The sequence below is a fragment of the Salinispora mooreana genome, from assembly GCF_000379065.1.
Classification (GTDB): domain Bacteria; phylum Actinomycetota; class Actinomycetes; order Mycobacteriales; family Micromonosporaceae; genus Micromonospora; species Micromonospora mooreana.
Genome location: NZ_KB900614.1, coordinates 2,261,327 through 2,318,997 on the forward strand (window position 1 = coordinate 2,261,327; position 57,671 = coordinate 2,318,997).

Here is a 57,671-nt window from a genome sequence, read left to right on the forward strand (position 1 = left end):
GAGGTGTGAGGTGGTGCTCCTTTAACAGTACGAGGGAATATGTTCAGGTGCGCTACCAAAATCATCGCCATTTGCGCACGGCGGCACTCGCACCTCCCCTGCACCTTGCCCTGTCACGAAACTCTCCTATGGCGACAAGAATCTGATATCCACAGCGACCCGAAACGAATGATCACCGCGTTGCGACGGAGAGGTCCAGCGCTGCCCTGATCGGAGAGACAGCGGCGATCAACGGCACCGTCAGGGTGAGCAGCGAGCCATCCCGATCGACCGCCGATGGCCGGCCCAATCGGCGGACGGCCCGCAACATCGGCGTGTTCTCCGCCTGAATGTGCAGATCCAACGCGGCGTATCCGCGCTGCTCCGCCTGCCCCACGAGCCGGCGGAGCAGCGCCGATCCGAGCCCGCGGCGCTGCCAGTCGTCGCGCACCAGCAACGCCGCCTCAGCCGTGTCTCCCTCGCCGAGCAGATTGGCCATCGCCACCACCGGCGCGACTGGCGATGGGGAAGCGGTCGGCGTGGCCAGCAGAGTGACCCCCCGAGCCGGCTCCAACAGTCGGCGCATCCGCGCCGGGGCGAGCCGGGCGGAACCACCATGATAACGGCGGTTGCGGCTGCGCGCCGAACACCGCTCGTGCAGGTCAACCACGCCGGGCAGGTCGTCCCCGACCGCTGAGCGTATGCCCAGCTCAGTGCCGTCCGGCAGGCCCAGGGTGACCGGGTCGGCCCGCCCTCGACCCGCCCGGCGGGTGGGCCGGTCCGCCACCAGAGTCTGTTCTCCCCACCGTGTCATGTGCTACTCCCTTCCCCAGGTACGACCCTCCCCTACGGCTGTTGCGGAACCCACAACGCAGGGTGACGGATCGGTTTCGGACCCAGGAAGAGGCCGCCTCCTGAGGTCGGTCGCCGCCACTGGTGACGGTCAACGCCCTTGGCTGTCCCCGGCCGGACACTGGCCTTGACATCAGAAGTGAGCTGCCATCAACTATGCGGATGACCGAGCCGGCCATCGACGACTCCGTACCGACCGGCTCCCCGCCGGGTCTGGACCTGGGCCGGCTCGCCGGTCACCTCGCCGCGCACCGGCCGGACCTGGCCGACGGGCCACTCAGCGCCCGCTTGATCACCGGCGGCCGGTCCAACCTGACGTACCTGCTGCGCGCCGGAGAGCGAGAGGTCGTGCTACGTCGGCCGCCGCTGGGCCACGTGCTGGCCACGGCACACGACATGGCGCGGGAGTTCCGGGTGATCTCGGCGCTCGCCCCGACCGAGGTGCCGGTGCCGAAGGCACTGCTGCTCTGCACCGACCCGGAGGTGATCGGGGCACCGTTCTACGTGATGGCACACGTGGACGGCACGGTGTTCCGCGCCCGGGAGCAGACCGATCCGCTCCCCGCCGAACAGCGGCAGGGGCTGGCGATGGCGATGATGGACACCCTCGCCGCGCTGCACACCGTGGATCCGGCAGCGGTCGGCCTGGCCGATTTCGGCCGTCCGCAAGGCTTCCTCGCCCGCCAGGTCCGCCGCTGGTCCGGGCAGCTCGACAGCTCCCGAAGCCGGCCACTGCCCGACATTGACGAGCTACGCGACCGGCTGGCCAGCACCGCTCCCGAGGGTTCCGACGCGGGGCGGATCGTGCACGGCGACTACCGGCTGGACAACCTCCTCGCCACCGTCAGCCCGGTCGCCGTCCGGGCGGTGCTCGACTGGGAGATGGCCACCCTCGGCGACCCGCTGGCCGACCTGGGCCTCCTTGTGACCTATTGGGATGCCATGGGCGGGGATGCGGCCCCGCGCAATCCCGTCGCCGACGGGCTCGGGCCCCAGGCCGGCTTCCCCGCCGGCGCCGAGCTGATCGAGCGATACGCCAGCCGCAGCGGGATCGACGTCGGCCCGCTGGACTGGCATGTGGCCCTGGGGTGCTTCAAACTCGCGGTGATCTGCGAGGGCATCCACTACCGGCACCGCCAGGGGCAGACCCTCGGCGAGGGCTTCGACCAGATCGGCGAGATGGTCGCACCCCTGGTCGCGTACGGGCTGACCGCCGTCTCGAGGAGGAGCTGATGGACTTCACCCACGACGCCCACACCCAACGGCTGCGGGCCGAGCTGACCGACTTCCTGGAGCAACAGGTCTACCCGGCCGAGTCGGTCTACGCCGAGCAGGTCGCGAGTGCCACGGACCAGTGGGCTCGGCCGCCGGTGCTGGCCGAGTTGCGGGCGGCGGCCCGCCGGCGGGGCCTGTGGAACCTCTTCCTCCCCGACCCCCACCACGGCGCCGGACTAACCAACCTGCAGTACGCTCCGCTCGCCGAGCTGACCGGCCGGAGCCCGCACCTCGCCCCGGAGGCGCTCAACTGTGCGGCACCGGACACCGGCAACATGGAGCTGCTTGCCGAGTTCGGCACCGAGGCGCAGCGCCAGCGGTGGCTGCGCCCGCTGCTGGCGGCGGAGATCCGCTCGGCGTTCTGCATGACCGAGCCGGAGGTCGCCTCCTCCGACGCCACCAACATCGCCACCCGGATCACTCGCGACGGCGACCACTACGTGATCAACGGCCGCAAGTGGTGGTCGTCCGGCGCCATGGATCCGGCCTGTCAGATCTTCGTGGTGATGGGCCGGACGGACCCGTCGGCCGACCGGCACCGGCAGCAGAGCATGATCCTGGTGCCGCGGGACACACCTGGGGTCGCCGTCCGACGCGGGCTGCACGTCTTCGGCTACCACGACGGCCCACACGGCGGCCATGCCGAGATCGACTTCGACGATGTCCGGGTCCCGGTGGAAAATCTGATCGGTACGGAGGGGGCCGGCTTCGCGATCGCCCAGGCCCGGCTCGGTCCCGGCCGAATCCACCACTGCATGCGGTTGATCGGCATGGCGGAGCGGGCGCTGGAGCTGCTCTGCCGGCGCGCTCTCAACCGGGTGGCGTTCGGCCGACCGATCGCCGAGCAGGGTGTGGTGCGCGAGTGGATCGCCGAGGCGCGGGTCCGGATCGAGCAGTCCCGGCTCCTGGTGCTCAAGACGGCCTGGCTGATGGACACGGTCGGCAACAAGGGCGCGCACACCGAGATCCAGGCCATCAAGATCGACACGCCCTCGATGGCGGAGTGGGTGATCGACAAGGCCATCCAGGCGCACGGGGGTGCCGGCGTCAGCCAGGACACCCCGCTGGCGGCGCTCTGGACCCAGGCCCGCACCCTGCGTCTCGCCGACGGACCGGACGAAGTCCACAAGGCCGCTCTGGCCCGCCGCGAACTCCGCCGCCACGCCTGAGTCGCCACGCCGGACACCACCTCCGGCACCACGCCACAATCGCTGCACCGGCCTCCGGGCACGCCGAGGCCACCACGCCCAGCGACGGCTCCAACGCAGGGCCCATCGGCGGGTGTCAGGTACTGGCGCGCTCGACCAACTCGGTGTCCAGGAGGATGTTGGTGGTGGCCCGTTGCTCACCACGGATCCGGGACACCAGCAACTGGGCCATCTGCCGTCCCATCTCCTCGATCGGCTGGAAGACCGTGGTCAGCGGCGGGTCCGACTGGCGGGCGATCGGCGCGTCGTCGAAGCCCACCACGGCGACGTCCTCAGGTACCCGCCGACCGGCCTCCCGCAGCGCCCGGAGCGCACCGAACGCCATCAGGTCCGAGGCGACGAAGACCGCATCCAGGTCCGGGCATGCGGCCAGCAGCTGGCGCATCGCGGCCTCCCCACTGCCCTCGCTGAAATCCCCGTACGCGATCAGGTCTGGCCTGCCCCCGCTCGGCGTCTTCGCGACCGCCTCCTGGTAGCCGGTCAGCCGCCCCAGACCGGCGCCCATGTCCTGTGGGCCGGTGATGGTCGCGATCTGCCGCCGTCCCCGCCCGACGAGGTACTCCACCGCACGCCGGGCCCCGCCGACGTTGTCCGCGTCCACGAGCCAGGCCGGCTCCGCGTCGGAGTGCAGCATCTGGGCTGGCCGGCCCCCGAGCACGGTGGGCAGGCCCCGTTCTGCCAGCAGCGTGGGCAGCGGGTCGGCATCGTGCAGCGACAACAGGAGGACGCCGTCAACGTGCTGGTTGGTCAGGTGGTGCTCGACCCGCTCCCGCTCGCTCGGGGACTGGACCATCACGAGCCAGAGCTGGAACGGGGTCCCCAGCAGGCCGGAGCTGACGCCCCGCACGATGCCGGCGAAGAACGGCTCGGCGAACACCCGGTCCCCGGATTCTGACACCACCAGGGCGATCGAGTCGGTCCGCTGGGTAACCAGGGCGCGAGCGGCCCGGTTCGGCACGTACCCCAGTTCCGTGATCGCCCGCTGCACCGCGGCGCGGGCCTCGGGACTGACCTGGGGTGAACCGTTGACGACGCGGGAGACCGTGCCCCGGCCAACGCCGGCACGTGCGGCGACCGCATCGAGAGTCGGGCGCCCAAGCGAACGGGTGCGCTGCGTTGTCATCGTCTGCCCCTCCGACGGCGGAAGACCCCGGTGCCCACCGGGTGGCACCGGGACCCCCCGGATAGCTGGTTCGAGCCTATTCTGCGGCCAGGCCGTTACGTCGGATTGTCTCGGCGTACCAGCGACCGCTGGACTTCAGGGTGCGGGCCTGACTGCGGTAGTCGACGTGAATCATGCCGAAGCGCTTCGTGTAGCCCCAGGCCCACTCAAAGTTGTCCAGCAACGACCAGGCGAAATAGCCCCGCAGCGGGACACCCGCGGCGATCGCCTGGTGTGCGGCGCGCAGGTGCGCGTCGAAGTAGGCGGTTCGGTCCGGGTCGTCCACCTGACCGTCCACGACCGCGTCCACGAAGGCCGCACCGTTCTCGGTGATGTAGAGCGGCAGGTCGGTGTACTCCTCGTGCACCCGCCGCACCGTCTCGACCAGCCCGGGAGGGTCGATCTCCCAGTCCATGTCGGTGACCGGCATGCCCCGGGTGACAAAGCGGACGGCTTCGCTGCCGGGCCAGCACGACGGCTTACGCCAGTACGGCTCCGGCGGGCCCGCTGCCGTCGGCGCAGCGACCACGTGCCGGCTGTAGTAGTTGATTCCGACCAGATCCAGCGGGGCGGCGATGGCGGTCAGGTCCTCCGCACGCACGTGCCCGAAGTCGGTGACCTGCCTGAGGTCGGAGATCAGATCCGCCGGGTACGACCCGCGCAGCAGTGGGTCGAGGAAGAACCGGTTCGCCAGGCCGTCGATCCGGCGTGCCGCATCGGCGTCGCCGGGCGAGTCGGTGGCCGGGGTGACCGGGTACAGGTTGAGCGTCACCCCGATCTCGACCTCGGACTGCGCTGCCGCCCGCAGCGCCGGCACGGCCAACCCGTGGCCGAGCAGCAGGTGGTGACCGGCGCGGACCGCGGCGGCGGGCTCGGACCGACCGGGGGCGTGCGCCCCGGAGCCGTACCCGAGGAACGCCGAGCACCACGGCTCGTTGAGCGTGGTCCAGTACCGCACCCGATCACCGAGCGCGCCGGCGACCAGGGCGGCGTAGTCGGCGAACCGGGCGGCGGTGTCCCGGGCCGGCCAGCCGCCCGCGTCCTCCAGCGGCTGCGGCAGGTCCCAGTGGTAGAGAGTCAGCCACGGCTCGATGCCATTGGCCAACAGTTGGTCCACCAGTCGCCGGTAGAAGTCGAGTCCCTCCTGGTTGATCGGGCCGGTGCCGCCGGGCTGCACCCGAGGCCAGGAGACCGAGAACCGGTACGACGTCAACCCCAGCTCGGCCATGAGGGCGACGTCCCAGTCGAGCCGGTGGTAGTGGTCGCATGCCACGTCACCGGTGTGCCCGGCCACCACCCGACCCGGGGTGTGGCTGAAGGTGTCCCAGATCGACGGCGTCCGGCCACCGACGGCCGCCGCACCCTCGATCTGGTAGGCCGCGGTGGCGGCGCCCCAGCGGAAGCCGGGCGGGAAGGTCAGCGGCGGGCGTTCGGCGAGAGCGCCGGCGGCGGGTGGGCTCGCAGGATTACTCACGACTTGACGGCACCTTCCATGATCCCGCTGATGATCTGACGGCCGAACAGGAGGAAGACGATGACCAGCGGCAGGGTACCGACGGCGGTGGCGGCGAAGACCTGTGAGTAGTCGGTGTAGTACGCATACGACAGGAAGGAGAGGGAGACCTGCAACGTCGGGTTCTCCGGGGTGAGCACCGCGTACGGCCAGAGGAAGGAGTTCCAGGTCTCCATGAAGGTCAGCAGCCCCAGGACCCCGGCCGCCGGGCGCAGCGCGGGCAGCACGATGTTCCAGTAGATCCGCAGGGTGCTGGCACCGTCGACCCGGCCGGCCTCGATCAGCTCGTCGGAGACCGCCTGGCTGGCGTACTGCCGCATCATAAAGACACCGAAGGCGGTAACCAGGAAGGGCACGGTGACCGCGTAGAGCGTGTCGTACCACCCCAGCGTCTGCATCATGCCCCAGAGCGGGATGATGCCCAGCTGGGTGGGGATCATCATCGTCACGATAATGGAGAGCAGCAGGACGTTGCGGCCCCGGAAGCGCAGCTTCGCGAAGGCGAAGCCGGCCAGTGAGCCGGTGAGGACCACCGACACGGTGACCACCGAGGAGACGATGATCGAGTTCATCATGCCGGTGAGGAAGTTGGCCGCATCGTTGTCGAGGACTCGGCCGAAGTTGTCGGTGAAGGCACCACCGGGGGTGACCGGCGGCGGCACGTCGTTGATCGAGTCCAGGGTTCGGGTGCCGATCACCACCATGTAGTAGAAGGGGTAGATCGACAGGAGGGTCGCCAGGACGAGGGCCAGGTAGGTCAATGGGCTGGTGTGCCAGAGGCGCTTGGATGCGGAGATCATCGAGGGCTCCTCACGTGGCCGCGCGGCGGACGAGGACGAAGTTGAGCAGCGACATCAGGCCGATAATCAGAAAGAGGGCCCAGGCGACAGCCGCCCCGTAGCCGGCGCTGTTCAAATTCGTGATACCCATCTCGTACATGTACATGGCCAGGGTCTGGAAGTCGCGCTGGGTGCCGCCGATGATGTTGCCGTTGGCGAAGAGCAACGGCTCGGTGAAGAGCTGCATGCCGCCGATCGTGGCGAGGATGACCACGAAGATGAACGTCGGCCGGAGCAGCGGCAGGGTGATCCGCCAGAACTGCCGCCACTGGCCGGCGCCGTCGATCTCCGCCGCCTCGTAGAGGTCCCGGGGGATCGCCTGCATGCCGGCGAGCAGGATCAGGGTGTTGTATCCCGTCCACCGCCAGTTGACCATGGATGCGATCGCCGTCCAGGAGCTCCAGGTCTGCCCGTCCCAGTCGATCTGGTCGATCCCGACGAATCCGAGCAGCCAGTTGACCAGCCCGTACTCCCGTTGGTAAAGCATGCCGAAGACGATCGCGACCGCGGCGACCGAGACCACGTTCGGGATGAAGATCGCCATCCGGAAGAAGGTCTTGGCCCGCAGCAGGGTGCGGTTGAGCAGGTTCGCCAGGAAGAGCGCCAGCAACAGCTGCGGGATGGTCGACAGCGCGAAGATGCCGAACGTGTTGACCAGCGCGTTCCAGAAGTATTCGTCGGCGAGCAGCCGGGTGTAGTTGTCCAACCCGATGAAGGTGCGATCGCCGATCATGTCCCAGTCGTGCAGCGACATCCAGGCGGTACGCAGCATCGGATAGAGCCCGAAGATGCCGAAGATCAGAAAGAACGGCGCGATGTAGAGGTACGGCGAGTACGTGAGGTCCAGGCGGGCCAGGGAGAGGCGCCGGCGCGTGTGGGTGCCGCCAGACGGGGGTGGTGGTGCTGCGGGTGTCGACGGGGCGACGGTGGTCGAGTGACTCATGTCAGCGCTCCGCTGCATTCCGGGTCGCCCTGCGGTGCTGGCAGGCCAGGTCGACCGGCGGCTCGCTTACGGTGGCTCATGGGATTCCTTTCCTGGCCGGTTGGTGCCCTCGCGCAGGGGGCGACGCACCACGCGGTACCAGCAGGTGGCCGCACCCGGTCCGGGACCGACCGGTGACGCCCGAACGGTTTCCGAACGCCACCAGGTCGGATTCACTCAGAAGGCACCCTGAATCTGGGCGTCCTTGGTGAACTGCTGCCAGGCCTCGTCCTCACTGGCCTGTCCGTTCTCGAACGCTCGCAGGGCCAGCCCGAAGGCGTTCTCCTTCACCGCCTGGTGCTTCGGCCCCAGGTGGATCGGCTCGATCTTGCTGACGCTCTCGCCGAAGATCTTCCCGGTCGGGGCGTCGCTGAAGTACTCGTTGGTGTAGCTGAGGAACGCCTCGTCCTGCAGCGCCTCCAGGTGGGTGGGGAGCGGACCCTTGGCCTTGAAGGCCTCCACCTGGCTGGTGGCGTTGGTCAGGAACTCGGCGAGCTTCGCCGCCTCCTCGTGGTAGGAGCTCTGCTCCGGCACCGCCAGCCAGGAGCCGCCCCAGTTGCCGCCGCCACCGGGCACGGCCGCCACGTCCCACTTACCCTGGTTCTCCTCGCCGGAGTTCTCCACGACGATGCCGAGCATCCAGGACGGGCAGAAGGTGACCGCGAAGCTGCCCTGCTTGAAGCCGGCGGACCACTCCGGTGACCAGGTGGCGGCCTTGGCGGAGATGTCGACCATCGAGACCGCGGTGTCCCAGGCCGCCTTCACCGCGGGGCTGGTGTCCGCGATGATGTTGTTCTCCTTGTCGTAGAAGAGGTCGTCACCCTGCTGAAAGAGCGACGCGTCGGCGACTGCGGTGATCGAGTCGATGAGGGCCTTGCCACCGCTGCCCTCCTGGTACGTCCGGCCAGTCTTCAGGAAGCTGTCCCAGTCCGGCCAGAGCGCCGACACCTCATCCCGATCGGTGGGCAGCCCGGCCGCCTCGAAGAGGTCCTTGCGGTAGCAGACGGCGAGGCTGCCGACGTCGGTCGGCAGACCCATCAGTCGGCCGTCCGGCGCCTTGCCCAGCTCCCACTTCCAGGGCAGGTAGTCCTCGGAGTGATCGTCAACCAGCGGGGCGAGATCCACCCAGTTGCGCGGGTTGGACTTGAACTCGTTGAGGATGCCCTCCTCCAGCGCGACCACGTCGCCCGCACCCTTGCCGGTGGCCAGGTAGCGCACCAGCTTGGGTCGGTACTCGCCCAGCTGCGCGGTCTTGCGCATCTCGATCTTGATGCCGGTGTCCTTCTCGTACTGTTTGACGAGTTCGTCGTAGCCGAACTCGCCGAACGTTTCGACGACCAGCTTGCTGGGCTTCTCGCCCGCGGCCGGCTCGTCGTCGTTGCCGCAGGCCGCGAGGCCGCCGACAGCGGTGATCGCGGCAAGGGCGCTGGCCGCCAGGCGGGAACGCCGCGTGGTGAGGCTCATCCTGACCCCTCTTTTCGAAGTGAGGCTGCGTCTGTCGTGATGGGGATGCGGTACGGGGTGTCGACCGACGATGATGGATTCAACGACGGTCCGGCGTGGACACATGAGCCGTACCGCACTACTGGGAACGCTCCCATGAGATTGCCGGGAGGTGTCAGACGTGTCAATAGGCCGAGGGGGGTGAATCCTGGATCGTTACCGCGCGCCCACGATCCCCGTCGCGAGATGGCGCTTTCCCCGGGTCAGCGCACGAGGCGGCGAAACAGGTCAGCAGAATCGACGGAGCAACGTGCCCGCCCGACCGGAATCGAAGGCGGCCGGATCAAAGCGGTCCCCCGCCCAGTCACGCAACGTGCGGTGCTCGGGATGACCCGGATCAGCGAATGCGGTCAGTAGCGCCAGATAGCCGGCCGGACCGCCGACATCCTCCGGCGGGCATGCCCGATCCCCATCCGGGCAGTCGGGATAACGCCCCTCCGGATCGGCCAGAAGGACGTCCTCCACCACCAGATCGTGCTCCCACCAGCTGCCGAAGTCGTAGGTGTAGTGGAAGCGGCTGCCCTTACCGACCACCGCGTCCAGCCGCACGTCCAGCTCGTCGCGGAGTAACAGCTCGCCGTCCGGGTCGGGCTCCCCGTACTGCTCGCCGTTGACCTCGAACGAATGCAGGTGGCAGTCCCGCCAACCCATCGCGTGCTGCACCACCCGGTGCACCCGGTCGAGGGTGAAGCCGCCCGGGACCAGCACCCGGCGCCAGACCAGCGGCCGGACCCCGGCCAGGGAAATCCTCAGCTGGAAGATCTGACGCGGCATGCTATCCCGTCCTCCCGCAGAATAAGCTGCGACCATGATCTGCCGAGCGTGCCGGGCGAGGCGGCACGACGACTGTCGCGGCCGGAACTGGTGTGACTGCCAGCACCGCACCCTTCCGCCACCCCCTCCGGTCACGGGTCCGGCCAGCGAATGACCGTCGGAACGCCGATTACCGCGCTCTGGCCCGCGCCGTCCGGTGCGGCCCTCGACGACGCCGCGCTCACCGCCTGCTATGGCCGGGCCGACCGACCACGCCTACGCGTGAACTTCGTGACCAGCGTGGATGGCGCGGTCACCGTTGACGGTTATTCGGCCGGGCTCTCCGGCGAGCCGGACAAGCGGGTCTTTCGACTGCTGCGGATGCTCTGCGACGGTCTCGTGGTCGCCGGCGGCACGATGCGCCACGAGCGGTACCGGCCACTGCGCCTGGACGAGCGACGCCGCGCCTGGCGCCGGGAGCATGGCCTACCGGAGTTCCCGACCCTCGTCGTGGTCTCCGGCTCGGTCAACCTCGACCCGACCCATCCCGCCCTCGCCGACGCACCGGTACGCCCGATCGTGCTCACGCACGCCGCCGCCACCGCCCCGCCCGGCCTGGCCGACGTCGCCGACCTCGTCGGATGCGGCGACGACCGGGTGGACCTCGCCGCCGGCCTGGTCGAGCTGCGTCGCCGCGGGCTCGGCCAGCTGCTCTGCGAGGGCGGGCCGCACCTCTTCGGCGCGCTCACCGCGGCCGACCTGGTGGACGAGGTCTGCCTGACCGTCGCCCCGCTACTGGCCGGCGCCGGGCCGGGCCGAATCACCGCCGGAGAGCCCAGCCCGGTGCGGCACCTACCGCTGCGGCACGTGCTCGCCGCCGCCGACGGCGGGCTGCTGCTCCGCTACGCCCGCGACTGACCCCCGACTGCCCCGCACCGCCCCGGCCCGGCACCACACCGGGTGAACGACACCGGGGGTTGGCCGAGGCGCTGGCGACGACCGTCACCGCCAGCGGCCACAGTCGCCGCGACGCGCGCAGTCACCGCCGGCGGTCGCCGCGGTCAGCGGGCCTCGCAGATCCGGCCGGTGAAGGCGGGATCCGCCTCCCGGCCCGCCGACCAGACCGGATTGATCCGCAGGGCCAGCGGTGGTGGCTGCCAGGCCGAGCCGAGACGTTGGAGCACCTCGTACTGCATCTCCGACCGCTGCACCGGCTCGCCGGAGAGGAAATCGAGCACCAGGTCCGCGACGTCGTCCCGGCCGACCAACTCACCATGGAACGCGGGCAGCTCGTAGACCGGGATCCGGTGGTACTCGCCGGGCGGCGCCTCCACCGCGGTGACCGTCGGCAGGAAGGCCACCATCCGCACGCCCGCCACCGGGCAGAGCGTGCGATTTCGGTAGAACGGGGCATCGGCCAGCAGCGAGCGGATGAACTCCTGGTCCGGCACCTCGTCCACGCTGTCGGTGATGTTCCAGAGCGACTGCAGCAGCCGTAGCTCCCAACCGGCCACGACGCCCCACCCCCGCCTGATCTGCGCGGGCGGGTAGTACACCCGACCAGGCATCACCAACGGGCTGAACAGCAGCACCGCCTCCACCTTCGTCATCGGCCATCGCTCCAGGTAGGTCCGGGCCACCATCGCCCCCTCGCTGTGCCCGATCAGGGCAATCGGCCGGTTGGTCCGCTCGTGCAGGACCTCGACCTGCTCCGCCAGCAGGGCCGCGCTGTCGCCCAACGACCGGTGGGTGGCCACTTCCGTGTACGGCAACGGCCGATCCTGTTCATCCAGCCCGAGGTAGGAGAACCGCTCCACCCGCGGATCCACCGCCGGTTCACCGTCGTACTCGGAGTCGTGCCCACCCAAGGCGATCACCGCGTACGGGACCGAGTCCGGCAACGGCTCGTTCATGATCGGCGGTCGCCACCCGCCGCGCCCGCCCTGGAGTCGCTCGCCCACCAGTGGCATCGCCGGAAAGCTGAGCAGGAGCAGCGTGATCACCAGCGGCACCACCGGCACGGCCCGAAGGCGAGCCCGGCCGGGGGCCAGCGCGGCGGCGACGCTCTTTCGCCAGAGCACCGCGTTGACCGCGCCGCAGACGACGGCCAACGGGACGCCCCACCAGATGGGCACCGTCGACAGCACCGCACCGGCGACGGTGAGGACGGCGAAATTCAGCCACGCCCACCCCACCACCGCCAGCCGCGGCAGGCCCCGCCACCAGTCGGCGGACACCCCGGCCTGCAGCAGGAACGGAGCGAGCAGCAACAACGGCAACAGTGCGGCGATCAGATACCAGGAGAGCCCGGTCGTGGCGAACGCCATCGCCAGGGCCACCCAGGGCGAGAGGATCACCGCGGTCAGGATGGCGACCCAGATGTTGCGCCGGAGGAGCCAGCGCCACGACGGGTGGGGGGCTCCGTCCGGCCAGGCCAGGTTGGCCTGGACTGTGGTGAGGACTCCCCGCAGCGCCGAGATCCCCACCAACGTGAGGAAGAACCCGGGGATGGTCCGGTGGTAGACGAAGAGCCAGCGCAACTCATGGAAGGTGCCGTACGGCCAGACGGCGGTCACCTGCGGCGACAGCCCACGAACAGCCTGGAACCCGAGCACGGCGATGATCGTCGCCTCCACCGCCGGCAGGACTGCCGCCAGCGCGACCAGCGCCTTGAACCGACCGCGGGGCGTCCGCAGCCACTCCTCCAGCAGTTTCATCCGGTACAGCATCGCCCAGCTCCCGCCCCGCTCGTGGCGGATCCGCCGAGAACGCCCAGCGAGGCGCCCATCGCTCACGGCCTGGCAGACGCCCGTTGCTCACCGCCCGGCACCCACCCTCCCAGGGCGGGCGGGTGGCGGGCACGGCGTGGTCTCCGCCGCGTCACGTGGCGGCCGGTCGTAGGTCTCGGGCAGGATGCAGGACGTGTCTGCCGACCTCGCCCCCCAGCCCCGCGGAGTAACCCGATGACCGACGACGCCGTGGACGGCCCGGGCGAGCTGGTCGGCCGGGTGCTCGGCACCGCCGACGCCACCCCGCTGCAGTTCTGGACAGCGGTCTCCCCCAGCAGCTACCTGCAGCTCGACGACGTCGTGGCCACCCGCCGCGAGCTGCCGGACCGGGAGCCGGTGACGATCGCCGGGGTGGTCACCCAGGTGCGCGCCCGCCACGAGGGCGCCCAGTTCGACTCCGACGTCTTCGCGATCGCCGACGGGATGCTCCCCGCCCAGGTGCAGGAGGCCGCCGAGATCACCACCACCCGGGTCGACCCGGAGCTCTACGTTCCGCCGTCGCCGGGCGCCGTCGTGCACCGGGCCGAGGGGGACGCCCGAGCCCGGGCGCTGCACTTCGACCGGATGGAGCGGCGGATCCCGATGGGCACCGGCCGCGACGGCGTTCCGGTCTACCTCAACGCCGACTTCCTTGACGGCACCCGGGGCGCGCACGTCTCCATCTCCGGCATCTCCGGCGTCGCCACCAAGACGAGCTTCGCCACCTTCCTGCTCTACTCGGTCTTCCGCTCCGGCGTCCTCGGCGGTGACGCGGTCAACGCCAAGGCGCTGATCTTCAACGTCAAGGGCGAGGACCTGCTCTTCCTCGACCACCCCAACACCCGGCTGGACGAGTCCACCCGCACGGCGTACGCCCGACTCGGTCTGGACGCCGCGGCCTTCGGAGACGTGCGGGTCCACGCTCCGCCCCGGGCCGGTGACGCCACCGGCACGCCGGATGTGAGCAGTCGGCTCAGTGGGGTGGACAGCTTCTACTGGACGCTCGACGAGTTCTGCGCCGACCGTCTTCTGCCGTACGTCTTCGCCGACGCCGACGACGAGCGCCAGCAGTACACGATGGTGGTGCACTCGGTCACCGCCCACCTGGCCCGGTACGCGCAGCCCGCCGACGGCGGGGTGAGCATCGACGGGGTCCGCCTCGGCAGCTACGCCGACCTGGTCGATCACATCGTCGAGCAGCTCAACGACGACGAGACCCGGGGGGACTGGGCCGGCAGCGCGGTCGGACTCGGTACCGTCAACGCCTTCGCCCGCCGGTTGATCGGCAGTAAGAAGGACCTGTCCCGGCTGATCCGTGGCGATCTGGCCACCCGGCGCCCGCACCGCATCAACACCGCGGAGTCGGCGCAGGTCACCGTGGTTGACCTGCACAACCTGCCGGACCGGGCGCAGCGGTTCGTGGTCGGCGTGACGCTCAAGAGCGAGTTCGAGCGCAAGGAGAAGACCGGCACGGCCAAGCCGCTGCTCTTCGTCGTCCTCGACGAGCTGAACAAGTACGCCCCCCGCGAGGGCTCCTCCCCGATCAAGGAGGTGCTGCTGGACATCGCCGAGCGGGGCCGCTCCCTCGGGGTGATCCTGGTCGGCGCGCAGCAGACCGCCAGCGAGGTGGAGCGGCGCATCGTCACGAACTCGGCGGTCCGGGTGGTCGGCCGGCTCGACCCGGCCGAGGCGTCCCGCCCCGAGTACGGTTTCCTCCCGCCGGCGCAACGGCAGCGGGCGCTGCTGGCCAAACCGGGCACGATGTTCGTCAACCAGCCCGACATCCCGGTGCCCCTCTGCCTGGAATTTCCGTTTCCTGCCTGGGCGACGCGGGTCGCGGAGGCGGGTGCGGTGCCCTCCCAGACCCTCCGGTCGATCACTCAGTCGGCCGACCCGTTCGCCGTGGTGGGCGCCGGTGACGACGACATCCCGTTCTGAGGTGGTGTGAGCCGTGAAGATCCTGCACACCTCCGACTGGCACGTCGGCAAGGTCCTCAAGGGGCAGTCCCGGGCCGATGAGCACAAGGCCGTCCTCGCCGGGGTGATCGAGGTGGCCCGACGGGAGGCGCCGGACCTGATCATCATCGCCGGCGACCTCTACGACACCGCCGCCCCCACCCCCGAGGCGACCCGGTTGGTCACCCGCGCGCTGACCGCGCTGCGCCGTACCGGCGCCGACGTCGTCGCGATCGGCGGCAACCACGACAACGGCGCGGCGCTGGACGCGCTGCGGCCGTGGGCCGAGGCCGCCGGGATCACGCTGCGGGGCACCGTGCGCGAAGACCCCAACGAGCACATCATCGACGGTACGACCGGCGGCGGCGAACGCTGGCAGCTCGCCGCGCTGCCGTTTCTGTCCCAGCGGTACGCGGTCCGGGCCGTGGAGATGTATGAGCTGACCGCCGCCGAGGCGAACCAGACGTACGCCGACCACCTGGGACGGATCGTCAGCCGGTTGACCGAAGGCTTCGCCGAGCCGAACCGGGTGCACCTGGTCACCGCCCACCTGACCGTGGTCGGGGCGGCGACCGGCGGCGGCGAGCGGGACGCGCACACCGTCCTCGGTTACGCGGTGCCGGCGACGGTCTTCCCCGGCACCGCGCACTACGTCGCGCTCGGTCACCTGCACCGCGCCCAGCGGGTCGACGGCGGGTGCCCGATCCGCTACAGCGGCAGCCCGCTGGCGGTCGACTTCGGCGAGCAGGAGAACGTCCCGTCGGTGACCGTGGTCGAGGTGACCGCCACCACCGCGGCCCAGGTGCGCGAGGTGCCGATCCCCGCCGCCGCCTCCCTGCGGACTGTCCGCGGCACGCTCGCGCAGCTCGCCGAGGTTGAGGTGCCGGACGCCTGGCTGCGGGTCTTCGTCCGGGAGCAGCCCCGGGCCGGCCTTCGCGAGGAGGTGCAGGAGCTCCTCCCCCGCGCCCTGGAGATCAGAATCGATCCGGAGCTGGTGTCCGCGCCCGGCGGTGGTGCCCGCGTCGCCCAGCGCGCCGGCCGGTCACCGCGGGAGCTGTTCGGCGACTACCTGGACGACCGGGGACACGCCGACAACGACGTCCGGGGGCTCTTCGACGAGCTGTTCGAGGAGGTCGAGCACTGATGCGGCCGATGCGACTGGATCTCGACGGTTTCACCGTCTTCCGGGCGGCGACGACGATCGACTTCACCGACGCCGACTTCTTCGCGTTGGTCGGGCCGACCGGCTCCGGCAAGTCCACCGTGTTGGACGCCATCTGCTTCGCGCTCTACGGCACCGTACCCCGGTGGGGCGGCACCCGCGGGTTGGCGAACGCCCTCGCCCCGTCGACGGCCGAGGCGCGGGTCCGGCTGGTCTTCGAGTCGGCCGGCGACCGCTACGTGGCCACCCGGGTGGTCCGGCGGGACAGCCGGGGCAACGTCAAGACCTCCGGCGCCGGCCTCCAGCTCATGCCGCCCGGCTTCGACCCGGCCAAGCTAGACACCGGGTTGAGCCCGGAGGACCTGGGCGAGGTGCTCGCGGGCACGGTCGCCGAGATGGAAGACGCGGTACTGACGGCGGTCGGGCTGCCGTATGAGCAGTTCACCAGCTGTGTGCTGCTGCCGCAGGGGCAGTTCGCCGACTTCCTGCACGCCCGACCGGCGAAACGGCAGGAGATCCTGGTCAACCTGCTCGGCCTCGGCGTCTACGAGCAGGTGCGGGAGAAGGCGGGGACCCGGGCCAGCCAGGCCGAGGCGAAGTTCGAGGTGGTCAACCAGACCCTCGCCGGGCTCACCGACATCGACGACGCCGCCCTCGACGAGGTGTCGGCCCGCGTCGACCAGATGCGGGAGCTGGCCACCGCCATCACCGCCGCCGTTCCCGAACAGGCGGCGGCGCGCACCGCGGCGCGGGAGGCGGGCGCGGCGCTGACCGGCCTCGACACCGACCTGGCCGTGCTCGACGCCGTGCGCGCCCCCACCGGGGTGGCCGAGGTCGCCCGGGCGGTGGCGACCGCGCAGACGGACGCGGACGAGGCCACGACCGTGGTGGCGCTCGCCGAGGAGCGGGAGGAAAAGCTCCGCGGCGAGCTGACCGCGGCCGGCGACGAGAGCGCGCTACGCCTGCTGCTGCGGGCGTACGACGACCGCGCGGAGCTGGCCGGCGAGGCCGAGACGGTCCGGGCGGCGGTGGCGGCGGCCCGGGCCGGGCACGCGGCGGCCACGGCGGAGCTGACCGCGGCACAGGCGGCGGCCGAGCAGGCCGAGGCCGACCTGGCGGCGGCCTTCCAGGCGCATGAGCAGGCCAAGGCGACCGATCTGGCGGTGGCGCTGCGGGCGTCGCTGCACGACGGGAACGCCTGCCCGGTCTGCGAGCAGACCGTCGCCCAGGTCCCGGTGATCCCGGCCACGTCGGCGGTGCCGGCGGCGGTCGCGGCCGGAAAGGCGGCGCGGGCGGCCAGCGAGGCGGCCAAGGCCACCGTGGCGCAGCGAGACGGCGCCGTCCGCGAGCGGGAACGGGAGCTGGTGGCGGCGCGGGTCCGGCAGGAGCAGCTCGACGCGCGGCTCGCGGCCCTGCACACCCAGCTGGCCGACGCCCCGGAGCCGGCGGCGCTGCACCGGGCGTTGGCCGAGCACGGGCGGCTGCGGCAGGAGCTGGAGGAGTCTGCGGCGGCGGTCCGCGCCGGCCGGGACGAGGCCCGCCGGGCACGGGCCGCGGTGGACACCGCGCAGGAGCGACTCCGCACCACCTGGCGGGCCTTCGACGCGACCCGGGACGGCCTGGCCCGCTTCGGCCCGCCGGCCACCGACCGGGAGGACGTGGCGGCGGCGTGGGCGGCGCTGACCGACTGGGCCACCACCGAGGTGGCGCGGCGGCGCTCCGAGCGCGCCGACCGGGTGGCGGCGGTGAGCGCGGCCGAGGCGCAGGTGGCCACGGTGGAGGCGCGGATCGGCGGGCTATTCGAGGCGGCCGGGGTGCCGGCCACCGACGATCCGGGCCGCGACGCCGCGGTCGCCCTCGAACGGGCCGAGGCGCAGCTGCGGGAACTGACCCGCCGCCGGGAACAGGCCGGTGAGTTGCGCGAGCAGCGCGCCACCTACGAACGCGAGGCGCAGGTGGCCCGCGCGCTCGCCGGGCACCTGCGGGCGAACAACTTCGAACGGTGGCTGCTCGCCGAGGCGCTCGACCTGCTGGTGGACGGTGCGTCGCGGATTCTGCGCGAACTCTCCGGCGACCAGTACGACCTGGTCCACGACAAGGGGGAGTTCTTCGTCGTGGACCACCACGACGCCGGCCTGCGCCGGGGCGTCCGCACGCTCTCCGGCGGGGAGACCTTCCAGGCGTCGCTGGCGCTCGCGCTGGCCCTGGCCGAACAGCTCGCCGGGATGTCGACCACCGCGGCCAGCCTGGAGTCCATCGTGCTGGACGAGGGGTTCGGCACGCTCGACACGGCCACCCTCGACACGGTGGCGGCCACGTTGGAGAACCTGGCCGCGCGGGGGGACCGGATGGTGGGCGTGGTCACCCACGTGCCGGCGTTGGCCGAGCGCATTCCGGTTCGCTTCGAGGTCCGCAAGGACGCCCGGTCGGCCCGGATCGAACGGACCGGCCGGTGAAGGCCGACGGCGGGCGGGGGCGACCCGGGTGAGCCGCTTCTTCGTCGACGCGTGGGACCCGGCGTACGGGGCCTCGTTCGAGGCCGCCGCCGGCGGCCCGGCCGCGCCCAGCAGCGCCCGGGTCGAGGCCGACCACGAGCTGCCCACGGTCGACTGGCGGGCGGTCGGGCCCCGGCCGGGCGTCCACGCCCCGGCCGTGGTGCTGCTCGTCGACGGGGTACGCCGAAACGACGCCAGCCTGTGGTTGACCGAGCCCGACGGGGTCTCGTACCCGGGGCTGGCCGCCTCGTACGCGGCCGGGGTGGTCCGCTGCGACCTGGAGCGCGGCGCGGCCCAGCTGGCCGGTGCCCGGGTGGAGCGGGGGCTCTTCACCGCCAGCCCGTCCGCGGTGGACGTACGCGCCGGCAATGTCCACTACCCGGTGCACCGGGTCGGCGGCAGCGGCGAGCTGGCCAAGCTGCCGGCGGCGGTGCAGGGGCCACTGACCGCGCTGGAGGTGGCGGTCTCCAGCGCCGCCCGCAGCGACGAGGATCTGCTGGTGGTGGACGGGCCGCTGCGCAACCGACGGCTCCTGCCCCGCACCCTCGGCTACGTGAAGACCCAGCACAGCCAGTACCTGGACGCGCGGCTCACCGCGGTGGTCACCGGGCTCACCGCCGGGCAGCGCTCCCCGGTGTTCCGGCTGGGCACCGCGTGGGGCGGCTGGTCGTGGTACCTGCGGCTGCCAGGTACCGGTGGCGCCCCGTGGGCGGGCATCGTCCGGGTGGAGTGCTCCACCGAGCTGGACATCGCGGCGGCGGTCGCGTTGGCGGACCTGTCCGTGGTGACCCTGCCCCGCTTCGCCTCCACCCCGTACAAGGACCCGCGGGCGCCGCAGAACCTGATCCCCATCGCCGGCCTGGAGCGCCGGCTGCGGCGGATGATCGGGGACTCCCGGCTGCTGCACCGCGCCCTGGTCGCCGCCGGCGGTGCGGGCTGATGGGGCGCCAGCGCTCCACCGACCGGGCCGCCGTCGAGGTGGACACGGGGGTGGCCGAGCTGGTCCCCGACCCGGACCGGGCGGGCTCCTGGACGCTGCTGCTCGACGGCGCCCCGCAGTCACATGTGGATCTCGCCGACCCCACCCACCTGGAGTTCGAGTACGTGCGCCGGCTCGGCGCCGCCATCGACCTGCTCGCCCCGGCCGGTGCCCCGCTGCGCCTGCTGCACCTCGGTGGCGGCGCGCTGACCCTGCCCCGGTATGTCGCCACCACCCGTCCCGGCTCGACCCAACGGGTCTGCGAGCTGGACGGGGCGCTGGTCGAGCTGGTTCGCCGAGAGCTGCCCTGGCCCCCCAACCCACGACTACGGGTACGCGTCGCCGACGCCCGGGAAGCCCTCACCGGCCTCCGGGACGCCAGCATCGACATCGTGGTCGCCGACGTCTTCGCCGGCGCCCGCACCCCCGCCCACCTGACCTCGGTGGAGTTCGCCGCCGAGGTGGCCCGCGTGCTACGACCCACCGGCTGGTACCTGGCGAACATCGCCGACGGCCCGCCGCTGCGGCACGCCCGCCAACAGGTCGCCACCGTCCGGTCGGTGCTACCCAAGGCGGTGCTGGTCGGCGACGCCGCGGTGCTGCGGGGCCGCCGCTTCGGCAACCTCGTGCTGCTCGCCGGCCGCAGCACCCCGCCGGTGCCCGAGCTGACCCGGCGGGTCTCCGGTGACTGGTTCCCGGGCCGGGTGCTCGCCGGCGAGGAGTTGGTCCGGTTCGCCGGCGGCGCCCCGGTCGTCCACGACACCGACGCCACCGACTCCGCGCCGCCCCCCGCGGGGATCTTCTCGGTCGGCCGTTGAGCCGCCGCCCACCCGATGCCGAACAGCCGGCCACTTTCGACTGGTCCACAGCGTCCGTACGATGACGGAAATGCCGACGAAACAGCTGAAGGTTGGCCTGCGGGTACGCGATCTCGACCGGTCATTCGATCTCTACCGACGGCTCGGCTTCCGGCACCTTCCGCAGCCCGAGCAGACGCGGCTGCGCTACCTGACCTACGGGCACACCTGGCTCATCCTGTCGGATCTGCACCAGCACGGCTATCACCACGCCGAGCGCGGTCAGCAGACCAGGCAGGGCCCGGCCGGGCTCGGCTTCGTCCTCGTCGTACCGACCACGGATCTTGACGCGACGTGGCGGCTCTGGCGGGAGGAGGGCCTGACTGTGACCCTCGATCCGGAAGACGTCGGATGGGCGCGCATCTTCTACGGCCTGGACCCGGACGGCTACGAGCTCATGTTCGAGCAGTTCCCCAGACAATAGTCTACTTTGTTAGATCTTCTGGCATGTTGCATATCTGCGTTGTCATCGGGTTGGGCTGCGGTGTGCGGATGGGTGGAGTCTGGTTCGGGTGCGGTTGAAGAACTGTGCGGCGGGGATCTTCGCGGGGTGGCAGCGCTCGGTTCAACGGGCGACGGCGTTGCGACATCTGCGGGGTTCGATGCGAGTCGATGCAACCGATAGCGCGACGGCTCGGGATGGATCACCAGCATTGCCGCAGGTCCTGACCTGCTCAACCTGGGACGCGGATAGTGTGCGGCGGCGGCTGGCCAGCGCCGCGGTCGACACGGTGCACCCCTCGCGAATGTTGAGGTCACGGGGCACGAACGGGCCCAACCGGCATCGAGTACAGCGGCGAAATCGCACGTCAGCGTATGCAACCGAACACCGAACGAGACAAGCTACATGTCTCACTCGGTCCTGCCGTCTTTATCATCTGGCCAATCAGTAACACGCTGCACCTCGTTCGACCACCGCGCGACGGCCTGCTTCCCCGCCCTATAGGTGAGGTACGCTTTCGCGTCGACCTTTCCACCACTGTATCTATGCAGAATGGCGACCGTCTGTTCAGGTGGGCAGATGAAGCTCTCGAGCGGCAGCAGTTGGTACACCCGCCGTCCCTCGTGCACCCTACCGAGGCGACCCTTGACGCGCACCCCTGGCGTCACCCGAATTTCTAACATCGGATCGCTCCAGTCGGCACCTCGCTTCACCGCCGTCATCATCTCGACCGAGCTCCAGGGCAACCACGTCGTGGCACCATTCGCCCGAACAGTCATCCCAGTGTCGTCAACATGGATGACAAACGGCCAGCAGAGAGACACAAGAGCGCAGGCGGCAAGGAGGCACATTGCCGCGCCGGCGTACGCGAATATCCTGGTGTTGGTGAAGACTGAGCCCGGGTCCGCCGCAGAATACCATGCCGCACCCCACCCGCAAGCCCCAACCAGGGCCACGAAAGCGTAGTTCCGCCGAATCTTGGCTGTGTTCCGCTGTAACCGCACTCCTTCGTCCACATAACTATGATGCATCGTCGCAAGCTGCTGGCAAACAGCAGGGGAGGCAAAGTAGCCCAACGCGCGAGCGCGCTGTTCCGCACTCGGGGAGTCACGATGGCGGTGTGCCACGGCCCCACAAACTATCGAAACCTACGAGATCGCTAACATGCCTGCGCATCGCTCGCCAGTGAGACACCGAGCTGTAAATGCACACGGGGATGCGTAAACCTACAGAATACAGGACTTTTCGAATGGCTCTGGCAGATACTTACTGAACTTTTGCTTGATCAGCGAGTTGTGGGCGTAACCCCACACCCGAGTGCCGCGAAAGGTCCAAACCGTCCCGGTGAACATGTCCACGACAGCAGGTTGGGCCAGGGCCGCGAAACCCGCCGAGTGTAGTCTATGAACCTTCTGAGTCAGCGCTATCGCACTTTCCTCTATCGCTGTCGTCACGAGGACGGGCAGCACGATAACGCCTGACTGCATGCCGCGCCATTGGCCTTTACGGTTCAACCCCAGGTTCACAGCGGCGTTAACGAAATCACTCAGTCCCGCCTTCTCGACCCGATCCACTGCTGCACAAACTGTGAAAACGTACATCCTCGTCAGCGCGCGTGTCTGCGCCCGGTAGCCGACCAGGGTCGCCTTTGAGCAGACATACTCTTCTGACACCGTGCACCCGTCAGCGACCATCCGTTGCCGCACAATTTCGAGATACACATCGGGAGTGATCACCTTTGAATGCCCCCTTCCTGCCTTGTAATGGCAGGATCCCAAGCCGAACCCTGAGTATCGTCTGCATCTGACCCCGCATCACCACGGCCAATTTGTCAGAACGCAGCCCCCACGAAGCCTCCCACAATCTGGATGGGATGGGTCACCTGATTGAATGAATATCCGTCCTTGCGTAATTGACTCAGGTCGTCCCTCGTGGTCGGTGCGATCGCGCCAACAAGACCACCTGCCAGACCATCGACTGACATGGCACCCCTCTCAATCATCATGACGGTGTCCAGCGCCACTCGGGCATGTCCACGCACACCGCCTCCCATCGTTGCCGCATCGTCACGCCATTGACTCACCGACGATCTCACGAATGTCCCGAGGTTATTCCTGGGCGTTCCCCCCAAAGCCCGACTGATCCCAGCCGGGGTTAGCTGATGCGCAGCTGCACGCGTACCGCTCCCCAACCCAGATGCGGCCTTCGCCGCTCCGGACGCGAAACCAGACAGGGTACTCCGGAGGCCGGCACTGGCGGCACCGGCCAAGCCTCCTCCAATCACCGCGCCGACAGCCCCGCCCAGCGCGCCAAGGGCACCACCGACGAGTGTATCCGTGGCCAAGCTACCAATGGAACATCGACTATTATCACCACCGGAACACTTCAATCCACCGGTGACCAATCCGGACACTGCACCACCGAGCGCACCGCACAAAACAGCACCGGTACCGCCGGTGATTACCGTACAGGTGACGCCGACAGCAACACCGGTCACAACACCTACCACGTCGGCGTTCTCTTCGGCCCAGTTCACAGCGGCAGCGGCCATGCCCTTTACCCGCTGGCTGTTGCGACAAAAGAAGCTAGCTTGGCACTCGCGTTGCTTTCGTTCCGCTTCGGCACGTTGATTGCTGGCGATTCTGGCAGCTTCGCGTCGTTGTTGGCAGCTGGAGTTGCAGGCTGGTGGGACGTATTCTTCCACGATCCAGGTGGAGATGCTGCCACTGCTGGTTCGGGAGCGGTATGCGCGGGCACCACCACCGTCAACGTCTTCGAAGAAATATTCACCGGTGGGGTCGGCATTGTTGACAGGGTTGTTGCCGCCGTATTGATATGCGTTGTATTGGTCCGGATCGCTGGAAACGAGGACGGGGTCGACGGAGATGAAACGGCCGAGGAGATTATCGTATTGCCGCGCGCCGATGTTGGTAAGTCCGGTGGGGTCGATGTCGCCGCCGACGAAGCCTTTCTGGTTGACCCAAGCGGGGTTAGCTCCGCGGGGTGTGCCGTAAGGGGTTTGTCGTCGGGTGGTGAAGGTATGGGTGGCGGCGTTGACGGCGAGTTGTTGGGTGCCCTGGTGGTCGTTGTAGAGCCAGGTGAGGTTGGTGGGGGATGAGCCGCCGGTGCGGGAGGCGCAGACCGTGCCGGCGAAGGTGTAGTAGCGGGTGCCGGTGTTCGTGCCGCCTTCGCGGCGGATTTCTTGGCCGGGGAGGTAGAGGGTGGTGCCGGTGGCATCGCGGCGGATGAGGCGGGTGCCGTTGGTGTCGTAGATGTTGGTTTCGATGGTCTGGTCGTCGGTGCTGACGGTGGCGAGTTTGCCTTCGGGGTTCCAGGTCAGGGTTTGGCTGTCGACGCGGGTGGCGCAGTCGTTGCCGGTGGTGGTGGTGTCGGATGGTCGGCAGGTGGTGTTACCGGTGGCGTCGTAGTCATAGGTGTTGACAACTGGTTCGTTGTCGGGTGTTTGGGTGGTCATGGCGGTGACGGCGTGGGGACGCGTCACGCCTGGTCCGCCGGTGGGGACGCTGTAGGTGCGGGTGGTGTCTCCGCTGGTGGTGTGGCTGGTTTCGGTCAGTCGGGAGGCGGTGCTGTCAAACGTCCAGTCCTGCCAGTAGGGTGCTGGGCCGCCGAGGTTGGCCGTAGCGGGTTCGGTGTCGCAGGTCACCCCGGCCTTGGGGGTCCAGGCGGTGGTGAGTTGGCGGAGTTGGTCGTAGCGGAAGCACTGGGTGTCGGCTTGGCCGTGTTCTGGTGCTTCGGCGATGGAGGTGATGTTGCCAGCGGGGTCGTAGGTGTAGTTGCGGTCGGAGATGGTGCCGGGGGTAGTTTCCCGTTCGATGGTGGTACGGGTGACACGGCGGGTGGCTTCGTCGCGGTAGACGACGTCTTGGGTGTAGATACCCGCTGGCGGCTTATAGATAGAGCCGTTGCGTTCGCCGTACGCGGTGTAGCTGGCGGTGGCGAGGGTGCCGGAGAAGCCGGTGAGGCTGGTGTCGAACCTGATGGGCAATCCGGTGGTGGCGTCGTAGTCGGTGGTGACCTTCTCAGCGACCAGCCCACCGCCGCCGGCGGGGTAGGACATGCTGGTGGTCTCGCCGGTGGCTTCCGAGTAGCCGTAGACGTAGAGGTACGTGCCGTTGAGGCCGGTTTCGCTGGGCGGGATGACGTAGTTGACGCCCTTGGGTTGGTAGCGGCCGTCGAAGCTACGGACCTGCCACCGGTAGGCGTTGCTACTGCCGGCGGGTTCGTAGCGGATCGCCTGCGTGAGCTGTCCCTTGAACCCGCCTTGTCCGGTGTAGAGCCGGTCGTGACTCCACTGCGCACGCAACGGTCCGGTGGCGGAGTCGTCACGCAGCTCCTTCTTACGCCCGAGGCTGTCGTAGCCGTACCAGAGGGTTTCGCCCCGGGCGTCGGTGGTGGTGACCAGTTCGTCGGCGTCGTTGAAGGTGCTGGTCGTGACGCCCTTGTCCGGGTCGGTCGTGCGCCACTGGCGTCCCTTGGCGTCGTACTCGTTGGTCCACTCGTTGCCGGCGGGGTCGATGGTGGTGACCTGCTGGCCCTTACGGTTGAACACATACTCGGTCTGCCGGTACGCGCCATTGACGCCGTTTGGGGTGGTGTGCTGACGCAGCTTGACGACGCGACCGTGGGCATCGGTGACGGTGGTGGTGGGCGTGCCGCCCGGTGGTGGTGTCACCGTGGTGAGGTCGCCCTCGTGGGTGGTCACGGTGCGCCATTTCTCGACGAGGTTGGTGACCCCGTCGCCGGCGAGGAAGATCTCGTTCGTAGGTCGAGATGCCCGGTCGAAGATGGTCTTCGACACCGCGGGCACCGACCACTCGGGTTCCCACCACAGCGTTCCCGAGGGTGCGCCGGGTTCGGCGTGAGCGCCGTAGGTGACCGCGGCACGGTCGAGGCTGTCGTAAATGGTGTCGGCGACTACCCGGGCACCGGAGCCGTCCATCGCCAAGCTTTGAGTCTGCCGCGGGCGCAGCAGCCCGTCGAGGATCTGGTACGAGGTGAGGTAGTTCGCGTCCGCGTTGAGTACCTGGCTGGTCACGTAGGGGTAGGCGTCACGGTCGGTAGCAAAGTGGTAGGTGTACTGCGCAGATGGCTTGGTCGGATGCCTGTCTCTCGGCCAACCCAGCTCCCATACCTTGCTGACGCGACCAAGCGCGTCGTACTCCACCTCGGCGCTCACCCGATTGTTGATGTCGGTGGCCTTGGTGGTGGAGCCCCAGTAGGGATTCGCCTCCACTGAGGAAGTCCAGTTCAACGGTCCGGTGGTTGTCACCTTCGTGACCGGGCCACCCACGGCTGGTGTGTACGCCGCCGTGGTGGTGTTGCCCCTGATGTCAGTAGTGGTCACCTCTCGGCCCGCCGAGTCATGGGTCACCTCCGCCACCTTCTGCCAGACCGTGCCCGTGCCCGACTGCCAGTCCTTGAGCTGCTCGGTCTTGGTCACCGACCCATAGATCGGAGCGGTGTCGACGCTGCTGGCACCGTCGTAGTAGGTCCGCGCGTCAGAGATCACATCATCGGCGGAGGTGGGGGTCTCGCCGCAGGCCAGGGCAGTAGTGGTGGTCTGCCTCACCGTTCGGGTCAGGTTTTTGGTGGTGTTGCGGTTATAGGCGTAGGTGATGCACTTCTCGTCACCAGTATCAGCGACATCACCGTCGTCCTGCGACCAGTTCACCGTGCCGTAGCGGTGGTCGAGGTTCTTGGTGCCACGCGAGGTGCGCCAGCCGCGATCGCCATTCACACCTAGGGCAGTCGCCGTATAGGTCGTCTGCGTGTCCACGAACCGGGCCTCGACCGTGTCACCGTTGATCGTCCGACTGGCAGTCGGGTTCGACCGCCACGGCACGTTCACCGTCTTTGACACGGGTTTGGTCTCGACCCCGTTGTAAACAACCTGCTCGCGCACCTGGCCGGCGAACTGGTCCTCGTCGTAGACCGTCTCCGAGCCCAGCGACGCCGGGACGGTCACCGTACGCGTGCCGCCGGAGGGACTGGCCTTGTCGCCGTGCATACCCCGCAGGAAAGTCGTCACCGTCAGGGTCTGGTTCGTCGAGTCATCACCAACACGGGTCTTGACCTGGCGGTATCCCCGCCACTGGGACCACGTCTTCCGCTCCGGCCTGGTCAGACCGTCGTCGTCAGCGTAGTGCCACGCGGGCGCGCCCACGTACTCATACCAGGTGTGCTTTGACGGCGCCTGGTGCCCGTCAGCGAGCTGCACATCGTCTTCGACAACGTGCTCTACCCGATGCTTGTGCCACCACTCGGTCACCAACCGCTCACCAGTATGGTCGGTCGGGTCCGGCACCTTAACGGGGTAGCACCGCTTCGTGTTCGTGTGCGGATCCAGATCCTCGACGATCGCCTCGGTGCACTCCGGCAGCGCGTAGTCCACCTTGATTCGCGCCCCGGTCTCCGTCACGATGCTGGAAATCCGCAGCCAGTTGTCTGTCGTACCGTGCTCGGTTAGGACCCGGTTTGGCAGCGACACCGCCTCGAACGTCACCGGCGGCATGGTGACGGTGCCCCCGACGTGCCCCGCGTGGTCGATCTTGTCCAACCACAAACCCGTGTGCGTGGAATCCGCCGTCGCCGCGAACGTGTGCGACAGCGTCCACGACTCCACGTCCTGCCACGCCGGCGTGGTCTTGGTGGTGTCCCACACCCGGGTAGTGACCTTCTCCAACCGCTTCGTGGTCCAGAACGTCGGCGAGTACTGCCGCGGGCACGACGTCGCTGACGCCTTGCACTCCTGATCCCACGGGGTGTCCTTCCACGACTCCTCAACCGGGTCGGCCTCCGTGCCGCAGTTTGAGAAGCACCGCATTCCCGTGTCGAACACCACCTGCGCATACGGTGTGACGTTCCGTTCGGTCACCCCGTGCACAGCCTGGTTCCGGTCATAGGTGCCGTAGTCGATCCGCCTCAGGTAGCCCGCCCGGTCGTAGGACACATCATCGGAATCGGTGTCATTCCGGGCGTACTTGTTCGTCTCCTTGCCATACCACAGCGACATCGTGTTGCCACGCACGTCGACCACGTAGTCGACCTGCCACCGCCACGCCTGCGCACAGTCCGAATCCGTAAAAGCCGACCGATGGCACGGCTCACCGGAGTGGTTACCGAACACCGGCACCGTCAACGTCGAGTTCGTCTTCGCCGTCTGTCCCGGCAGCGAATGCAATCCGAAGAAGTACTGCGTACCGTCAGTGGTCGTGACCTTCCAATGCTCACCGTTGTTGTCACCGTTACTCGACGCGCCCGTCAAACGCTCGATCTTCGAGCCATCCTCGGACCGAGGGTGCCAGCCCTTCCCCGCCTCGAACACCAACTCCGTGCTCTGACCGTTCAGGTTCATGATGGCGTTGTCCGTCCGCCAACACTGGTCCCCGCTGTCCTCGGTGTTGTTCGCCCCGTTCTTCATGTCCTCCGCGCACGGCACATACCGACGCTCGATGTATCCCGGCGAGTAGTCGAACCCCTCCCCGATCCAGGACGGCTGGTTGTTCGTCACCTCCGACCGGCCATCCACCGCCGCCGACGAATACGCGAAGTTGATTGACGGATCAGGACCAACCGCGGTGGGCGTACGCAGCGGGTAGTTCCACGAAAACCCACCAGTGGATCCGCCGGCCGACCAGTTCGACGACGGCGCCAAGGTGGTTGCACTGAAATCGCCGTCGCGACCCGAACCCTCCGCGGCCAACGCCACGAACGACACTGCCTCCGAGCCGACAACGTCACCGCCCAACATCCGTCGCGTCAGCGGTGTCAGCCCGTCCCCGTCGACGGCCACGGTCACCTCCGCCGTCACCACCCCGTCACCGACATCGTTCGTGGTGGGCAGCGGCACCGACCGACAACCCGCCGATTCCGGCATCGACAATGCACACGCCGGCACCTGCCACAACCGCAACCGCGACGCCCACGACCCACCAACCGCATGCCGGAACGCGCCGTAGTCCACCGACAGCCGCACCGGCCCGGAAGCAGCCCCCGCCGGCGCGGTCACCTCCATCACCACACCGTCACGCCACGCCGGCGCCAACGCCCGACGATCCACCACCCGCACATCCACACTGCTGACCCGCGCCCCAGCGGCACCAGACCCACGCGCCACCCACACCGGCAGCTTTCCCGCTCGAACCCCCCGACCGGCAGCTGCCGAAACACCAGCGCTGCGACCGGCCACCGTGTTCTCGCCGACATCAACGCGCGCAGAGACCGCATCCGGCCATACCGGCGCCGCCGCCGGCGAGTCCTGTACCCGCTTCTGCGCCCACGCCCGGCCTCTGACCGGGCCACCATCAGCGTCCAACTTCTCCAACTGTGGCCGCGCCGGCTCCCGGCGCTCCGCGACCGCCTCCGACGCCGGGACACCCACCAGGGACGCCATCAACGACACCACCGTCAACCCCACAACCCACCACCGTGCACCACCTGCCCACCCACGGTGTCGCCCTGCCCACCCACGGTGTCGCCGTAGCCGCCCCACCCCACGGGCATCCCGACCAGACAACATCTGCTCCTCTCCACAGAACGATCACGCAAAGCCGAGAACGTCGGACGCTGACGAATTCCTTGGAAGGCGAGGGACAACGGTTCCGCCAGCCGGGCCGAACCGTCATCCCACAACCCGTGAAACCGCTGCTAACCCGGGGCAACCTGCGACTCGTACAACATCGATACCGCGGCATCCGTCAAGGCACCCTGGAACACCGCCACATCATCGATGCCACCGTTCCACTGATCCGTGATCTCGTCGTTCCACAGGGTCCGCCCCACCAGCAGTGGACCCGACGATGCCATCGGGGTAAACGAAAGATCTTTCGAGTCGTGCAGCTCACCATTGACATACAGACGAATCTGCTTTTGCTCCGCGTCGTACAAACCGACCAGATGAGTCCACACACCTGCCTCGGCCGGTGACGACGACCTAAGGCTCTCGAGAGAGGTAGTCAGGGAGTCCTCATCAGTGACAACGAACATCCACTTACCGATTTCGGAGTGATACTTCAACCAGCCACCGCTCTGATGAGCCCCCCGCTGGGACACCGCCGTCTGGTTCACGTCAAGCCGGTCGAGTGTCACCCAGGCCGACATCGTGAACGACTGATCAGTCCGCAGAACAGGCTCGTCCTGCCACTGCGTGAACTCGAGGCCATCGTCGTCAGGCGGCGTCGTACCCGACTTCAGCGCACTACGGCCGTACTCGACCGTCGACTCGGCGAATCCTTCCTCCGGAAAGTACTCATCGTCCAACCACAACCCAGCCCCGGACTGACCCGTCCCGATAGCCGAGCCCCGCGTCAACGCCAACCACCGACCCCACTCCTGTGTCGTGTCAGCGGCAGCCTCGCAGGTGTCCTTCAAATCCCCCATATAGCAGGGCACAGCCGCCTCGAAGTTCCAGTCGCCGACCCGGACAGGGGTCATGATCCCCGGCTCGTTGAACCCACCCGACATCGGGTCCGACGCCAACTGACCAGTGAAGTCATGCGGCACGAGCACCCGATCGAACACCTGAACATCCGCGATATGACCGGGCCAGGGGATAAAAGAGCTTTGCGTTCTGATGTCCGTGCCGATCACGATCTGACTAAAGCTGGCCCACTCCTGTGACACCGCCGCCGACGCGGTATCCGCCAGCTCCCCATTCACATACAAGGAAGTCGATTTATTAACTGCGTCGTACACACCCGCCAGATGCGTCCACACACCCATCGCCACCGGAGTATCGGACACCACCAACCCGGTCTCACTCGAACCCGCCGTGTTATCCGGGTGCATCCACATACCCCACTTGCCGAGACCAGCACGGAATCCCAGATTGAAGCTACTGTTCTGGCTGTAGTCCTGAGAAACCGCACGCCGGTCCTCGGTCGGTAGCGGATCCCCAGCCTCCCCCAATCTCACCCATGCCCCCACCGCGAACGACAATCCCGGATCAATCACTGAATCAAACGTGAAAAGACTTCCGATCATGGCATTGTCGAAGTCAGCCGTCTGACCACCGATCAATCGGACGTCATCGGCCCAACCAACATCGATCGCATGCAGATCGTTATCGCCAGCCAGTTCGGGTTGCTGATCAGCCAACGCCGCCGCCTCATCAACCCCTGGATACTGCTCAAGAGCCCACCTCGCCACCGGCGGCGCCGGCCGCGGCGCCGTGAACGTCGCGGATCCGACATTGCCCAGGTTCCCCGTCGCGTCGATCCCACGAACCCAGACGGTATTCTGACCAAAACTCGGCACAGTCATATTCACCGTCGCCGACTTCGTACCACTGCCCGTCGCCGCGACCGTTGACGTCGGCGGGTTGGACCACCCGTAGCGGAACGTGGTGACGTCCGCAGTGGTCGTCGTGAACGTGAACGACACACTCTGACCCGGCCCAGCGACACCATCCGGAGTCACCGTCGGGGCCGGCGGCACCGTCGTATCCGCGGCGAACTGACACCACCCCGACCACGGACCGGTCAACGAATACGGCGCCCTATCAGTACCCTTGGCCCGAAACGCATACGTCGACCCCTTGACGATCGACACCGCCGAACTCGTCGCCCGACTGTTCGGAGTGATCCCCGTCCGAGCCGGCGGCGGACTCTTCCGACCCGGGTAGCTGTCCGTCACAGAGCCGATGCCACCACTCGGCACCTCGATCCACTCGAACCTACCCGTCAACGAATCACCACTATCCGCGTCCGGGAACACCGCGGACAACGTCGGCGCCAACGTCCCGACCGTCAACACACCCGAACTACAGGCCACACCCGCAACCTGCAAACTATGCGGCGCGCCCGGCTTGGTGTCGTAATCCACCACGAGCTTCGCCTTGTCCGGGAAGAACTTCTTCCACCGATCCTGCACCGACTCCCCGGACCCGTCGGAGGCCCGAGCAGTAAACCCCATAGTGACCGTGTTCCAGTTGCCAGTCGCCGCGTTCCCTACCAACTGGGTAACCGACGAACCCGTAAAGTTCATGGTCATATCCGGCTGAATCTTCCCGCAGCCACCCGCCTCGTTCGCGTTACCCGAGGCAGCAGCCGCGAAGGACCTCAAGCCCATCGCCGACCACGTCGCCTTAGGCGTCGAATTGATGGAATAGCTCAAGTACATCGACGCGACTGTGGGACCGCACGACCACGAATGATCCAGCAGCATCGACACGTACGCCGACTCCACATGCTTACCCTTGAGCGACACACCATTAGCGGTCATCGGAAACGTAAAGAACGACCGGAACAACGCGCCCGTGGCAGGATTCTTTCCCACCCGTGCCACACTCGTGTCGGAATTCGACGATCCGTTGTTGGTCGCGTACGCCCACTTGTTCTTGTACACCGACCACGCTGGATCGACGAATAGCGGATACACCGCCTCCGGCTCGTCAAGGAGCCCCGCGTCCGGACGCAGCACCAAATCGTCGCCAGACACCTCCACACCAACGTCAGCCACCCGCGCCGCCTCGCCCGCCGACACCGCGGAAGACTCCACACCAGCCGCCGACGCCACAGTCAGCTCCGAGTTCTCTGCCGACAGACCCTGGTCACGGAACGCACCACCCGAGGCCATGTCAACCCGCGAGTCCCACATCACCGCCCGCTCGGTGGACGCCACAGTTTTCCCACCAACTCGAGCCTGTAGCGAACCATTCGGGCCCGACAACACCTCCGCATCACCGCCAGTCCTGAACCGCACCTCCCGTACGGCCGGGTTCCTCGCCGCTGTCGGCGTCTTCACCACCAGAACGTGGGTGAACCCCGTCCAGGTCGCCCGCACCACTAGATCCACATCCGGCAACACGTTCGGGTACGTGACCGAATCGCCCGACACGGTTGGAGCCGGCAACGCCTCCGGCCACGACAACTCGACCGTCCCGCCCCCACGGGTCAACGTCACCATCGGACCGTCACCACCACCGGAGAACGCCACATCAGCCACCGACACCGCCGGCCGCCACAACCCGTCCCCACCATGAACCAACCGCAAGTCCACATCAGCCCATTCACCAGCCCGACGCGCCCGCTGCGGAACCACCGACGACGAGAACCGCAACCGGCCATCCGGCAACGCGGTCACCTCGGAAAACTCCGTACGAGACGCATCCACTACCACCGGCTGATCACACGAGGCCGCCACCGCCCTCGCCTGCGCCTCACCCTCAGCGACAGCCACACACGCCGCGGCTGCCACGTCAAGCACCGGCGGAACAACGACAACCGTCCCGACCGCCACCACGAACGCCACCACAGCCATCAGCACGCGACGACCACGACCGCCCACGTCACCCCACCCGCCCTCGATCAACAATTCCGCAGCCGCGACCCTAAGCACTCGTCCCACAACCCGCAGCCCGCCCGCACCACCGCACCCGGCTGGAATCCATATAGGAGCCGACCAAGGTCTGCAGACTGTCTACTATGCACTCAGTCCGGCCTGTACAAACACGCCGAACGGCAATCAACGAAGTCACTCCGCCACGCGACTGTGACCTGCAACACACCGAATTCTCATAGGAGAACCCAGAAAGGATTAAAAACACCAAACATATGTCATTGGTATTTCAACTATAAATTTTGAATGATTGCACTTTCATCACAGCAAACGTCGAGAACACACGCCACTTTCTGCAAACCAACGTCATGAGTAGCTACCCGTCGCGGGGAAGTCGACCGGGCCACAGTCGGCGTACCCGCTGGCGGCCGGTCGCGGTGCCGGGTGGCAGCATTGTCGGGGTGTCCGGGACCGAACCCACCGCCCGCCGGTTGCTGCACCCGCCGGCCGGATACCAGCTGGCCGCGTCGGTCCGGCCCCTCACCTTCAGCCCGTACGACCCCTGCGCCCGAATTGCCGCCGGGACGCTCTGGTGGGCCACCCGGACCCCGGACGGACCCGCCACCCTCGCCCTACGCCCCGACGCCGGCAACCTGGTCGCCGAGGGGTACGGCCCCGGCGCCGACTGGGTGGTGCACCAGGCCGACGCCCTCGCCGGCCTCCGGGACGACCTGACCGGCTTCGCCGAACTGGCCGCCGCGCACCCGGTGGTGGCCGACCTGGCCGCCCGACACCGGGGGCTGCGGCTGCCGACCAGCGGCCAGGTCTTCCCCCGGGTGTTCCGGGCCATCCTCGAACAGCGGGTGACCGGCAAGGAGGCGTACCGGGCGTACGCCGCCACCGTCCGCCACTTCCGGGCGGCGGCCCCCGGGCCGATGCAGCCGCTGCTGTTGCCGCCGGAGCCGGCGGCGGTGGCGGCCACCCCGTACTGGGCCTTCCACCCCCTCGGGATCGAACAGCAGCGCGCCGACACGCTACGCCGGGCCGCCGCGGTGGCCGACCGGCTGGAGCGGTGCGCCGACTCGGCCGAGGCCACCCGCCGGCTCACCGCCGTCCCGGGGATCGGCCCGTGGACCGCGGCCGAGGTGGTCCGCGTCACGTACGGCGATCCGGACGCGGTGAGCGTCGGCGACTACCACATACCGAACACGGTGGCCTGGGCCCTCGCCGGTGAGGCGCGTGGCGACGACGCCCGGATGCTGGCCCTGCTCGAACCGTTCCGAGGCCACCGGGGTCGGGTCTGCGTCCTGCTGGCGGCGGCCGGCATCACGGCTCCGAAGTTCGGCCCGCGGGCGCCGCTTCGCTCGTTCGCGCGGTTCTAGCCGTCTCGTCGACGTGCGGCGGCGGCGGGCCCGAGCCGGCACGACACCACCACTCACGGAATCTACCAGCAACGATATTCACCAGCTCCGGTAGCTTACTGTCGCCAAGGGACTCGGGCACCGCACGGTCGCGGCGCTGTGGTTGGCTGGGCCGGTGACCGCTCGCCCGTTGATCGCTCCCGCGACCCCGGCCGACGCCGGGGAGATCCTCACCGTCCAACTCGCCGCGTATCTGGCCGAGGCACAGCGCTACGCGGACCCGTTCCTGCCGCCGCTCACCGAGACCCTGGACGAGATTCGGTCCGTGCTCGCCAGCCCGCAGACGGTGCTCACCGCCCGACTGGGCCACCGACTCGTCGGTTCGGTCCGGGTCCGCGTCGATGGCGCCATCGCCTCCATCGGCCGGCTGGCGGTCGCCCCCGACCAGCAGGGCCGGGGCATCGGTGGCCGCCTGTTGCGCGCGGTCGAGACGGTGGCGGGCGCACAGGTGAGTCGGTTCACCCTGTTCACCGGGGCGGAGAGCGCGGGGAGTCGACGGCTCTACCAGCGCTCCGGCTACCGGTTGGTGGGCCACGACAAGGACCCGAACGGCGTGCCGCTGGTGTTGCTGGAGAAGACGGTGCCGTCCCGCTGCTGATTCCAGCGGCCGCATACCCACCCGGGCCCACCGGCTGCTCGGCAGCCAGGAAGGGGCAGCCGTGGCTGGTGTTCCTCCCCACGGCAGTCGGTGCCGTCTGGTTGACTGGTCGCCGTGAAGCTGCCGATCAGCCCGCCGGTCGAACCGATGCTCGCCAAGAGTGTCCCGCAGATCCCGACCGCGACCGGGATGACCTACGAGCCGAAGTGGGACGGCTTCCGGTGCATCGTGTTCCGCGACGGTGCGGAGGTCGAGCTGGCCAGCCGGGGCGGCAAGCTGATCACCCGCTACTTCCCCGAGGTGGTCGAGCAGGCCCGCCGGCAGCTACCCGAGCGCTGCGTCGTTGACGGCGAGCTGATCGTGATCCAGCGCGATCGGCCGGGCGGGCAGCCCCGGCTCAACTTCGAACTGCTGGCCCAGCGCATCCACCCGGCCGCCTCCCGGGTACACCTGCTCGCCGGGACCACCCCTGCGGATTTCGTGGCGTTTGACCTGCTCGCCCTCGCCGACGAATCCCTCCTGGCGCAGCCCTACCCGCACCGACGGTCCCGGCTGGAGGCGGCGTTGGGCGGTGTCGCGCCTCCGATGCACGTCACCCAGATCACCACCGACCCGGCCACCGCGCGCCGCTGGTTCGACCGGTTCGAGGGGGCGGGGCTGGACGGACTGATCGGCAAACCCGCCGAGCTGCCGTACGAGCCGGGTAGACGCCTGATGTTCAAGGTTAAGCACAAGCGCACGGTCGATGTCGTGGTGGCGGGTTTCCGCTGGCACAAGTCCGGCCCGGTGGTCGGCTCGCTTCTGCTCGGGCTCTACGACGACGCCGGCGTCCTGCATCATGTGGGGGTGAGCGCGTCGTTCCCCATGGCCCGCCGAAAGGCGCTGCTGGACGAGGTGGAGCCATACCGGGACGCCGGCGCAGATCATCCCTGGGTGCACGGCGACCACCAACGCGGTCAGCGCATCCCGGGCGGGGTCAGCCGGTGGACCGGCACGAAGAACCTGGAGTGGGAGCCACTGCGACCGGAGTTGGTGGTCGAGGTGAGCTACGACGCGATGGAGGGCGATCGGTTCCGGCACACCGCCCAGTTCGTCCGGTGGCGCCCGGACCGCAAACCCCGTTCCTGCCGTTACGACCAGCTCGACCGTCCGGTCCGGTTCGACGTGGATCAGGTGCTCCGGGGCGACCCGGAGAGCGATGGAGCCATGTCCGGGCCGGCGTAGCCGGCTACTCCGACCCCGAAAGGTCCACCCCGTGGTTCGCAACCCCGCCCGCCGGTTCGCCCCGGCCGTACTCCTCCTGGCCAGCACGTTCCTCGCGGCCGGCTGCACCCTGCCGGCGCTCGCGCCACGCACCGAGGCCCAGCCCTCGGGGCCGTCCGGCACCGCGCCGACCTGGCAAGCATGTCCGGAGGTGGCCGAGGAGTTGGTGGGGCGTACCGCACCAGGCATGCGCTATGAGTGCACCCAGATCGAGGTTCCCCGGAACTGGGCCGACGGCGCCGCCGCCACCGCCGGGCCGGGCGCCGGGGAGACCTTCGAGATCGCGCTGCTGCGGGCCCGGTCCACGAACCAGCGGGACCGGATCGGCTCGCTGGTGATCAACCCGGGTGGGCCGGGTGGCTCCGGCGTGGACACCGCTGTCTACCTCTCCTTCCCGGCCGTGCTCGGCGGCCTGCCCACCGCGGTCACCGACCGCTTCGACATCGTCGGCTTCGACCCGCGTGGGGTGGCCCGCTCCAGCCCGGTGGAGTGCATCTCGGACGCCAACCTCGACGCCAGCTTCGGCTACGACCCGGATCCGGAGAGCCAGCAGTCCTTCGACGGTCTCGTCGAGCTGAACCAACAGATCGGGCGCGAGTGCGGCGACCGCTACGGCGATCAGCTCGCGCTGTACAGCACGGAGCAGGCGGCCCACGACATCGACGCGATCCGGGCTGCCGTCGGCGACGAGAAGTTGACCTATCTCGGCTACTCGTACGGCACCCTGCTCGGCGCCGTCTACGCCCAACTCCACCCGGAGCGGGTGCGGGCGCTGGTGCTGGACGGGGCCGTTGACCCTCGACTGGACCAGGTAGCCAGCTCGGAGAGCCAGGCCAAGGGCTTCGAGCGGGCCTTCGACAACTTCTCCCTGTGGTGCTCCACCAACTCCGACCGCTGCCCGATCTCTCCCAGCGCGCGGGAGGCGGTCACCTCGGCCATCGACAAGGCGCGCGTCTCCCCGGTGCTGGGCGACGATGGGCGGGAGGCGACGCCGGGGTGGATTTTCTACGCGGTGGTCTCCTCGCTCTACACCGAGGCCGGCTGGGAGCAGCTGGCCCAGGCGATCGACGAGTTGGAGGGCGGGGACGCGACCGGGGTGTTCCACCTCGCCGACGCGTACGCGGGTCGGGAGCCCGACGGCGCCTACTCGAACATGTTCGACGCGAATCTCGCGGTGAACTGTGCCGACGAGGAGGAGAAGCTGAGCCGGGAGCAGATCCGGCAGCTCCAGTCGCAGTGGCGTGAGCAGTACCCGCTGTTCGGTCCGGCGCTCGCGGTCGGCATGCTCACCTGCGCCGAGTGGCCCGGCAGCCGGGACCCGTACCCGACCGCGGCAGCCGACGAGGCACCGCCGATCCTGGTGGTGGGCACCACGGGGGATCCGGCGACCCCCTACGAGCAGACCCCGGCGCTGGCCGAGATGCTGGGCGTGGGGCGGGTGCTCACCTGGGAGGGCGAGGGGCACACCGCCTACCCGCAGACGGACTGCATCAGCGCGGCGGTTGACGCGTACCTGGTTGACCTGACCGTGCCAGCCGAGGGGAAGCGCTGCCCGCCCCAGTGACCCAGTCGGGTGCGGCGGTTCTCGCGCTGTGGCATTCTCCCCGGATGCACGATGTGATCTTCCGGGAGGCGACCCGGGCCGACCTGCCCACCGTGCTCGATCTGCTCGCCGACGACCTGCTGGGCCGCACCCGCGATGGCGGGCAGGTGGACGCCCGCTACGAGCAGGCATTCGCGGATATCACCGCCGACCCGCGCAACCAGTTCGTCGTCGCCGAGGCCGGTGGCGAGGTGCTGGGCTGCATGCAGCTCACCTACATTCCTGGGCTCAGCCGGCACGGCGCCGAGCGGCAGTTGATCGAGTCCGTCCGCGTCCGCTCCGACCAGCGCGGACGGGGGCTGGGTCGGCAGCTGATGGCCTGGGCGATCGATCAGGCCCGGGCGCGTGGGTGTGCGCTGGTCCAGCTGACGACGGACAAGTCCCGGCAGGAGGCGCACCGCTTCTATCTGAGCCTCGGCTTCGTCGCCAGCCACGAGGGCATGAAGTTGCCGCTGTGACGGCTAGCGGGGGCGGTCTCGGTCCTTCGACGGCTGCACCCGCTTCGGCTCCCCGGGCATCTTGGGGTGTTCCGGTGGGTAGGGCAGGTCGCCCTGCCCGCTGGCGGCGTCCCGCTCGACCCATTCCAGCAGGGGCGTGATGTCCCACGGGGCGTCGTCGATGCCGGCGTGTGGGTCGCCACGCTCGGCCAGCCGCGCCGGCACGCTGCGCAGGTCGAAGTCGTCCGGTTCGGCGTCGGCCAACTCGTCCCAGGCCAACGGGGTGGAGGCGGTGGCGCGGGCGTTGGCCCGCAGCGAGTAGGCGCACGCGATCGTCCGGTCTCGGGCCATCTGGTTGTAGTCGACGAAGACCCGGGTGCCGCGCTCCTCCTTCCACCATGCGGTGGTGACCAGCTCGGGCCGGCGCCGCTCCAGCTCCCGGGCCAGGGCGATGGTCGCCCGGCGAACCTCGACGAAGGACCAGCGGGGCTGGATCCGCAGATAGACGTGGACGCCCCGGCCGCCGGAGGTCTTCGGCCAACCGGGGACCCCCAGCTCCGCCAGGATCCCGTGGAGCTCGGTCGCCGCTTTCGCCGCGTCGGCGAAGTCGGTGCCGGGCTGCGGGTCGAGGTCGATCCGCAGCTCGTCGGGGCGGTCCGGCTCGGCAGCACGGACCGGCCACGGATGAAAGACCACGGTGCCCATCTGGGCTGCCCACGCCACATGGGCCAGATCCGCCGGGCAGAGCTCGGCCGCCTTGCGGCCACTGGGGAAGCTGATCTGCGCGGTGCGAAGCCAGGGGGGCACGCCGCGGGCTGGCACCCGCTTCTGGAAGAAAGCGTCCCCCTCGATCCCGTCGGGGAAGCGTTGCAGGGTGGTCGGCCGTTCGCCCAGTGCGCGCATGATGCCCGGACCGACGGCGAGGTAGTAGTGGAAGACATCGGCCTTGGTGAAACCGCGTTGTGGAAAGATCACCCGATCGGGGCTGCTCAGCCGGACCCGCTGCCCGGCGACCTCGATCTCCTCGACTGCGGCCCTCGTGCCACCCATTGCGCGACCATATGCGATGGCCACGACGTTCGACGTACCGTTGGCGGGTGAGTCTCGACGACAGTGAACTGCCCCGCACCGAGGACGAGTGGCGGGTTCGGCTCAGCCCCGAGGAGTTTCGGGTGCTGCGGGAGCACGGTACCGAGGCCCCGTGGAGCGGCGAGTACGTGGATACCAAGACCCCGGGGGTCTACCACTGCCGCGCCTGCGGGCTGGAGCTGTTTGCCAGCGATGCGAAGTTCGACTCGCACTGCGGCTGGCCGAGCTTCGACGATGCCATTCCCGGGCGGGTCCGGGAGGTCGAGGACCGGAGTATGGGCATGGTTCGGACGGAGATCCGCTGTGCCCGCTGCGACAGCCACCTGGGACACGTCTTCACCGGGGAGGGCTTCACCCCGAAGGACACCCGGCACTGTGTGAACTCGGTGTCCCTCCGACTAGAGCCACGCGACACCTGACGGCGGGCCTCGACGCGCGGAAGTGCGAGCGGCGGAGTGGGGACGCCGATATTCCGCTCCGGTTCGCCGATTCCGGTTGCCGGCCCGCAGCGGATGTTCGACGCTTACGGTTACGGAGCCGAATTCGGGGGTTTTGTCATGGCTATCTGTGAGGTCTGCGAGAACGACTACTGGATGACGTTCGAGGTGCGCACGGTCGGCGGCGGCGTGCACACCTTCGACAGCTTCGAGTGCGCCGCGCACAAGCTGGCTCCGATCTGCGAACACTGCCAGGTCAAGATCTTGGGCCACGGGGTGGAGGTCTCCGGCCGCTTCTTCTGCTGCGCCCACTGTGCCCGGAGCAAGGAGGGAACCGAGGGCACCCAGGTCCGCGACTCGGTCGGCGCCCGGCCGTCCTGAGCGTCAGGGGCAGCCGGGCAGGGCGGCCAATCGCCCGGGTGACGGTTCCGGGGCGGAGAGCCGTGGTGGCGTTCGGGGCGCCGACGTTAGAGAGCGGTAAGAAGACGTGGTGCCGCGCCCGGCTAACATCCGGACATGCCCACCATGACCCGTACAATTCCGATCGCACTGACCATCGTTGTGGCGCTCTCCGCCTGCGGGAGCTCCGCGGACACCTCCGCGAGTGCCGAGCCCACCCCCACCCCGACGACCGCGTCCACCAACGCGCCCGCCACCACCGAGGCGAGCCCGACCGGCGAGACGGCACCCGAGGTGCCGCAGACCCTCGACTTCACCGCGCGCACCATCGACGGTGACACGTTCACCGGGGCCAGCCTCGCCGGCAAGCCGACCGTGTTCTGGTTCTGGGCCGCCTGGTGCCCCACGTGCCGGGGCTCGGCCGAAGCGGTGGCAGCCGTGCAGCAGGACAACGCCGACCGGGTGAACGTGGTCGGGGTGGCCGGGCTCGGCAGTGGTGACGACGCGATGCTCCGATTCGCTCAGGACACGGGCATCCAGGGCTTCCCGCAACTGGCCGACGACGCGGGCGAGGTGTGGCAGCGGTTCGAGGTGGTCTCGCAGCAGTACTACGTGCTGCTGGACTCCGCCGGCAAGGTCGTCCACAAGGGTTCGTTCTCCGACTCCGACCTCCGCGAGCGGGTCGCGGAGCTGACCTGAGATGGTTGACGCCCCCTACGGTCTCGCGCTCGGCGCCGGGCTGCTCGCCGCCGTCAACCCGTGTGGCTTCGCGCTGCTGCCGGCGTACCTGTCGATGCTGGTGCTGGGGGACGGCCCGGCGGACGGCCGCGGGCCGCTCGCGCCGGTGGGTCGGGCGTTGGCCCTGACCGCCGCCATGACCCTCGGCTTCGTCGCCGTCTTCGGTGGGTTCGGGCTCCTCGCCGGCCCCGCCGCCGACGCCCTGGCCAGCCGCCTGCCCTGGGTGTCGGTCGCGATCGGGCTCGCCCTGGTCGCCACCGGCGGCTGGCTCGTCGCGGGCCGGGCGCTACCGACCTTCACCCCGCGGATCGCCAACGGTCCCGAGGTCCGGCGCAGCTTTGGATCGATGGTCCTCTTCGGTGCGGCCTACGCGATCGCCTCTCTCGGCTGCACCATCGGACCGTTCCTGGCCGTGGTGGTCGCCGGATTCCGGGCGGGCAGCCCGCTCGCCGGGGTCGGGCTCTTCGTCGCGTACGCGGTCGGGATGGGCCTGATGGTCGGCGCCGCGGCGCTCGCGGTCGCGCTGGCCCGGGAGTCTCTGGTCCGGCGCACCCGGCGGGCCGGGCCGCTGCTCGGCCGCATCGCCGGCCTGCTGCTGGTGCTGACCGGCGGCTACGTCGCCTGGTACGGCTGGTACGAGATCCGGCTCTTCGCCGGTGGCGACGTCAACGACCCGGTGATCGACGCGGCCGGTCGGGTGCAGGCCACGATCAGCGGGTGGGTGGACAGTCTGGGCCCGTGGACGATCGGGGCCGTGGTCGCCGCGCTGTTCGCGGTGGCGGTCGCCGGCACGCTGCTTCGCCGGCGGCGCTCCGCCTCCCGGCAGCCGGCATCGGCATCGGCATCGGCATCGGCCAGCGACCTACCATCGCAGGATGCCACCCACCGCTGAGCTCCGCACCGCCTCCTTCGCCGACCTGTCCGCCCGTGTTTTCCATGACCTGCTCCGGCTGCGCGTGGACGTGTTCGTGGTGGAACAGGAGTGCCCGTACCCGGAGCTGGACGGCCGGGACGTGGAGCCGGGCACCCGCCACCTCTGGCTGGAGCAGGCCGGGACACCGGTGGCGTACCTGCGGATCCTGGCCGATCCGGACGGCCGGCGACGGATCGGCCGGGTGGTGGTGGCGAAGGAGGCGCGCGGCGCGGGGTACGCGGGCCGGCTGATGACCGCTGCCCTCGTGGAGGTCAGCGAGAGCCCGTGCACCCTCGAAGCGCAGTCACAGCTGGTCGACTTCTACACCCGACACGGGTTCACGGTCACCGGGCCGGAGTACCTCGAGGCCGGCATTCTGCACACGCCGATGCGCCGGGACACATCGACGGCGTAGCACACCGCGGATCGCTACCGGGCCGGGGCCGGAATCACGGCCCGGCAGTGAAGGTGTCGCGACAGTGCTGGACCAGGCGATCGAGGGCGGGACTCTGCGTACCGCTCCAGACCAGAGCCAGCAGGGCTGGCTCGTCGATGTCGACGATCGGCAACGCGATCAGGCGGCCGTGGTAGTCCCGCGACATGGACTCGCTGAGGATGGCCACGCCCAGCCCGCGGGCGGCGAGGTCGGCGATGGCGTCCGCGGCGCTGGCCTGGACGCTGATGGCCGGCCGGACGCGGTGCCAGGTGCAGGCCCGGTCGAGGACGGTACGGATGCCGGTGCCCTCGGGCATACACACCAGCGGGTGGTCGGCGAGATCGGCCATGGTCACGGCCGCCTCTGTGGCGAGGAGATGCCCGGGTGGGACGAGGGCGACGAGTGGTTCGCTGATCACCGTGAGGGTGTTCGAGCCGGCCGGCGTGGGATCGGCGGTGCCGATGAGAGCAAGGTCGACAGCGCCGGACTGGACGTCCCGGAGGAGCCGGGCCGAGTGGTGCTCGAGCAAGGTGATCTCCACACCGGGGTGCGCGTGGTGAAACGCCGCCACGGCGTCGAAGAACGGGGTGACTGTGCACCCGATCACCATGCCGACGGTGAGGCGACCGCGGATGAGTCCGATCACGTCGCCGACCGCCTGCTTCATCGCGTCAGCAGAGGCGAGCGCGGCCCGGGCCGGTTCGAGTGCGGCCCGGCCGGCATCGGTGAGGCTCGCCGTTCGGGTGGAGCGGTCGATGAGGGTGGCGCCGAGTTCGCGTTCGAGCTCGCGGATCTGTGCGCTCACTCCAGGTTGACTGATCCGTACCCGTTCGGCAGCGCGGGTGAAGCTGGCTTCCTCGGCGACTGCGACAAAGTACTCCAGCTGCCTCAGCTCCATAACAGGAGATTATAGCTTTCATAAAAAGTATCTGTTGGACTTCTGAAGTCAGCCGGGACACGCTTGGTTCCGCAGGAAACGCCGAACAGAACGCTTGGTTCCGCAGAAAGCGTCGAAAGGAAAAACATGTCGGACCGTTCGAAAGCCATGCAGCCCGAAGACCTCACCCGCCTCTTCGTCGAACGCTCCAACGCCGGCGACGCCGCGGGCGTCGCCGCGGGCGTCGCCGCGCTCTACGAACCGGACGCGGTCATGGCCTACCCGCCCGGCGACCGGACTGTCGGACGCGCGGCGATCCAGGCCCTGTGGGAAGAGGTGCTCGCCAGCCGGCCACACTTCACGCCGGAAGAGCCGCTGCCCACACTTGTCTGCGGCGACCTCGCCCTGACCTCGACACCGCCGAGTGACGGTGCGGGCGCTCGGGCGCAGGTCGTCCGCCGCCAGCCCGACGGGTCCTGGCTACGCGTGCTCGACCAGCCGGAGTTCACCGAGCCCACCTCGGCTTGACTCTCCCGAACGCCCTACCCACACCCGGCGGTCACCCGAGGCCCGTCGGCTGCCAGAGCGGCTGAGCCGGCCAGGCCACTGCCGTACCGCCGGGTGGGGAGGGCGCGGTGCGATCAGGGCAGGCTGGCGATGATGTCGGCGATCGCGCGGCGGCGCCCGGTGTAGAACGGGATCTCCTCGCGGACGTGCCGGCGGGCACGGGAGGCCCGCAGGTCCCGCATCAGGTCAACGATGCGGTGCAGCTCGTCGGCCTCGAAGGCGAGCAGCCACTCGTAGTCGCCGAGGGCGAACGAGGCGACCGTGTTGGCCCGCACGTCGGGGTAGCCGCGGGCCATCCCGCCGTGCTCGGCCAGCAGCTCCCGCCGCTCCGCGTCCGGCAGCAGATACCACTCGTACGAGCGGACGAAGGGGTACACGCAGAGATAGTCCCGGGCCTGCTCATCGGCGAGGAACGCCGGGATGTGGCTCTTGTTGAACTCCGCCGGCCGGTGCAGCCCGAGCTGGGACCAGACCGGGGTCAGCGAACGCCCCAGCGTGGTACGCCGGAACCGCAGGTACGCGTCCTGGAGCGCGTCACTCGACGAGGAGTGCCACCAGATCATCAGGTCGGCGTCGGCGCGCAGCCCCGCCACGTCGTACGTGCCCCGGATGGTCACGTCCTCGCCGGCCAGCTCGTCGAAGAAGGCGGTAGCCTCGGCGGTGACGTTCTCGCGTAGTGACGGCAGGGCTTGGCTCGTCCGATACACCGACCACATGGTGTACCGGATCGTCGCGTTCAGCTCGTTCAGCCGGGCCGCGTTGGTCTGCTCGGTCATATCCCGGAACCCTTCAGTGCAGTGATGATCTCGTCGGCCGCCGCCGCGCCGGAACGGATACAGACCGGAATTCCGACGCCGTCATAGCCGGCTCCCGCCAGCGCGAGGGTTGGCCGCTGCGCCCGCAGCGTCGCCCGCGCCGACGCCACCCGCTCCAGGTGGCCCGGCGCGTACTGCGGCAGCGACCCACCCCAGCGCTGCACGTGTGTGGCGACGGGGGTGGGCAGCTCGGCACCAAGCACCGCCGACAGTTCCCGGTGCACGGTGTCGACGAGGTCCCCGTCGGGGCGCTGTAGCTGCGCCTCGTCCCCGTACCGGCCGACCGAGGCGCGGACCAGGGTCAACCCGTCGGGCCGGCGCAGGTGCCCCCACTTGCGGGTGAAGAAGGTGGAGGCCTTCATCAGCAGCCCCTCGCCGACCGGGACCAGGAGGCCGGAGAGCTCGGGCAGCTCCGTCGCCGGCAAGGCGAGGGTGACCAGTGCGACGCTGGCGTAGGCCAGGTCACCGACGTTCTCGGCGGCAGCCGGGGCGACATCGGCGAGCAGCCGCCCCGCCGGCCGGGCCGGCACGGCCAGCACCACGGCGTCGGCGTGGACCTGCTCCGCGTCGCCGTTCGGGCCGACGGTCAGGCGCCAGCCGGCGCCGGCCGGGGTCAGCGCCCGGACCGTCGCGTTCCGTCGGATCGTGGCGCCGCTGGTTGACGCGGCGGCCTCGACCAGGGTGCTGAGGCCACCGGCCAGGGTGCCGAAGAACGGCGTACCGGGTGACCGCGGCACCGCCGCCTGCGCCGCGCGGACCGCGCCGACCAGGGTGTGTTCGACCCGGGCGGTCCGGGTCAGCGCGGGCATGGTGGCGGCCAGGGAGAGGTTGTCGGCGCGGCCGGCGTAGACGCCGCCGAGCATCGGCTCGACCAACCGGTCGACGATCTCGTCCCCCAGTCGGGTCCGGACCAACTCCCCGACCGTGACATCGGTGCCGGGGGCGAGCAACGGCCGGCCGGTGTCCACATCGGCCTCCGCGGTCGGGCGGGCCACCGCCGCCACCGCCGCGAGATCCCCGGGGACGCCGATCAGCGTGCCCCGGGGCAGCGGGTGCAGCTCACCGCCGACCAGGAGCGCCGCCTGCCCGACGGTGGGGTGGACGATGTCGTCGGCCAGCCCCACCCGGCGGATCAGGGTTACCGCGGCCGATTCCCCGCCGGCGGAGTCGCGCATCAGGAACGCTTCCGCGCCGAACTCCACTGAAGCTCCGGCCAGTTCACCGGTGTGCAGCTTGCCGCCGAGGGAGTCGCTTCGCTCGTAGACCGTCACCTCGGTGCCGGTGGGAGCGTGGTCCCTCAGCTGGACGGCGGCGGCGAGGCCGGCGATCCCACCGCCGACCACCGCGATCCGCCACGGTGTCGCCATGCCACTCAGCTCCTTCCGTCTCCACGAGCGGTCAACTCGTGAACCAGGGCTACCAGCCGGGTCAAAACGTCGGGGTCGGTCTCCGGTAGCACCCCGTGACCGAGGTTGAAGATGTGTCCGGGGGCGGCACGCCCCTGCGCCAGCACCCGTCGGACCTCGGCCTCAAGCACCGGCCACGGGGCGAACAGCAGGCACGGATCCAGGTTGCCCTGCACCGCCCGCTGCGGGCCGACCCGGCGGGTGGCGACATCCAGCGGCGTACGCCAGTCAACGCCGACCACGTCGGCACCGGCCTCACCCATCGCGGTGAGCAGTTCGCCGGTGCCCACCCCGAAGTGGATCCGGGGGACGCCGGCGTCGGCGAGGCCGGCGAGGACCGCCTGCGAGTACGGCAGCACGTACCGGCGGTAGTCGGCCTCGGAGAGGGCACCGGCCCAGGAGTCGAAGAGCTGCACGGCGGAGACGCCGGCGTCGATCTGCACCTTCAGGAAGGCCAACGTCACCTCGGCGAGCCGGCCGGCCAGGGCGTGCCACAGGTCCGGATCGCCGTACATCAGGGCCTTGGTCTTCGTGTGGTTGCGCGACGGGCCACCCTCGACAAGGTAGCTGGCGAGGGTGAACGGGGCGCCGGCGAAGCCGATCAGCGGGGTTGCACCCAGCTCCTCGACCAGCATCCCGATTGCTTCGTCCACATAGTGAACATCGTCGCGGGTAATCGGCCGGATCCGCTCCACGTCCGCCGCGGTGGTGACGGGATCGGTCACGACCGGGCCAGTGCCGGGGACGATGTCCAGCGCCACCCCGGCGGCGGCGACCGGCACCACGATGTCACTGAAGAGGATCGCCGCGTCAACCCCGTGTCGGCGGACCGGCTGGAGGGTGATCTCAGTGATCAGTTCCGGCCGGCGACAGGACTCCAGCATCGCCACGTTCGCCCGGATCTTTCGGTACTCCGGCAGTGAGCGGCCCGCCTGGCGCATGAACCAGACCGGAGTGTGCGGGCCGGGCTTGCGCCGGCACGCCCGAACAAAGGGAGAGTCGGCCGGATCCCCGGGGCGAGGCCCCTCGTCTCGGGCGGCAGCGCCCGTGGTGTCGGTGCTCATCGTGGCCCATCGTGCCACGCCGCCCGTCCCGCCCCGCCGTCGCCGTCACATCGTGTGATCCGCGCCCACAAAGTGGCATTCTGGGCCAGACGCGGTCGCCGGCTGCCCCGGTCCCCGGCGTGCCGTCGAATCGGCTGGCCCAGGGACCTCTACGCTTCGGTAATGACCCCTCCGACCGCGCTCCCGGAGACGTTCGCCCGCGCGGTTGACGGGCTACGATCGGCCGCCACCCGGGCCGAGATCCAGTTGGAGGAGGTCGGCGCACCCCAACGGCTGGCCCCCTTCACCTTCGCCCTCGCCGCGACCGTCCTCCGCGACGACGACGAGGTGGCGAACGGACGTCTGATCCTCCTACACGATCCCGCCGGGCACGAGGCGTGGCAGGGCACACTACGACTGGTCACGTACGTGACCGCCGAGCTTGAGGTGGATCTGGCCGCCGATCCGCTGCTACCGGAGGTGGGCTGGGCCTGGCTGACCGACGCCCTCCGGGTGCGGCACGCCCGGCATCGGGCGATCGGGGGGACGGTCACACAGACCATGTCGACCCGGTTCGGTGATCTGGCCGGGCCACCCGCGGCCGGCGACGTCGAGATCCGGGCATCCTGGACGCCGGTGGACGACGAGCTCGTGCCACATCTGCACGCCTGGTGCACCCTGCTCGCCTCGACCGCCGGCCTCCCGCCGCCCGGGGTGACGGCGCTCCCCGAGCGCCGCCCCACCGGCACGACCCTGAGCGCCGCCCCACCGGCACGACCCTAAAGGCCGGGACCTCCCTGGTCAGAGATAATCGTCGGCCTCTTCACAGACCTCTTCCAGGCCCTCGTTGGCCGCCTCGAAAGCCTGCTCATCGCCGAGGGCCGCCGCGGCGAGCGCGGTGCTGAGCTGGTCCAGGCAGCTGGCGATAACCGTCTTCTGCCGGGCCTGCTCGTCCCGGTCGTTCTGGGTTCCGGTGAGATCCTGTTGGGTACGCGCCAGCGTCTCCTGAGACCGTTGCAGGTCGATCTTGACCTTCTCCAACTCGGAGGCGGTCGCCGCGATGGTCGCGTCCTGCTCGCTGATCCGCTCCTCGGCCCGGTTCAGGTCGCCGGTGGTGGTCAGGAACAGACCGGTCATCACCCCACCAGCGAGGAAGAACAGTCCCGCCACCACGGCCAGAATCACCGTCACCCGAGCTGGCTTGGGGCGGCCAGGAGCCGCGCCAAACGGCGGACCCGACATCGGCGGCGGACCCGACATCGGCGGCTCGGCGTGCCAAGCGGCATCGCCAGTTGGCTGCCCCGGCACAGCAGGCTGCGACGGAGCCCCAGCCGGCTGCCCCAACACAGCGGGGTGGGGCGCAGCTTCAGCCGGCTGCCCCGGCGCAGGCTGCGACGAAGCTCCAGACGGCTGCTGCGGCGCGGCTGAAGTCGGCTGCCCAGGCACGGCGGGCTGCGGTGCAGCACCGGTCGGCTCGATCGGGGGCTGGGACATGACTCTCCTCCTGTGGAGCAGTTCGGGCGGTCACCCGTTGGCTAGAGCAGATCGAACTGAGGTGGAACGCGGCGCCGGAGCAGGATCAGCAGATCTCGAAACTTTCGCAGGCGGTGGCGATCGGCACGGCGAGGCCGATCCCCTCGGCGTCCCGCGCCTTGGCGGTGGCGACCCCGACCACCTGCCGCTCGCCGTTGATGACAGGTCCCCCCGAGTTACCCTCGTTGATCGGCGCGTCGAACTGAATCACCGGCGGATCGCCCCCCTCGGCCTCGCGGAACGCGCTCACCACACCGGAGGTGACACTGTCCGCCAGGCCGAGGGGGGCACCCACAACGACGATCTGCTGGCCGGACCTGACCGCGGCCGGGGCGGCGACCAGCCCGGTGAAGGTGCTGGTCGTCTGGAGTTGGGCGAGGTCGTTGGCCTCGTCAACCTCGACGATGGTGGCCGGGAAGCGCTGGTCGGTGAGCTCCAGGAAGACCTGCCGGTCCCCGTCCTCCCAGACTTCTTCGACCACGTGGAAGTTGGTGAGGAGATTGGTGCCGCCATCGGTGGCCGGCTCACCGACGGCGAACGCGCTGCCGGTGTACTGCCCGGCGCGGACCCGAAACACGCTGGGCAGCACGGCGGCGGCGATCGCCTCTGGGTCGAACGCAGCACCGATCTCCGACTCCAGCTCCGTCGCCCGGGCCTCCAGCCCGCCGAGCCGGGTCTGGCTCTCCTGCCGCCCGGCGTCCCATCGCCGGTCGGTGTCGGCGAGCCGGTCGGTGAGCTGGTGGATCTGGTACGCCTGGACACCGGTCACCACCAGCAGCACCGCGACGAGTGACGGCACGGCCACCCGCCCGAGCAGGCCCGGCCGTCTCGGCGGCGGGGCGGGAGTCGGCTGGGCGCCGGGCCAGAGCCCGGTTGGACCGCCCGGAGGGGGCACGGACGGTGGTGGAACACCCGGCCCGAGAACCGCCGGTTGGGGAGAACCCGGGCCGGGCTGGAGCGGCGGGGACCAGGTGGCTCCCGGCGTGGGGCCTCCTCCCACCGCGGGCAGTCCGTCACCCTCAGCCATGCGCCGCGCCTCCCCGTACCAATGCTGTTGCGCCCCGGCGACGACCGGCGAGCCCTTGACCGCTATCTGTTCAACCACTACGGAAATTGTGGTCGGTAGACCGTGTCCTCCACAAACACACTTTAGTCTTCACGGTTTACTCAACCGAAACGGCCGACTCCCGACACGCACTGGACCGGCTGTCCCCGCCCGATCGGGTAGCGCAATAGGGTTGTCGGGTGACCGACGAACCACCCCTACCCCGTCGGGCTGCCGCACATCGCACGGGAGACACACCGCACCCGCCGTTGATCCGGTCGGGGGACACGGACGTTGACCCGGCCGCTGGTGGCCCAGCTACCACCCTGCGTGACGCCGAGGGTAGCCCCGCCCCGCTGACCGCGCCCGGCGAGGGCACCCCCAAGCCGGTGACCACCCCGGCGGAGCTGGCCGGGGTCGTGGCCCGCTTCGCCCAGGGCACCGGCCCGGTGGCGCTGGACGCCGAACGCGCCTCTGGCTACCGGTACAGCCAACGGGCGTACCTGGTGCAGCTACGCCGCGCCGGGGCCGGCACCGTCCTGATCGACCCGCTGGCGCTGCCGGAGCTGACCAGCCTGGACGAAGTCATCGGCGAGGCCGAGTGGGTGCTCCACGCGGCCAGTCAGGATCTGCCCTGCCTGGCCGAGTTGGGTCTGCGGCCACGGCGGCTCTTCGACACCGAGCTGGCCGCCCGACTCGCCGGCTTCGAGCGGGTCGGGCTCGCCGCGCTGACCGAGAACCTGCTCGGTTTCAGCCTGGAGAAGCACCACTCGGCGGCGGACTGGTCGAGCCGGCCGCTGCCGGAGTCCTGGCTGACCTACGCCGCACTGGACGTGGAGCTGCTGGTCGAGTTACGGGACGCGCTCGACGCCGAGCTGACCCGGCAGGGCAAGGCGGAGTGGGCGGCCGAGGAGTTCGCCGCGCTGGTCCGCAACGGTGCCCGCCCGCCCCGGGTCCGCGCCGATCCCTGGCGCCGCACCTCGGGCATCCATCGGGTACGCGGGGCGCGAGCACAGGCTCGGGTCCGGTCCCTGTGGTACGCCCGGGACCAGATCGCGGCGCGCCGCGACGCGGCGCCGGGACGGGTACTGCCGGACTCGGCGATCGTCGCCGCCGCCGAGCTGGATCCACGGGACGAGAAGACGCTGCTGACCCTGCCGGGCTTCGGCGGTCGCTCGGTACGCCGGCTGGCCCGTACCTGGTTGGCGGCGTTGGACGATGCCCGAGAGCTGCCGGCGGAGGCGCTGCCGGTCGCGCCGACGGTCGAGGGTCCGCCGCCGCCGCATCGGTGGGCCGAGCGGGACCCGGTCGCGGCGGCCCGGCTGGCCCGGTGCCGAGAGGTGGTCGTCGGGACCGCCGGCGCGCACACCCTGCCACCGGAGAACCTGATCGCCCCGGACTCGATTCGCCGCCTCGCCTGGGTCCCACCCGAGGAGATCACCGAGGACGCCGTGGCGGAGACCCTGCGCGGCCTCGGTGCGCGCGAGTGGCAGATCGCGCTGCTTCAGCCAGACCTGACCCGGGCGCTGGTTGGCCCACCGCCAGCCGGAACCTGAGCCATCGATGTGAGGTGGGCCACACAGGGGGTGGTACTCCAGTTGGTTACTGACAAGTAGCATCCGAGAAAACGCCCAGTCCGGCTATCCGGCTAGGAGGCTCAAGTGCCCCGTGAAGTTCGGGATGTCGTCTTCGTTGACGGCGTCCGCACCCCGTTCGGCAAAGCGGGGGGCATGTACGCCAACACCCGCGCCGACGACCTGGTGATCCGCTGCATCCGCGAGCTGCTGCGCCGTAACCCGCAGCTACCACCGGAGCGGGTCGAGGAGGTCGCTGTCGCCGCCACCACCCAGATCGGCGACCAGGGCCTGACCATCGGCCGGACCGCCGCGCTCCTGGCCGGCCTCCCCAAGACCGTGCCCGGCTTCGCCATCGACCGGATGTGCGCGGGCGCGATGACCGCGGTAACCACGGTCGCCGGCGGCATCGCCATGGGCGCGTACGACGTCGCCATCGCCGGCGGGGTCGAGCACATGGGGCGCCACCCGATGGGCGAGGGAGTCGACCCCAACCCGCGGATCATCGCGGAGCGACTGGTTGACCAGTCCGCCCTGGTCATGGGGGCCACCGCGGAAAACCTGCACGACCGGGTACCGCACATCACCAAGGAGCGCACCGACGCGTTCGCGCTCGCCTCCCAGCAGAAGACCGCCAAGGCGTACGCCAACGGCAAGCTCCAGGACGACCTGGTGCCGGTGGCGGTCCGGGACCCGGAGACCGGCTGGGGCCTGGCCACCGTGGACGAGGCGCCGCGCGACACCTCGATGGAGAAGCTCGCCGCCCTCAAGACGCCGTTCCGCCCACACGGCAAGGTCACCGCCGGTAACGCGGCGGGGCTGAACGACGGTGCCACGGCGAGCCTGCTCGTCGCCGAGGAGACCGCACGGGAGCTGGGTCTGCCGGTCGCGATGCGGCTGGTCTCCTACGGCTTCGTCGGCGTCGAGCCCGAGGTGATGGGCGTCGGCCCGATCCCGTCGACCGAGAAGGCGCTGCGCATCGCCGGCCTGACCATCGACGACATCGGCCTGTTCGAGCTGAACGAGGCGTTCGCGGTCCAGGTACTCGCCTTCCTCGACCACTTCGGCATCGCCGACGACGATCCGCGGGTCAACCCGTGGGGCGGCGCGATCGCCATCGGCCACCCGCTCGCCTCGTCCGGCGTCCGGCTGATGACCCAGCTCGCCCGGCACTTCGCCGAGCATCCGGAGGTCCGCTACGGCCTCACCGCCATGTGCATCGGCATCGGCATGGGCGGCACCGTGATCTGGGAGAACCCGCACTGGGAGGGTGAAGCCAAGTGAGCGCGAACAACGAGTCGAGCCGGTGCGTCCCACAGTCACGATTGGAGGAGGCACAGTGAGCCTCGCGGCACCGAACGAGGTCGTCACCAAAGCCTTGCTGCGGCTGGTGGACGTACCGGGACTGGACCGCCCCGCCGCCCTGATCACGCTGGACAACGGCTTCGACCACAAGAAGCCGAACACCCTCGGACCGGGGGGCCTGACCAGCCTGGACGAGGCGATCACGGCAGCGCACGCGGCGAAGCCGGCATTCATCGCGGTGACCGGTAAGCCTTACATCTTCTGCGTCGGAGCGGACCTCACCGGTCTGCCGCTGCTCACCGACCGCGCGCAGGCGCTGGAGATCGGGCAGCTCGGCCACCGGGTCTTCGCCCGGCTCAGGGACAGCGGCGTTCCGACCTTCGCCTTCGTCAACGGCGCGGCCATGGGCGGCGGCCTGGAGCTGGCCCTGCACTGCCACTACCGAACGCTGTCGGCCGGCGCGGCAGCCCTCGCCCTACCCGAGGTCTCGCTCGGTATCGTCCCGGGCTGGGGCGGCACCCAGCTGCTGCCGAACCTGGTCGGCATCCCGGCGGCGACCCAGGTGATCATCCAGAACCCACTGATGCAGAACAAGATGCTCAAGCCGAAGCAGGCGGCGGAGATGGGCCTCGCGGATGTCCTGCTGGAGCCGGCGGACTTCCTGGAACGGTCCCTGGAGTGGGCGGCTGGCGTGATCCGCGGCGAGCACACCGTGACCCGGCCCGAGGTCGACCGGGAGATGTGGGACGGCGTCCTCTTCTTCGCCAAGCAGACCCTGGATGCCCGCCTGCACGGCGCCGTCCCCTCCGCCAACCGGGCCCTGGAACTACTCGGCCTGGCCAAGGAGACGGACTTCGCCACCGGCACCGCCGCCGAGGACGAGGCCCTGGCCGACCTGATCTTCTCGTCGGAGCTGCGCAGCGGACTCTACGCGTTCGACCTGGTGCAGCGGCGGGCCAAGCGTCCGGCCGGGGCACCCGACCGGGATCTGGCCCGGCCGGTGACCAAGGTCGGCATCGTCGGTGCCGGCCTGATGGCCAGCCAGCTCGCGCTGCTGTTCGCCCGCCGTCTTCAGGTGCCGGTCGTCCTGACCGACCTGGACCAGGCCCGGGTCGACAAGGGCGTGGCCTACGTGCATGAGCAGATCGAGAAGTCGGTCAGCAAGGGCCGGATGGACAAGGGCACCGCCGCCAGGCTGTACGGCCTGGTGAGCGGGTCGGTCGACAAGTCCGTCTTCGCTGACGCGGACTTCGTCATCGAGGCCGTCTTCGAGGACCTCAACGTCAAGAAGCAGGTCTGGGCCGAGCTGGAAAAGATCGTCGCGCCCGAGGCGGTCTTGGCCACCAACACGTCGTCGCTGTCGGTGACGGCGATGGCCGAAGGGCTTGAGCACCCAGAGCGGGTGGTCGGCTTCCACTTCTTCAACCCGGTCGCCGTGCTCCCGCTACTGGAGATCGTCCGGGGTGAGCAGACCGACGACGCCACGCTGGCCACCGCGTTCGCGGTCGGCAAGCAGCTGAAGAAGTCGAGCGTACTGGTGAAGGACGCGCCCGCGTTCGTGGTCAACCGGCTGCTGACCCGCTTCCTGGGCACGGTGTTCGCCGCGGTGGACGCCGGCACCCCGCTGGAGGTGGCGAACAACGCGCTCGATCCGCTGGGCCTACCGATGCGTCCACTGGCGCTGCTCCAGCTGGTCGGGCCGGCAGTGGCGCACCACGTCGGGGGCATCCTGCACGCGGCCTTCCCGGACCGGTTCGGAGTCAGCGAGAACCTCAAGCGGATCGCCGAGGCCGGCAAGCCGATCGTCGTTGACGACGAGATCAACGCCGAGGTGGCGGACCTGCTGGTGGTCGGCGACCAGCCGCTCACCGCCGAGCAGGTCCGGCAGAACGCGCTCGACGCACTGGCGCAGGAGATCCGGCTGATGCTCGACGAGGGCGTGGTCGCCGAGGCGCAGGACATCGACCTGTGCCTGATCCTGGGCGCCGGCTGGCCGTTCCATCTGGGCGGCGTCACGCCGTACCTGGACCGCACCGGCACCACCGAACGGGTCACCGGCAAGCGGTTCCTGCCGGCCGGTGTCGCCAGTCTCCCGGCCTGACTCTTCCCCATGATCGCGGTGGCTGCCCTCGGGCGGCCACCGCGATTCGTCGTTAGCCGGTTGGGCCGGTGCAGCGGACACGACCATCGGCCGGCCAGGAATGCCTGACCCGGTCGGGTGAGCGGCCCAGTGTGCTCCGATCTCTCGGCTCTACCGGTGCCGAGACCACCACCTCCATGCGGCGGCAGGGCGGTCACGTCCGGCTCGCGCGGCGGCGGGTGCACTACTCCGTGAGTTGATTGTGGAGACACTGGGCGAGTGTGGTGCAGGCGGGTTCACGAGCACGCCAGAGCGCTGGTGTACACATGCCACCATCTTGGTTAGGATAGCCTAACCAAACTTCAGAGGAGGCCCCATGCGTTGCAGCCATATCCTGCACCGGGTAGACGACATACACGCCGCAGTGCGGGCATTTCAGCAGGCTGGCTTCACGGTCGTACACGGTCGGCAACCCAAGCGCAGTTTGAACGCGTTGATCTGGTTTGAGACTGGTCCGTTTATCGAGCTGATTCAGGTGCCGCGGCTGCATCCACCACGACGGTGGGCGGTCCAGTTGTACGGCGGCCGTGGCATGCGGCGGCGGGTGGAACGGTGGGCCGAACGGGACCGTTCGTGGATCGATGTGGCCCTCGAGACCGACGACGAGTCGATCGGCGCCGAACGGGACCGGCTCGTCGCCGCGGGCGTGCCGATGAGCCGCACGCTAAACATGCGCAGGGTAACCCCGAACGGCGTCACCCTGCGCTGGCAGCTCGCCGTGCCGCAGGACCCGAGCCTGCCGTTCGCAATGTCCGCCTACCGGCCGTCAGCCCGGCCGAAGCGGGTCGTGCATTCCAATGGAGCCACCGCGGTCGCGCGGGTCCACATCACGGTTCAAGGGGCAACACGTGCGGCCTGGCAGTCACTCCTCGGGGGTGAGGACCCGTGGATCCGGTTGGAGGACGGTGACGGCGACGGTATCCGGCTGGTCGAACTGTCGGGTCTGACCACACCCCTTGATGTGGAATCCATCGGCGAGCTGCCGCTACGGCCCGTCAGCTCGTCATGACCTCATGGTGGACGCGTCTGCTCACCGTCAGCCTCTCCTAGCGTTCGGTGTGGTAGCTCTACCTAAAAATGTCACCGTGCAGGTCGGCGGTGCAGTGGATGCCGTCGGTGAGTGTTGCCGTAGGTAGGAGTGGAATGGGCGAGGACGCTGAGTCGACTGCTCGCGTTCGGGCTGATCAAAGCCTTGATGGGACGGCGTGGGCGTACTTGCGTGCGGTTCTGACGTTCATGTTGAGTCGGCGGGTGGTCGCGCTGATCGGTAGTCCTTCGGCTCGCAGGGCAGGTACGGCCCGTGGCGTTGGCGGGTGATCGCCGCCCGACGTCCTGTTCGCCATGCTCCGCGACAATATCCCCTACCAACCAGGCGCGATCAGCTCTACCCGATGGGGTCGGTGCCGTGGACCCGGTCTCCGACCGGCTAGCATCACCGGCTAGCACCCTCGCCTGGAGGCGATGTCATGTCCCCATCGGTCGATCCCTGGTCTGGCCCACCGGAGCACGGTGCGCGGCCCAGCTACCCTCCGCCGGCCTCCCCGCCGCGGGCAGCCCGGCACGCGCGTCCGGAGCCCCCCGAACCGCGACCCGACGGCTGGCGGCCCCCGCCCCCGCCCGACTCCCCACCGCCCCCGCTCGGCTCCCCACCAGCCCCGCCTTCCTGGTCGGCCCCGGTCTCCACCCCACCCCCTTCCGCCACACCAGCCTCTCCCTCGCGGTCGGCCACAAGGGACGAGCAGCCGACCCAGGTGCAGAGCGCCATCCCACCGATCCCCCCAGTCGAGCCCGCCATGGCCCACCACGTTCGGCAACCAGAGGAGACAGGTGGCCCTGCTGTCGCGTCCGGTTCGGAGACGCCGGCGTCGCGGCGGCCGGCACGGTTCACCCTGCTGCTCTCGCTCAGCTTGGCCGGTCTGCTCCTGCTCTCGCTGGGCGGCCTCGCCTACCTCACCCGCTCCGGCGGAGACAGCCCGGCGCCGCCCCCGGCCGCCGCCCCGCCCTCGACCGGAACGCCGCAAGCCGCCGACAGTGCTGAACCGACCCCCTCAGCCGAGCCCAGCCCCGAACCCAGCCCTGAACCGCAGATCCGCCTCGTCGCACCAAAGTCACTCGACGGTCGGTCCAGGAGCACCGACTCGGAGCTGAAGGCGCTCGCCGACGAGCTGGTGGAGGAGCTGGAAGCCAAGGTCAGCAGCGGGAACAGCACGGTCGGGGCCTTCTACGGCAGCTTCGAGGATGAGGACATCATCATGGTCGCTGCCGCCTCGGGCTTCGTCCTCAACCCGACCCAGGAGCTGGACGCCACCGTCAAGGCGCTGGCGTCGGACCTGAACGTTCGCAAGGTGTCCACGATCTCCGCCGGCCCGCTCGGCGGCGTCGCGAAGTGTGGCGACGGTAGCTCCTCGAACATCCCGCTCGGGGTCTGCGCCTGGGCCGACGAGGGCAGCGTGGGGATGATCGTGATGTTCTCCGCGTCGGCCAGCACGGCGAGGTCCAGTTTCGTCGAGATCCGGGCGGAGGTCGAGCAGCGGTCCTGAACCTGGATCCCGCCTCCCCACCAGGTGGGTGGGACCGACCGCGACGGCACTGGCCGCTGCCGTAGCACGAAGGTCCGGCTCGGCGCGCAGGGACGCGCCGGGCCGGACCGTCACTTACCGCCTACACCGAGGAGTCCACGGGGACACCCCAGCAACGCTCGCCCGCAGGCCTCCAAGGGGCACGAGACATGCGGCACGTTGCTGTTCAGTCGCGCTGAAGGCGTTCGGCGGCACTGCGCAGGACGCAGAACTCGTTGCCCTCTGGGTCAGCAAGCACGATCCAGCCTGAGCCGTCCGGGCGGGTGTGGTCGGCGACGTGCGTCGCTCCGATCTCGATCAGGCGGGCAACCTCCTGGGCCCGGGTCCGATCGGTTGGCTCCAGGTCGAGGTGCAGGCGGTTCTTGACCGTCTTGTCCTCGGGAACGGCCAGAAACAGCAGTACCGGATCGCCCTCGGGCCGCAGGATGACC

At 69.4% G+C, this 57,671-nt stretch carries 46 protein-coding genes and 1 pseudogene (1 of these 47 cut by a window edge); 27 read left to right on the plus strand and 20 right to left on the minus strand.

Annotated features, from left to right (window positions below):
• Positions 1 to 172: 172 nt before the first annotated feature.
• Complete coding sequence (locus SALPAC6_RS0110820; protein ID WP_026189541.1) at positions 173 to 793, minus strand: GNAT family N-acetyltransferase; 621 nt, start codon at positions 791 to 793, stop codon at positions 173 to 175.
• Positions 794 to 993: 200 nt separating this feature from the next.
• Here SALPAC6_RS0110820 and SALPAC6_RS0110825 point away from each other — a divergent pair, with 200 nt between their 5' ends.
• Both SALPAC6_RS0110825 and SALPAC6_RS0110830 read left to right on the plus strand, forming a co-directional pair.
• Positions 994 to 2,064, plus strand: coding sequence for a phosphotransferase family protein (locus tag SALPAC6_RS0110825; RefSeq protein ID WP_018253431.1), 1,071 nt, complete (start codon positions 994 to 996; stop codon positions 2,062 to 2,064).
• Positions 2,064 to 3,275, plus strand: a complete 1,212-nt coding sequence (locus tag SALPAC6_RS0110830) for an acyl-CoA dehydrogenase family protein (RefSeq protein WP_018253432.1) — start codon at positions 2,064 to 2,066, stop codon at positions 3,273 to 3,275. The genes SALPAC6_RS0110825 and SALPAC6_RS0110830 overlap by 1 nt, the downstream gene beginning before the upstream one ends.
• Positions 3,276 to 3,390: 115 nt before the next feature.
• Here the strand turns inward: SALPAC6_RS0110830 and SALPAC6_RS0110835 are convergent, their stop codons facing one another.
• The 6 genes from SALPAC6_RS0110835 to SALPAC6_RS0110860 all read right to left on the minus strand — a co-directional run bounded on the left by SALPAC6_RS0110835 (position 3,391) and on the right by SALPAC6_RS0110860 (position 10,087).
• A complete protein-coding gene (locus SALPAC6_RS0110835) occupies positions 3,391 to 4,437 on the minus strand; it encodes a LacI family DNA-binding transcriptional regulator (protein ID WP_018253433.1) in 1,047 nt (348 codons plus the stop codon).
• Positions 4,438 to 4,513: 76 nt separating this feature from the next.
• The gene (locus tag SALPAC6_RS0110840; RefSeq protein WP_018253434.1) at positions 4,514 to 5,950 is read right to left on the minus strand and encodes a GH1 family beta-glucosidase; all 1,437 of its coding nucleotides are present in this window, start codon (positions 5,948 to 5,950) and stop codon (positions 4,514 to 4,516) included.
• On the minus strand, positions 5,947 to 6,789 hold the full coding sequence (locus tag SALPAC6_RS0110845) for a carbohydrate ABC transporter permease (protein WP_018253435.1): 843 nt from the start codon (positions 6,787 to 6,789) through the stop codon (positions 5,947 to 5,949). The genes SALPAC6_RS0110840 and SALPAC6_RS0110845 overlap by 4 nt, the downstream gene beginning before the upstream one ends.
• 10 nt (positions 6,790 to 6,799) lie before the next feature.
• Positions 6,800 to 7,771 (minus strand): carbohydrate ABC transporter permease, encoded by a 972-nt coding sequence (locus SALPAC6_RS0110850; RefSeq protein WP_018253436.1) that lies wholly within the window; start codon positions 7,769 to 7,771, stop codon positions 6,800 to 6,802.
• 216 nt (positions 7,772 to 7,987) lie between these two features.
• On the minus strand, positions 7,988 to 9,274 hold the full coding sequence (locus SALPAC6_RS0110855; RefSeq protein WP_018253437.1) for an ABC transporter substrate-binding protein: 1,287 nt from the start codon (positions 9,272 to 9,274) through the stop codon (positions 7,988 to 7,990).
• Between the two features lie 267 nt (positions 9,275 to 9,541).
• Complete coding sequence (locus tag SALPAC6_RS0110860) at positions 9,542 to 10,087, minus strand: plasmid pRiA4b ORF-3 family protein (RefSeq protein ID WP_018253438.1); 546 nt, start codon at positions 10,085 to 10,087, stop codon at positions 9,542 to 9,544.
• Between the two features lie 150 nt (positions 10,088 to 10,237).
• Between SALPAC6_RS0110860 and SALPAC6_RS0110865 the strand changes: the two genes are divergently transcribed.
• The gene (locus SALPAC6_RS0110865; RefSeq protein ID WP_018253439.1) at positions 10,238 to 10,984 is read left to right on the plus strand and encodes a pyrimidine reductase family protein; all 747 of its coding nucleotides are present in this window, start codon (positions 10,238 to 10,240) and stop codon (positions 10,982 to 10,984) included.
• A 143-nt stretch (positions 10,985 to 11,127) separates the two neighbouring features.
• Here the strand turns inward: SALPAC6_RS0110865 and SALPAC6_RS0110870 are convergent, their stop codons facing one another.
• Positions 11,128 to 12,783 carry a lipase family protein gene (locus SALPAC6_RS0110870; protein ID WP_033666369.1) on the minus strand — a complete coding sequence of 552 codons (1,656 nt, stop codon included), beginning with the start codon at positions 12,781 to 12,783 and terminating at the stop codon, positions 11,128 to 11,130.
• A 246-nt stretch (positions 12,784 to 13,029) separates the two neighbouring features.
• Here SALPAC6_RS0110870 and SALPAC6_RS0110875 point away from each other — a divergent pair, with 246 nt between their 5' ends.
• The 7 genes and pseudogenes from SALPAC6_RS0110875 to SALPAC6_RS30095 form a co-directional block, all read left to right on the plus strand.
• Positions 13,030 to 14,772 (plus strand): ATP-binding protein, encoded by a 1,743-nt coding sequence (locus SALPAC6_RS0110875; protein ID WP_018253441.1) that lies wholly within the window; start codon positions 13,030 to 13,032, stop codon positions 14,770 to 14,772.
• Between the two features lie 13 nt (positions 14,773 to 14,785).
• Positions 14,786 to 15,934 carry an exonuclease SbcCD subunit D gene (locus tag SALPAC6_RS0110880; RefSeq protein ID WP_018253442.1) on the plus strand — a complete coding sequence of 383 codons (1,149 nt, stop codon included), beginning with the start codon at positions 14,786 to 14,788 and terminating at the stop codon, positions 15,932 to 15,934.
• The gene (locus tag SALPAC6_RS0110885) at positions 15,934 to 18,408 is read left to right on the plus strand and encodes an AAA family ATPase (RefSeq protein WP_018253443.1); all 2,475 of its coding nucleotides are present in this window, start codon (positions 15,934 to 15,936) and stop codon (positions 18,406 to 18,408) included. Before SALPAC6_RS0110880 ends, SALPAC6_RS0110885 begins: the two co-directional genes overlap by 1 nt.
• A gap of 28 nt (positions 18,409 to 18,436) precedes the next feature.
• Positions 18,437 to 19,387: a hypothetical protein gene (locus SALPAC6_RS0110890; protein ID WP_018253444.1), complete on the plus strand. Its 951-nt coding sequence runs from the start codon at positions 18,437 to 18,439 to the stop codon at positions 19,385 to 19,387.
• Positions 19,387 to 20,244 (plus strand): spermidine synthase, encoded by an 858-nt coding sequence (locus SALPAC6_RS0110895; RefSeq protein ID WP_018253445.1) that lies wholly within the window; start codon positions 19,387 to 19,389, stop codon positions 20,242 to 20,244. The genes SALPAC6_RS0110890 and SALPAC6_RS0110895 overlap by 1 nt, the downstream gene beginning before the upstream one ends.
• Before the next feature lie 70 nt (positions 20,245 to 20,314).
• On the plus strand, positions 20,315 to 20,707 hold the full coding sequence (locus SALPAC6_RS0110900) for a VOC family protein (RefSeq protein ID WP_018220489.1): 393 nt from the start codon (positions 20,315 to 20,317) through the stop codon (positions 20,705 to 20,707).
• A 55-nt stretch (positions 20,708 to 20,762) separates the two neighbouring features.
• A pseudogene (locus tag SALPAC6_RS30095) lies at positions 20,763 to 21,023 on the plus strand (transposase); the annotation flags it as partial.
• A gap of 112 nt (positions 21,024 to 21,135) precedes the next feature.
• On the opposite strand, the gene SALPAC6_RS30100 reads toward SALPAC6_RS30095, so the two are convergent.
• From SALPAC6_RS30100 to SALPAC6_RS0110925, 4 genes are all read right to left on the minus strand, one after another.
• Positions 21,136 to 21,504, minus strand: a complete 369-nt coding sequence (locus SALPAC6_RS30100) for a hypothetical protein (protein WP_223874226.1) — start codon at positions 21,502 to 21,504, stop codon at positions 21,136 to 21,138.
• 447 nt (positions 21,505 to 21,951) lie between these two features.
• Positions 21,952 to 22,434, minus strand: coding sequence for a hypothetical protein (locus tag SALPAC6_RS0110910; protein ID WP_026189544.1), 483 nt, complete (start codon positions 22,432 to 22,434; stop codon positions 21,952 to 21,954).
• A 122-nt stretch (positions 22,435 to 22,556) separates the two neighbouring features.
• Positions 22,557 to 29,138 (minus strand): RHS repeat-associated core domain-containing protein, encoded by a 6,582-nt coding sequence (locus SALPAC6_RS0110915; RefSeq protein WP_080636155.1) that lies wholly within the window; start codon positions 29,136 to 29,138, stop codon positions 22,557 to 22,559.
• A gap of 254 nt (positions 29,139 to 29,392) precedes the next feature.
• Complete coding sequence (locus SALPAC6_RS0110925; RefSeq protein ID WP_026189545.1) at positions 29,393 to 33,010, minus strand: LamG domain-containing protein; 3,618 nt, start codon at positions 33,008 to 33,010, stop codon at positions 29,393 to 29,395.
• A gap of 473 nt (positions 33,011 to 33,483) precedes the next feature.
• On the opposite strand from SALPAC6_RS0110925, the gene SALPAC6_RS0110930 reads away from it, so the two are divergent.
• From SALPAC6_RS0110930 to SALPAC6_RS0110950, 5 genes are all read left to right on the plus strand, one after another.
• Positions 33,484 to 34,404: a DNA-3-methyladenine glycosylase family protein gene (locus tag SALPAC6_RS0110930; protein ID WP_026189546.1), complete on the plus strand. Its 921-nt coding sequence runs from the start codon at positions 33,484 to 33,486 to the stop codon at positions 34,402 to 34,404.
• 154 nt (positions 34,405 to 34,558) lie between these two features.
• On the plus strand, positions 34,559 to 35,041 hold the full coding sequence (locus tag SALPAC6_RS0110935) for a GNAT family N-acetyltransferase (protein ID WP_018253452.1): 483 nt from the start codon (positions 34,559 to 34,561) through the stop codon (positions 35,039 to 35,041).
• A gap of 114 nt (positions 35,042 to 35,155) precedes the next feature.
• The gene (locus SALPAC6_RS0110940; protein ID WP_018253453.1) at positions 35,156 to 36,265 is read left to right on the plus strand and encodes an ATP-dependent DNA ligase; all 1,110 of its coding nucleotides are present in this window, start codon (positions 35,156 to 35,158) and stop codon (positions 36,263 to 36,265) included.
• Positions 36,266 to 36,296: 31 nt separating this feature from the next.
• On the plus strand, positions 36,297 to 37,868 hold the full coding sequence (locus SALPAC6_RS0110945; RefSeq protein WP_018253454.1) for an alpha/beta hydrolase: 1,572 nt from the start codon (positions 36,297 to 36,299) through the stop codon (positions 37,866 to 37,868).
• Positions 37,869 to 37,912: 44 nt separating this feature from the next.
• Complete coding sequence (locus SALPAC6_RS0110950) at positions 37,913 to 38,365, plus strand: GNAT family N-acetyltransferase (RefSeq protein ID WP_026189547.1); 453 nt, start codon at positions 37,913 to 37,915, stop codon at positions 38,363 to 38,365.
• 3 nt (positions 38,366 to 38,368) lie between these two features.
• Here SALPAC6_RS0110950 and ligD read toward each other — a convergent pair whose 3' ends face one another.
• Positions 38,369 to 39,394, minus strand: coding sequence for a non-homologous end-joining DNA ligase (ligD, locus tag SALPAC6_RS0110955; protein WP_018253456.1), 1,026 nt, complete (start codon positions 39,392 to 39,394; stop codon positions 38,369 to 38,371).
• Positions 39,395 to 39,441: 47 nt separating this feature from the next.
• Here ligD and msrB point away from each other — a divergent pair, with 47 nt between their 5' ends.
• The 5 genes from msrB (at position 39,442) to SALPAC6_RS0110980 (ending at position 42,335) form a co-directional block, all read left to right on the plus strand.
• The gene (gene msrB / locus SALPAC6_RS0110960; RefSeq protein ID WP_018253457.1) at positions 39,442 to 39,852 is read left to right on the plus strand and encodes a peptide-methionine (R)-S-oxide reductase MsrB; all 411 of its coding nucleotides are present in this window, start codon (positions 39,442 to 39,444) and stop codon (positions 39,850 to 39,852) included.
• Positions 39,853 to 39,990: 138 nt separating this feature from the next.
• On the plus strand, positions 39,991 to 40,251 hold the full coding sequence (locus SALPAC6_RS0110965) for a hypothetical protein (RefSeq protein ID WP_026189548.1): 261 nt from the start codon (positions 39,991 to 39,993) through the stop codon (positions 40,249 to 40,251).
• Positions 40,252 to 40,386: 135 nt separating this feature from the next.
• Entirely contained in the window at positions 40,387 to 40,968 is a 582-nt protein-coding gene (locus SALPAC6_RS0110970; RefSeq protein WP_020493571.1) for a TlpA family protein disulfide reductase, read from the plus strand.
• Between the two features lies 1 nt (position 40,969).
• Positions 40,970 to 41,899, plus strand: coding sequence for a cytochrome c biogenesis CcdA family protein (locus SALPAC6_RS0110975; protein ID WP_018253460.1), 930 nt, complete (start codon positions 40,970 to 40,972; stop codon positions 41,897 to 41,899).
• On the plus strand, positions 41,883 to 42,335 hold the full coding sequence (locus SALPAC6_RS0110980) for a GNAT family N-acetyltransferase (protein WP_018253461.1): 453 nt from the start codon (positions 41,883 to 41,885) through the stop codon (positions 42,333 to 42,335). The genes SALPAC6_RS0110975 and SALPAC6_RS0110980 overlap by 17 nt, the downstream gene beginning before the upstream one ends.
• A 34-nt stretch (positions 42,336 to 42,369) precedes the next feature.
• Here the strand turns inward: SALPAC6_RS0110980 and SALPAC6_RS0110985 are convergent, their stop codons facing one another.
• A complete protein-coding gene (locus SALPAC6_RS0110985) occupies positions 42,370 to 43,254 on the minus strand; it encodes a LysR family transcriptional regulator (protein ID WP_018253462.1) in 885 nt (294 codons plus the stop codon).
• A 147-nt stretch (positions 43,255 to 43,401) separates the two neighbouring features.
• Between SALPAC6_RS0110985 and SALPAC6_RS0110990 the strand changes: the two genes are divergently transcribed.
• Positions 43,402 to 43,761, plus strand: a complete 360-nt coding sequence (locus tag SALPAC6_RS0110990; protein ID WP_018253463.1) for a YybH family protein — start codon at positions 43,402 to 43,404, stop codon at positions 43,759 to 43,761.
• 113 nt (positions 43,762 to 43,874) lie between these two features.
• Here SALPAC6_RS0110990 and hemQ read toward each other — a convergent pair whose 3' ends face one another.
• From hemQ to hemE, 3 genes are read right to left on the minus strand one after another with little or no spacing between them, the layout of a single operon-like run.
• Complete coding sequence (hemQ, locus tag SALPAC6_RS0110995) at positions 43,875 to 44,576, minus strand: hydrogen peroxide-dependent heme synthase (RefSeq protein ID WP_018253464.1); 702 nt, start codon at positions 44,574 to 44,576, stop codon at positions 43,875 to 43,877.
• Entirely contained in the window at positions 44,573 to 45,982 is a 1,410-nt protein-coding gene (gene hemG, locus SALPAC6_RS0111000) for a protoporphyrinogen oxidase (RefSeq protein ID WP_018253465.1), read from the minus strand. The genes hemQ and hemG overlap by 4 nt, the downstream gene beginning before the upstream one ends.
• A 5-nt stretch (positions 45,983 to 45,987) precedes the next feature.
• Positions 45,988 to 47,085, minus strand: a complete 1,098-nt coding sequence (hemE, locus tag SALPAC6_RS0111005) for a uroporphyrinogen decarboxylase (protein WP_018253466.1) — start codon at positions 47,083 to 47,085, stop codon at positions 45,988 to 45,990.
• A gap of 162 nt (positions 47,086 to 47,247) precedes the next feature.
• Here hemE and SALPAC6_RS0111010 point away from each other — a divergent pair, with 162 nt between their 5' ends.
• Complete coding sequence (locus SALPAC6_RS0111010) at positions 47,248 to 47,847, plus strand: DUF3000 domain-containing protein (RefSeq protein ID WP_018253467.1); 600 nt, start codon at positions 47,248 to 47,250, stop codon at positions 47,845 to 47,847.
• An 18-nt stretch (positions 47,848 to 47,865) separates the two neighbouring features.
• On the opposite strand, the gene SALPAC6_RS0111015 is transcribed toward SALPAC6_RS0111010, so the two are convergent.
• Both SALPAC6_RS0111015 and SALPAC6_RS0111020 read right to left on the minus strand, forming a co-directional pair.
• On the minus strand, positions 47,866 to 48,558 hold the full coding sequence (locus SALPAC6_RS0111015; RefSeq protein WP_109746656.1) for a hypothetical protein: 693 nt from the start codon (positions 48,556 to 48,558) through the stop codon (positions 47,866 to 47,868).
• 85 nt (positions 48,559 to 48,643) lie between these two features.
• Entirely contained in the window at positions 48,644 to 49,624 is a 981-nt protein-coding gene (locus SALPAC6_RS0111020; RefSeq protein WP_080636156.1) for a S1C family serine protease, read from the minus strand.
• A 218-nt stretch (positions 49,625 to 49,842) separates the two neighbouring features.
• Here SALPAC6_RS0111020 and SALPAC6_RS0111025 point away from each other — a divergent pair, with 218 nt between their 5' ends.
• From SALPAC6_RS0111025 to SALPAC6_RS0111045, 5 genes are all read left to right on the plus strand, one after another.
• Positions 49,843 to 51,198: an HRDC domain-containing protein gene (locus tag SALPAC6_RS0111025; protein ID WP_026189549.1), complete on the plus strand. Its 1,356-nt coding sequence runs from the start codon at positions 49,843 to 49,845 to the stop codon at positions 51,196 to 51,198.
• Between the two features lie 105 nt (positions 51,199 to 51,303).
• The gene (locus SALPAC6_RS0111030) at positions 51,304 to 52,500 is read left to right on the plus strand and encodes a thiolase family protein (protein WP_018253471.1); all 1,197 of its coding nucleotides are present in this window, start codon (positions 51,304 to 51,306) and stop codon (positions 52,498 to 52,500) included.
• Positions 52,501 to 52,555: 55 nt separating this feature from the next.
• The gene (locus SALPAC6_RS0111035; protein ID WP_018253472.1) at positions 52,556 to 54,622 is read left to right on the plus strand and encodes a 3-hydroxyacyl-CoA dehydrogenase NAD-binding domain-containing protein; all 2,067 of its coding nucleotides are present in this window, start codon (positions 52,556 to 52,558) and stop codon (positions 54,620 to 54,622) included.
• Positions 54,623 to 54,977: 355 nt separating this feature from the next.
• Positions 54,978 to 55,670 (plus strand): VOC family protein, encoded by a 693-nt coding sequence (locus SALPAC6_RS0111040; protein ID WP_018253473.1) that lies wholly within the window; start codon positions 54,978 to 54,980, stop codon positions 55,668 to 55,670.
• A gap of 784 nt (positions 55,671 to 56,454) precedes the next feature.
• A complete protein-coding gene (locus SALPAC6_RS0111045; protein WP_018253474.1) occupies positions 56,455 to 57,201 on the plus strand; it encodes a hypothetical protein in 747 nt (248 codons plus the stop codon).
• A gap of 205 nt (positions 57,202 to 57,406) precedes the next feature.
• On the opposite strand, the gene SALPAC6_RS0111050 is transcribed toward SALPAC6_RS0111045, so the two are convergent.
• On the minus strand, positions 57,407 to 57,671 hold the 3' portion of the coding sequence (locus tag SALPAC6_RS0111050) for a VOC family protein (protein WP_018253475.1). The gene runs 113 nt beyond the window's last position; only the last 265 of its 378 coding nucleotides appear in the window; its start codon lies off the right edge, out of view — the gene reads right to left on this strand; it ends in the stop codon at positions 57,407 to 57,409.

Coding starts and splice junctions, on each gene's coding strand:
- SALPAC6_RS0110820 (WP_026189541.1), bottom strand. CDS start 793: ATGACACGGTGGGGAGAACAGACTCTGGTGGCGGACCGGCCCACCCGC.
- SALPAC6_RS0110825 (WP_018253431.1), top strand. CDS start 994: ATGACCGAGCCGGCCATCGACGACTCCGTACCGACCGGCTCCCCGCCG.
- SALPAC6_RS0110830 (WP_018253432.1), top strand. CDS start 2,064: ATGGACTTCACCCACGACGCCCACACCCAACGGCTGCGGGCCGAGCTG.
- SALPAC6_RS0110835 (WP_018253433.1), bottom strand. CDS start 4,437: ATGACAACGCAGCGCACCCGTTCGCTTGGGCGCCCGACTCTCGATGCG.
- SALPAC6_RS0110845 (WP_018253435.1), bottom strand. CDS start 6,789: ATGATCTCCGCATCCAAGCGCCTCTGGCACACCAGCCCATTGACCTAC.
- SALPAC6_RS0110850 (WP_018253436.1), bottom strand. CDS start 7,771: ATGAGTCACTCGACCACCGTCGCCCCGTCGACACCCGCAGCACCACCA.
- SALPAC6_RS0110855 (WP_018253437.1), bottom strand. CDS start 9,274: ATGAGCCTCACCACGCGGCGTTCCCGCCTGGCGGCCAGCGCCCTTGCC.
- SALPAC6_RS0110860 (WP_018253438.1), bottom strand. CDS start 10,087: ATGCCGCGTCAGATCTTCCAGCTGAGGATTTCCCTGGCCGGGGTCCGG.
- SALPAC6_RS0110865 (WP_018253439.1), top strand. CDS start 10,238: ATGACCGTCGGAACGCCGATTACCGCGCTCTGGCCCGCGCCGTCCGGT.
- SALPAC6_RS0110870 (WP_033666369.1), bottom strand. CDS start 12,783: ATGAAACTGCTGGAGGAGTGGCTGCGGACGCCCCGCGGTCGGTTCAAG.
- SALPAC6_RS0110875 (WP_018253441.1), top strand. CDS start 13,030: ATGACCGACGACGCCGTGGACGGCCCGGGCGAGCTGGTCGGCCGGGTG.
- SALPAC6_RS0110885 (WP_018253443.1), top strand. CDS start 15,934: ATGCGGCCGATGCGACTGGATCTCGACGGTTTCACCGTCTTCCGGGCG.
- SALPAC6_RS0110895 (WP_018253445.1), top strand. CDS start 19,387: ATGGGGCGCCAGCGCTCCACCGACCGGGCCGCCGTCGAGGTGGACACG.
- SALPAC6_RS0110900 (WP_018220489.1), top strand. CDS start 20,315: ATGCCGACGAAACAGCTGAAGGTTGGCCTGCGGGTACGCGATCTCGAC.
- SALPAC6_RS30100 (WP_223874226.1), bottom strand. CDS start 21,504: ATGACTGTTCGGGCGAATGGTGCCACGACGTGGTTGCCCTGGAGCTCG.
- SALPAC6_RS0110915 (WP_080636155.1), bottom strand. CDS start 29,138: ATGGCGTCCCTGGTGGGTGTCCCGGCGTCGGAGGCGGTCGCGGAGCGC.
- SALPAC6_RS0110950 (WP_026189547.1), top strand. CDS start 37,913: ATGCACGATGTGATCTTCCGGGAGGCGACCCGGGCCGACCTGCCCACC.
- ligD (WP_018253456.1), bottom strand. CDS start 39,394: ATGGGTGGCACGAGGGCCGCAGTCGAGGAGATCGAGGTCGCCGGGCAG.
- SALPAC6_RS0110965 (WP_026189548.1), top strand. CDS start 39,991: ATGGCTATCTGTGAGGTCTGCGAGAACGACTACTGGATGACGTTCGAG.
- SALPAC6_RS0110970 (WP_020493571.1), top strand. CDS start 40,387: ATGCCCACCATGACCCGTACAATTCCGATCGCACTGACCATCGTTGTG.
- SALPAC6_RS0110975 (WP_018253460.1), top strand. CDS start 40,970: ATGGTTGACGCCCCCTACGGTCTCGCGCTCGGCGCCGGGCTGCTCGCC.
- SALPAC6_RS0110980 (WP_018253461.1), top strand. CDS start 41,883: ATGCCACCCACCGCTGAGCTCCGCACCGCCTCCTTCGCCGACCTGTCC.
- SALPAC6_RS0110985 (WP_018253462.1), bottom strand. CDS start 43,254: ATGGAGCTGAGGCAGCTGGAGTACTTTGTCGCAGTCGCCGAGGAAGCC.
- SALPAC6_RS0110990 (WP_018253463.1), top strand. CDS start 43,402: ATGCAGCCCGAAGACCTCACCCGCCTCTTCGTCGAACGCTCCAACGCC.
- hemQ (WP_018253464.1), bottom strand. CDS start 44,576: ATGACCGAGCAGACCAACGCGGCCCGGCTGAACGAGCTGAACGCGACG.
- hemG (WP_018253465.1), bottom strand. CDS start 45,982: ATGGCGACACCGTGGCGGATCGCGGTGGTCGGCGGTGGGATCGCCGGC.
- hemE (WP_018253466.1), bottom strand. CDS start 47,085: ATGAGCACCGACACCACGGGCGCTGCCGCCCGAGACGAGGGGCCTCGC.
- SALPAC6_RS0111010 (WP_018253467.1), top strand. CDS start 47,248: ATGACCCCTCCGACCGCGCTCCCGGAGACGTTCGCCCGCGCGGTTGAC.
- SALPAC6_RS0111015 (WP_109746656.1), bottom strand. CDS start 48,558: ATGTCCCAGCCCCCGATCGAGCCGACCGGTGCTGCACCGCAGCCCGCC.
- SALPAC6_RS0111020 (WP_080636156.1), bottom strand. CDS start 49,624: ATGGCTGAGGGTGACGGACTGCCCGCGGTGGGAGGAGGCCCCACGCCG.
- SALPAC6_RS0111040 (WP_018253473.1), top strand. CDS start 54,978: ATGCGTTGCAGCCATATCCTGCACCGGGTAGACGACATACACGCCGCA.
- SALPAC6_RS0111045 (WP_018253474.1), top strand. CDS start 56,455: ATGGCCCACCACGTTCGGCAACCAGAGGAGACAGGTGGCCCTGCTGTC.